This window comes from Parafrankia soli, assembly GCF_001854695.1.
Taxonomy (GTDB): Bacteria; Actinomycetota; Actinomycetes; order Frankiales; family Frankiaceae; genus Parafrankia; species Parafrankia soli.
On sequence record NZ_MAXA01000238.1, the window covers coordinates 1 to 56,854 of the forward strand.

Consider the following 56,854-nt stretch of genomic DNA (forward strand, 5'->3'; position numbering starts at 1 on the left):
CCAGTCCACCGGGCAGGACGCGGCGTCGGTGATCAGGTGCACACTCGGCGCGACCTGACAGTTCGCGGTCTTGCCCAGCGCCCCGCAATACTGGGCGGCCACCCCCGGAGAGGCATGGCCGTCCTTGGGGAACGACACATCGTCGATCACCCAGGCGTCCGGGGCGATCACCGGCTCCATCTTCCAGGCCAACGCGGCCAGCACCATCTGATGCGACCACGGGGAATCGGCGAGGAACTGCTGCAGACCCTGGCGGTCCACCCCCAGACGGGCCGCCATCGGCTCCATCGACTTACGCCTGCCCTCGGTCAGCAACCCCCGTACATACCGCTCACCCCACCGGCGCTGATCAACCCGGCTGAACGAACCGAACACCTCCGCGGCAAACGCTGCCAACCGCTCCTGGGCGTCCGCAAGCTGATCCGGCGTCATCACCCTCACCCCCAGGCAGGTGTCAACACGCCGTTACTACCCCACCTAACCAAGCCCTACTAGCCGACGATGTCCAGGCCGGGGGTGCCGGGTGGCACCCCCGGCCTGGACGCGCCGGGTGCGGGCGGCTCAGCCCCAGGTAGCCCGCGGGCTGCCGGCGGCGGCGTTCAGTCGGTCGAGGAGGTTCACCAGGAGTCCGCGGGCTGCCTGGTGACGGCGTTCAGCCGGTTGAAGACGTTAGTTGTCGCGATCTTGAGGATGATTGAGGCCATGCCCCGGTCGTCGTAGTGCCTGACCGCCTCGTTCCACAGGTCGTCCGGCACGGGGTCGGTGCGGTCGCTGAGCCTGGTGGCGGCTTCGGCGAGCGCCAGCGCGGCGCGCTCGGCGTCGCTGAAGTAGCTGGTGTCCCGCCAGGCGGCGACGGCACCGAGCCGCTCCGGCGTCTCGCCGGCCTTGAGGGCGTCCCGAAAACCGGAGTCCACGCAGGCGCTGCAGCCGTTGATCTGGCTCACCCGCAGATGGACCAGCGCGAGGGTCGCCTGCGGCACGTCGCCGGACTCGCTGGCGGCGTTCAGCGCCGCGATCGCCGGCCAGGCCTCGGAGATGACGGCTGCCGGGTTCTTCATGCGTGCTGCCACGTTCGTCCTTTCGGGTGCCACCTCCCGGTGGCGCCACATGCGAAGGGTCGGAAGCGCTGCGGCGCCGTCCGGGCCGGACCGGCCGTACCGGTGGGTGAACCTAGGTACGGGCGGTCCGACGGACGACACCTCCTGTCGCTCCTATGACCCGCCGCGGGGCACGTGTGTGACAGAGCGGCGTGCTGCGGGCATCAGCGCCGGCTTGGGCATCGGCGCCGGGCCGAGGGCCGGTACCGGGTTGGGGATCAGACCGGGTTGAGAGTCAGCGCCAGATCCCCCCTCTATCTTCCGCAGACCAGGTAGGCCCCTCCGCTGAGGCTGAGGTGCCCGTCAACCGGCCCCCGGCGCGAAGGCCGGTATGCGCGGCCATGCGGCGCCGCATCACACGGACGTGACCCGGGCGAACGTGCGCTCGGCCGGCAGTTCACGCTCGAGCCCACGCCCTACACCTGCGCTTGATCGCGCGAAAAGCGGACAGTCAGCCGACACGTTTATGCGGGCCGCATGACATGAACCAGGACCGTCCGCCGCTGCAGCGGGCGGTCGCCTACCGCGATGCTGCTCATCGGCCCAGGCCAGAGGCCTGCCCAGGCTCCGCTACCACGAGTCCGCGTCCCGCTGGGCGTGCGCTGCAGCGACGGGTGTAGCAACGACCTGAAATATCAGGGCGGACAGTCAGATTCGAGCATTTATGCAGGTCAGCGGGGGTACGCGGTAGACGTCCACCGTCTCGCGTTGCTACACCCGTTGCTACATAACGATCTTCGACATGCTCAACGGAGAGACAAAACACCAGGTCAGAGATGGTGGGCAGGGGCGGGGTCGAACCGCCGACCTTCCGCTTTTCAGACGGCCGGTCGTGCGGGTGGCCGGCGCGGCGCCGCAGCGGGACAGCCAGTACAGGCCCGCTACGAGCGGCTCATGGCGTCGACGACGGCAACATCGGCCAGCCGCCGGATCCGCCGGACCTTGCCACCTCCCAAGGAGCGACGGACCAACTACGTGCTCAAGCCCACGCCGAAGCAAGTTGCGACACCAGCGCATGGAGTGGCTGCGACAACTCACATCGGCTCGGTGGGCACGCCGGCCCGGGGCCTGTGCTGGCGCGGGATCCGGGCCGGCGTCGGGGGTCAGCGCGAGCGGGACATGCGGTCGGGGCGCAGAACCAGCTCGACGCCGAGCAGCTCGATGCGCGGGGCGCCGTCGCCGTCGAGCACCGCGACGTCGCAGTGGGTGTGGACGCCGTCGATCCCGCGGGCGTGCACCACCCCGCGCGCCGGCTCGCGCAGCAGGCCGGGCCGGTGGATCCGGCACTCGCGCACGGCGACGGGGATGGCGCCGCCGAGCGCCCGCCACGCCCAGAGGCCGGCGAGCTGCATCCCGCCGTCGAGCGCGGCGACGTCGAAGTACCAGCCGTCGCCGCCCCACGCCAGCTCGTCGACGCCGACCACGGTCCCCTCGGCGCCGTCGGGCGACATGCCCATCAGCCAGGTGATGGCGTGGAAACGCGGGCCGTGGAAGAGCGCGCCCTGGCCGTAGATGCGGTCGCGGTGGCGCGCCGACTCCTCGGGGTGGTCCACCAGGCCGGCGGGCGTCGGCCACCGCTCGCCGGACGTCGGCGGCGACCGGTCGGGCCCGAACCTCGCCGAGTAATGCGGGACGCCGCCCTCGCCGTCCACTCGGAGCAGGGTTTCCCCCGGCTGGCGGCCGGGCGCCGCTACGACGGCGAACCGGTGGCCGCCGCGGGCCAGCTCGGGCAGTGCGATCTTGCGCAGGACCCGCAGGTCCCGCAGTGTCACGCCGCTGGCGACGGCGGGGCTCAGCGCGAGCGCGCCGCGGGCCAGCCAGTCGAGCGCCATCGCCAGCGGGAGGACGGCCGTCCCGGCCGGGCTGTGGTCGACGAGCCAGGGCTGCGCGCCGGCGTGCACCGCGAGCTCACCGAGGACGCCCGCGGCCGGGCCCCGCCCGGCCCCGCCGATCACGCTCGCGTCACAGCTGGCGATCATGACGCGAGTCGACCCGGCGGCCGTGGCGGGAGCGCCGTCCGGTGCGCCCGTCAGCTCGTCGGCGAATGCCTGTGCCCCGCGGGGCAACGGGATCGGCGGGATGCCGCGCCGGGTGAACGCCTCGGCGAGCAGGGAACCGACCATGCCGCCGGCCCACGGTCCCCAGGCGATCGACCGCACCAGGCAGTCGGGATGAGCGGCCTGGTACGCCGAGGCCACGTGGTCGAGGGTCGCGTTGGCCATCGCGTAGTCGCTCTGGCCCGGGTTGCCGAACCAGCCGGCGACCGAGGTGAACAGGCAGAGCAGCCGCAGCGGGTCGCCGGCGAGCTCCTCGAGCAGGACGCGCAGCCCACCGACCTTGGTGTCGAAGACCCGGGCGAAGTCGTCGTCCGTCTTGTCGACGATCAGCCTGTCCGCGAGCGCCCCGGCGCCGTGGACGAGCCCGTGCACGGGCCCCCACTCGCGCCGCACCTCGTCGAACGCGGCCGCGACGGCACGCTCGTCGCGGACATCCAGGCAGTGGTAGCGGACGGGCGCGCCGATCTCGGCCAGCGCCGCGAGCGTGGCCCGGACCTCCCGGACCGCGAGGATCTCGCGGGCCCGCGCCCGCAGCCGCGCCGGGCCGCCCGCGGTGCCCGACACCCGGGCCAGCTCGCGGACGAGTGCCCGTTCGTCGCGCGCCCCCGCCAGCCCCGGCGGCTCGTCGGCCAGCGCCGTCCGGCCCAGCAGAACGAACCTGGGCCGGTGCCGGCGCGCCAGCTCGACGACGCCGGCGGCCGTCACCCCCCGAGCCCCACCGGTCACGGCGATCACCGTCTCCGGGCCGATCTCCAGCTCCGTGCGCGCGGCGTCCGCGGGCCGCGACGCGGTGGCCGATCCGGTCCGCGGGCCGGCCCGGCCGGCCGGCCGGGCCGCGTCCTCGTCCGCGGGGAGCACGGCCGGTACCAGGCGCGTCCCGTCGCCGCGCAGCGCCACGACGGGCGTGTCGCCGCCGCGGAGCAGTTCGGCGGCGACGACGGCGGCGACCGCCGCCGGCGACCGCCCCGCACGCTCGCAGTCGAGGGCCTTCACCGCGACCGAGGGCCACTCCGCGGCCGCGGTGGTGGCGAGCGCGGCCAGGCCGCCCAGCCACGCGCGGTCTCCCCGCGCTCCACCGAGCCCGAGATCGCCGCCGGTGTCCTGAACCGTGACGAACACGGCCGAGCCCCGGCCGCCCGGGTCGGAGTCCTCGGTGAGGCCGGAGCCCGCGACGGCGCGGGCCCAGTTGAAGGCGTCCCGCTGGACCTCAAGCATGGCGCCGGTGGGAGATCCGTCGGTGGCGGCGGTGTCCGGGCCGGCCAGACCGCCGAGCAGGACCACGCCGCCGCGGGCGCGGGTGAGAACGGCCGCGGGCCGCCTGCCGACCGCGAGCTCCGCGGCGACGCCCGCGTGGGTGAGCTCGTCCACCAGGGCCGCGCCGACCCCGCTGCCGCCGTCGACGACTGTCAGTGGACGCCCGCGCAGCCCGCGCATGGCCAGGCCGGGTGCCGACGCCTTCTCGAGGCCGGCGACGAACCTGCTCAGGCGAAAGGGGGCACCACCGGCCGTCCCGGGGCGGCAGTGGCCAGCTCGGGGCCGGCGCCAGATGAGTCCGGGCCCGCGCCGGGCGAGCCGGGATCGGCGCCCGGCGAGGCGGGGCCGGTGCCGGGTGACTCCGGGTCGGCGGGTGACTCCGGGTCGGCGCCGGGTGTGTCGCCGCCGCCCGGTGAGCCCAGGCGCTGCCGGATCAGCTCCACGACCTCGCCGAGGGTGCGCAGTGAGGCGAGTTCGGCGATCGCGTCGGTCTCGCTGACGTCGACCGCGACGTCGCCGACCTGCTGACGCAGCGCGGAGAGGATCTCGACCTTCTTGAGCGAGTCGATGCCGAGATCGCCCTCGAGCTCCATGTCGATGTTGAGGACTTCCTTCGGGTAGCCCGTGCGCTCCGAGACCACGTCAAACAGAAGGTCCGTCACCTCCTCCGGGGTCATCCCGGCCGGCGCCGGCCCGCCCTCGGGTTCCGCCGCGGGCGCAGGCCCAGTAGCCGGTGCGGTCGGGGCGGCACCTGCCGGTTCCGCCGGCGCAGGACCGCCAGTCGGTGCGGGCGTGGCGAGTGCCGGTTCCGCCGGCACCGTCGGTGCCGGCCCGCCCGCGGTCGGGGTCGGCGGTGCGGCCGTGGCCCAGCCCCCTGTCTCCGCCGGCGCCGGCGTGGCCGGTGCTGGCGGCGGTGTCGGCATGGGAGGAGGCGGAGCCGGCGTGGGCGGCGGTGCCGTGACGGCGAAGGCGGCGGCCGTGGAGGGGCCGCGCGGCGCGGCAGAGGGTGGCGCGACAGTGTGCGGCGCGGAGGACTCGGCCGGTCCGAAGCTCACGCCGTCCACGACCCGCGGGTGGCTGTGGGGGCCGTCGGTGGGCGGTGCGCCGGCCAGCCAGGAGCACACCGCGCCGGTCACGCGCAGAAACTCCAGGTGCGCCTCGGTCATGAGCTGCTGGTAGGCAGTGTGGGCCGCCGCGGTCTGCCGGTGGGTCTGCTCGACCGCCTCCGGCCACCCGGGCGCCAGCCGGAGCGTGGGCGGCTCCCCCGGACCGGCGGCCAGGGCCGGCGGAGCCGCCGACCCCAGTGCCGATGTCGGGCCCGATGTCGGACCCGGTGCCGGCGGCGGCGGTGCCGACTCCGGTGCCGGTGCCGGTGCCGGACTCGGGAAGGGGGCCGCGCTCATCACTCCGGGCGTGTCGCCGTCGGGTGGCGCCATTGCCTCGGCAACCTCCGCTCCCCCGCCCGCCGCACTCCGGCCCGCGGTGTCCGCACCTTTCACAGCCCCGGGATCGACCCCGACCCCGGCCCCGGCCCCGGCGTCCGCCTCCGGGTGCACCCCGGTCGGCCCGGTCTCGGCCGCCAGCCCGGTCTCAACCGTCGGCGGCGCGGGCTCGGTCGCCGGTGCCGGAGCGGCGGAGGTCACGTGCCCGTTGGAACTGACGTCCGGATGTACGGTGCCGGGCTCGTTCCAGACGAAGCCGTTGGACGAGCGGGCGTCCCCGGACGTCTCCTGGACGGCCGGGGTGGCCAGCAGCTCGGGCGACGGGTAGTAGCGCCCGTAGTTCGATCCGTCGATCTTCACGGTCATCACCGGCTCCCGTCGCTCGGGTACGCCCCGGGCCGCCCAGAGGCGGTCGAGGTCGAGATCCAGGCCCAGGGCGGCCAGCCGTCCCAGCGCCGACATCAGCGTCGCGTCGCCGTCCTGGCCGCGGCGTTCCAGGCTGATCGCCGCGTGCTCCCGGCCGTCGAGGATCTGGTCGACCAGGCCGGTGAGCGTGCCGCCGGGGCCGACCTCGACGAACGTCCGGACGCCGTCGGCGTACATGGCCTCGATCTGGTCGACGAACCGGACCGGGGTGGTGAGCTGGTCGACGATGCGCTCGCGGACGGCCCACGGGTCGCTCGGGTAGGGACGTCCATCGGCGCCGGCGTAGACGCCGAACCGGGGGGCCCGGATCTCGAGGTCGTCGACGAAGCGGCGCAGCGGGTCCCGCGCGCCGTCGAGCAGGGGGCTGTGGAAGCCGGCGGCCGTGTCGAGGCGGCGGGTGGTGATCCCGGCGGCCGCCAGCCGCCGGGCGGCGGCCACCACGCCGTCCGCCGTGCCGGAGAGGACGACCTGGCGCGGCGCGTTCAGATTGGTCATCCAGACGTCCCGGCCCAGCTCGCCCTGGGCCGCCTCGCCGGCCCCGGCCCCGGCCCCGGGCTCGGGCTCGGCCCCGGGTGCGCCGAGGGCAGCTGTGACCTCGGCGGGCGTTGCCACAGCGGCGAGCATTCCGCCGGGTGCCGTGGCGGCGGCGACGCGGACGAGCTCGCCCCGGCGGCGCGCGAGCGCGACCAGGGACGCGGCGTCCAGGACGCCGGCGGCGCACAGCGCGGCCAGCTCGCCGAAGCTGTGCCCGGCGGCTGCGCGGGGCCGCACGCCGACGTCGGTGAGGGTCGCGAGCAGGGCGAGCTCGTGCACCGCGAGTGCCGGTTGCGCCCATTCGGACGCGGTGAGCGCGTCGCGCTGGGCGGCCTGCTCCGCCTCGCTGAACACCGGCGGTGGGAACACCATGTCGGCGACAGTGCCTCCGACGGCAGCGCCCCCGGCGGCAGCGCCGTCACCGAGCCGCAGGACGCCGAAGCGATCCCACACCTGGCGGGCGGCGGGATGGCGTAGTGCCAGGTCCCGGCCCATCCCGAGATACTGGCTGCCCTGCCCGGGGAAGAGGAACGCCAGCCGGTCGCCGGCATCGTCGGCGGGCCGGCCCGCGTCGACCTGGTAGTGGTCGACCTGGTAGTGGACGCCGACGGGATTCGTGAACGACTCGTCCGGACGCCGCGCCACCAGGGCGGCCGCCTGGTCGAGCCGGGCCGCGAGCTGCCTGGTGCCGACGGCCGCGACGGCGAGCCGGGCCGGCTGACCGGGGTCGAAGCGGTGCTGGCTGGCCCAGGCGAGCGCCGCCGTGCGGCCGGAGTCGAGGGACCGGTCGTCCTCGTCGGGCAGGTCGACCGCGCGCAGCGCGTCGAGGATCTCCTGCGCGTTGGCACCGCTGAACAGCACCAGCTCGCTGCCCGCCGCCACCGGTCCGGCCGCCTCGACGGGCCCGGCGCCGTTCAGCGCCGCACCGTTCGAGACGGACCCGGTCGCGACGGACCGTGTCAGTGCCCCGGCGGCCGGCGGGGAGCCGACCATCACCGGGGCCGGGGAGCGCGGGGCCTCCTCCAGCGCGATGTGGAAGTTGATCCCGCCGAACCCGAAGCTGGAGACCGAAGCCCGGCGCGGATGATCCGCGGGCTCGGCCCACGGACGTCCCACCGTGTTCAGGTAGAACGGGCTGGTCTCCAGGCCCAGGTCCGGGTTCGGCTCGGTCACCTTGATCGTCGGGGGCAGGGCATGGTGGTGCAGCGCGAGGACCGCCTTGACCAGCCCGGCCGCGCCGGCCGCCGACTTGGTGTGCCCGACCTGCGACTTCACCGAGCCGAGCGCGCACCAGCGGTGGTCGTCGCGGCGGGCGTCCCCGAAGACCTCGGTCAGCGCGGTGACCTCCGTGCGGTCGCCGACGACGGTGCCCGTGCCGTGCGCCTCGAGGAGCTCGACGGTCGCGGGGCTGTAGCCGGCGTCGAGGTAGGCGGCGTGCAGCGCCCGGATCTGGCCGCCCGGTGTCGGTGCGTAGATCGCGGAGCCGTGGCCGTCCGAGGACGCGCCGATGCCCCTGATCACCGCGTAGATCCGGTCGCCGTCCCGCTCGGCGTCGGCGAGCCGCTTGAGCGCGACCATCGCCACGCCCTCGCCGAGCAGCGTGCCGTCGGCGTCCGCGGCGAAGGGACGGCAGTCCTGGGTGGGCGAGAGCGCGGGTGTCCGGCAGAAGCTGACGAAGGTGCACGGGTTGTTCAGGGCGTCGACGCCACCCGAGATGATCATGTCGGCGCGGCCGAGGGCGAGCTCGTTGACCGCGGCGGAGACGGCCGCGAGCGAGCTGGCGCAGGCGGCGTCCACCGTGTAGTTCACGCCGTGCAGGTCGAGCCGGTTGGCGACCCGCCCGGCGACGATGTTGCCCAGGCCGCCGGGCAGCGTCGCCTCCTGCCAGCGCGGATAGTCCTTCATCATGTAGTCGCAGATGTGGTCCGCGTCCAGGTGGGAGAAGCCGAGGTCGCGCAGTGAGCGGTACCACATCGGCCGGCCGAGCCGGATGTAGATCTCGCTGAGGAGCTCGAGGTTGCCGCTGCCGAGGATGATCCCGAACCGGCCGCGGTCCGCCTGCTCGTAGCGGTCGCCGAGAGCGTCGCGCAGCGTCTGGTCGGCCACCTTGAGCGCGAACAGCTGGGCGGTGTCGGTGGCGGGGATGATGCTCGGCGGGATGCCGAACTCGGTCGGGTCGAAGTCGACGAGCGGCAGGAAGGACCCGCGGCGCACGTAGGTCTTGTCGAGCACGGACGGATCGGGGTCGAAGTAGTCCTCGGGGAGCCAGTGGGAACGCGGGACGTCGGTGATCAGGTCCTCGCCGCGCAGGATCGAGTCCCAGAACCCGGGCGCGTCGGTCGAGCCCGGCATGATCGCGCCGACGCCGACGACGGCCACAGGCACCTGCGGCGACGTCCGCGCCGCGGTGGTGGTTGTCATGTCTGGTGTGCTCCTCTCGTCACGGGCGCGAGGCTCAGCTGGGCTCGGGCGCGAGGCGCCGCGGCGGGAACACCGGCTCGCCCACCGGCAGCCCGCAGGTGCGGAACTGGTGGGCCCGGGTCACCACCGCGGCGCCTTCCAGCAGGTTCAGCGCGATCTGCACGACCGTGCGGTTGGCGGGCTCGGCGAGGAAGCTGCCGGCGACCCAGCGGTTGAACGCCCCCATCGCCGGGCCGCACCAGATCTGGTAGTCGGTGCGCCGGCTGCCGTCCCCGGCCAGCGCCCACCGGCCCGAATTGCCCAGGTACCAGCGGAACACCAGCGCCATCCGGTGCTTGGGGTCGCGCCGCGCGCGGTCGACCTGGCCGGGGTCGCGGGTCTGCCAGTACTCGGCCGTGCGCCGCCAGACGTCGTCCAGCGCCATGCCGAAGACGTCCCGTTCGAGCTTCGCCCGCTCGGCGCCGACGATGTCGTCGAGGCCCGCGTGCCGGCGGTAGGCCTCGTAGAGGGTGCCCGCCCGGTTGGCGAACATGGTGCCCCGGTGCAGGACCTGCACCTTCGCCCCGAGCTCGAACATGTCGGCCGCGGGCGCCATCGCCACGTCGGCGATGTCCGCGCCGGCCAGCATCGCCTTGGCGTCGTCGGACTGCCCCGACTCGGCACTGAGCTGATTGACCGACCCGGTCAGCACGTAGGCGGCGCCGAGCGCGAACGCCCCCGCGACGCCCCGCGGCGTGCCCAGGCCACCGGCCGCGCCGATCCGGGGGGTGGTGCGCAGCCCGAACCGCTCGACCACCCTGTCCCGCGCGGCCTGCACCGCCGGCAGCAGCACGGCCAACGGACGTCTGTCGGTGTGCCCGGCGCTGTCGGCCTCGACGGTGATGTCCTCGGCGACGGGCAGCCCGGCCGCGAGCTCGGCCTCCTCGGCGCTGAGCTGGCCGGCGTCCACCAGGACGCGCAGCAGCGGCGCGGGCGGCGGCGACATGAACAGCTCGGCGACCTCCGGGCGGGAGATCTTCGCGAAGACCCTCGTCCGGCGCACGACGCTGCCGTCGGGCGCGCGCCGCAGCCCGGCCGCCGCGCACCGCACCACCGCCGGGGTGAGGGTCATGAACGCCGACGCCGACACGCACGGGACGCCGTGGCGCAGCAGCATCTCGGCGGTGCCGTTCTCCAGGCGTGCGTCGCCCGGCGAATGCAGCAGGTTGACACCCCAGTTGGGACGGCCGCCGAGCGCCCGGGCCAGGGTGGTCACCGCCTGCTCGACCCGGTCGAGGGGCAGGCCGCCGGAGCCGAAGAAGCCGAGCATGCCCGCCCGGGCCATGGCGATCACCAGGTCGGTGGTGGCGATGCCGGTCGCCATCTCGCCCGCGATGTAGGGGAAGCGGACCTGGTGCGCCTGGGTGAACGCCCGGTCACCGAGCCACTCCGGGTACACCGGCGGCAGCATCCCGACGACCGTGGACGTGGCCGGTCCCCCGCCGGCGACCTGGCCACCCAGCCCGGCGCCGAGCCCGCGGCCCGGCACCGACAGCACGTGCACGGGCTGCCGGATCTGGCGGGCGCAGGCGAGCAGCCCCGGCCGGTCGAACGCGGCCGGGTACGGGCCGGGGATCCAGACCAGCTCGGCCTCGGCCGGCGCGACCACGGTCATCGGGACGGCGGTCATCGGGACGTCCTCGTGACCGGCTCGCGGACGGACCGCCGCTCGCGTTCCCGACGGGCCCGGGCCAGTACCTCGAGCCCGTCGCCGGTCGCGGTGGACGGCCGGGCGTCGGCCAGCTCGGGCTCTATCAGGTCACCGACACCGAGGGCGGCGAGCAGGTAGTCGCGGTCGATCCGACGCCCACCCGGGCGCTCGCCCAGGACGGTGCGGGCCCGGGTGTCGTCGAAGGTGTGCCGGTGCCGCAGATAGGAGGAGAAGCCGGGCAGCAGGTCGACCATCCGCTCGACGCGCGTCTGGTCCGCGGGCGGCTCCGGGACGGCGACCAGGTGCGCGGGGAAGAAGCCCTCGAACAGGTCGATGATCTCCGGCAGCGTGACCTCGGTGTCGCCGACGATGTGGTAGGTCGCGACACCGGCGGGCCGCGCGGCGGCGGCGGGCTGCGCGTGGTCGGCGATCCGCGCCATGTCACGGGCCGCGTCCTCCACCGCCATCACGTTGAGCCGCGCCAGCGGGTCACCGACCACCCGCACGGTCGGGCGCGGGGCGCCGTCCAGCTCCTCGGGGGTGAGCGTGACCTCGGCGGCCATCGAGACGATCATCATGACGGCCCGCGCGACCACGTCCAGGGTGTGCGGCGGGAGATCGGGGCTCGGCGGGAGGTCGGTGAGCAGCAGGCTCGGGCGGAACACCACCGCCGGCCGGCCGTTCCGGGCCGCCCACTCCCGCACGAGGACCTCGCCGTCGTGCTTCGACCGCTCGTAGGCGTTCTCGAAGCCCTCCGACGCGTCCAGGTCGTCCTCGTAGACGACCCGGGCGGACCGCGCACCGGCCACGAAGGCGGTGCTGACGTGGAACAGCGACGGGCGGCGCGGGCCGGCGGTGACCAGGTCCAGCACGTGCCGGGTGCCGTCGACGTTGGCGCGGTGCAACTGGCCGGGATCGCCGGCGAGCGCGGTGTCCGCCGCGCTGTGCCACACCGCGTGGACGTCCTCGGCCAGCTCGCGGAACGCCCGGGCGTCGAGGCCGAGCGCGGGCTGCGCGACGTCGACCTCGACGACCCGGATCCGGCGCGGGAGGTCGGCGAGCAGCGCCGGGCCGGCGCCGGTCGCGGCGAGGAAGCGCCGGACCCGGTCGAGCGCGTCGGGCGAGCCGGCGTGCGCGAGCAGGATCAGCCGGCGCCCCCGGTCGAGCAGCTCGCGGACGAGGCGCACACCGAGGAAGCCGGTACCTCCCGTGATCGCGACCGCGCCACCGGCCGCCCGCGGGACCGTGCCGCCCGGCGCCTGTGCCGCCTCGTCCGCTCCCTCGTCACCCGCCGCCCGCGGGTCCGCGCCGCCGGTCGCATCCATACCGGTCACCCCCTGCCGGTCTGACCACCCGACGGGCACCGGGTCGTCGACCGACCCCACCCCGCCACCCAAAGGCACCGTCACGCACCGCTGCATTTTCCTTACGAGCAGTACCCACTCCGGCCTCGTGCGTACCCGCGCGGGCGGAAGGGACGGTTCGCCCGCGCGGGTCGACGGAGTGGGGCGGCGGGGCGGGTCGACGGGGCGGGTCAGGGACTAACGCCGGGCGGCGGCGTGGGCCGGGGCTGGCGGGGGCGGCGGGGTGTGCGCCAAGGGTCGGCGCGGGGCGCGCGGGCGGATCAGCGGCGCGCCGCCTCGGCGCGGGCGACGACGCCGACGTCCGCCTGGTCGGTGAACAGCCCGTCGATGCCCGCCCGCAGGTAGGTCACCTGCTCGTCGATGCCCCGGCCGAAGTCGCTCGGGCTGGTGCCCCGCCGCAGCTCCCCCGGCAGGAACGAGTTCTCGGCGCGGAACGTGTACGGGTGCACCAGCAGGCCGGCGGCGTGCGCGTTCGCGACGAGCGGTGTCGGTACGCCGAGTTTCCCGTCGGTGCCGACCGGGATGACCTGGCCCTTCTCCGGCCCGATGCCGTTGGCGTAGGCCGCGATCGCCTTCAGGCCGGCGGGCGTCCCCAGGTCGGCGTACGTCCGCGGGTCACCGGCGGCGACAAGGTCGTAGGGCGCCCCGCTCGCGCTCAGCAGCTGGACGGCGGACGTCCGCAGCCCGAGGCGGCGCAGCTCCGCCAGGTTCGTCGTCTCGAAGGACTGGACGAACACCGGCGCGTTGCGCGTGTTCAGGCCGTAGCGGTTCAGCAGGTCCAGCAGCCGCTTCTCCAGCGGGAGTCCGGCCTTCTGGAAGTACGTGGGGTGCTTGGTCTCCGGGTAGACGCCGATCTCGCGGCCGAGCTCCGCCGAGAGCCGCTTACGCAGGTCGAGAACCTCGATGAGGGTGGGGATCTCGAACCGCCCGTCGTACATCGTGTTCTCCTGCCGGATCGCCGGCAGCCGCTCCTTGGCGCGCAGCGTCTTGAGCTCCGCAAGGGTGAAGTCCTCGGTGAACCAGCCGGTGACCGGGATGCCGTCGAGCGTCTTCGTGGCCTTGCGGGCGGCGAACTCGGGCCGGTCGGCGACGTTCGTCGTGCCGCCGATCTCCGGCTCGTGCCGGCAGACGAGCTGGCCGTCCTTCGTCGCGACGAGGTCCGGCTCGACGAAGTCGGCGCCCAGGCGGGCGGCGAGCTCGTAGGAGGCCAGGGTGTGCTCGGGCCGGTAGCCCGAGGCGCCGCGGTGCCCGATCACCAGGATCCGGTTCCCCCGGCCCTGAGCCGCCGCGGACGGTGCCGCCTCCGGCGCGGCCACCGCCGCCGCCGACGCGGCCGGCGCCGTGGCCGCGACCAGCGGCGCGGCGGCGAGCCCGGCTATGAGACCACGCCGGCCCACGCCGCGCCGGCCGTTCCCGGTGCTCGTGCCCGTCCCAGCGCTCGTGCCGGTACCGGTGCTCGTGCCGGGCCCGTCCGGGCCGGGGAGATCCACCCCGCGAGACGCCACAGATCCTCCAACGCGGCGGCGGCGGCTCTCGCCGACGGCGCGTGCACCCAGCGAAGCAATCACCGCGAACGGCGGCATAGATCGAACATTGACCGGCGTGGTCGAACTCCGGTCCAGCCCGCGAACCATCGGGGTGGGTCAGGCCACGCGAGGGCGACATTCTGGTGAACTCCCGGTGCCGTGTCGCACGAACGACACGGCCGCGCCGCCTGATCCATGACGATCACCCCGTGCGCCCGATCCGTGACGATCACCCCGTGCACCCGGCCCGCGTTCTCGGAATCGCGCTCGCCGTGCTGCTACTGCTGGCGGGGGTCGTCGTGCTCGCCGTCGTGCCGCGGCTCGGCGGGTCCGGCGGCGAGCTCACCACCGTCCGTGCCCTGGTGGGATCGGAGAAGCGGTCGTTCCTGAACGATCCCGACGTCACCAAGGCTCTCGCCGACGCCGGGTACCGGCTCGAGGTCGACGTCGCCGGCAGCCGGGACATCGCCACCAACCGGGACCTGACCGGCTACGACCTCGTCTTCCCCGCCAACACCCCGCAGGCCGACCGCATCCGCCGCGACCACGGCGTCACCCGGTCCAGCATGCCGTTCTCCTCGCCGATGGCGATCGCGACGTTCCGGCCGATCGCCGACCTGCTGACCCGCGCCGGGGTGGTGCGGGCCGAAGGCGGCACGTCCTACTTCGACATGCGCGCCTACCTGGATCTGGTGGCCGCGGGAACCCGCTGGTCCGACCTGCCGGGCGCCGACGCCGTCTACCGGACGGACCGCTCGGTGCTCATCGGGTCGACGGACGTCCGCACGTCGAACTCGGCCGCGCTCTACCTCGCACTCGTCTCCTACGTCGCGAACGGCGACGAGGTCGTCACCGACGCGCGCACCGCCGACCGGATGGCGGATCTCGCCGCCGGCCTGTTCCTGCGCCAGGGCTACCTGGACGCGACGACCGCCGAGCCGTTCGACGACTTCCTCTCCATCGGGATGGGCAAGGCCCCACTCGTGATGATCTACGAGGCGCAGTTCCTGGAACGGGTCCGGGCCGCGGACGGCTCGATCACCCCGGACATGCGTCTTCTCTATCCCACCCCGACGATCTACGCCCGGCACACGGTCGTCCCGCTCACCGACGCCGGGAACGCGGTCGGGACGCTGCTCACCACCGACCCCGAGCTGACCCGGCTGGCCGTCCGGCACGGGTTCCGGCCGAGCGACCCCGCCGCCGCCGGCGCGGAGCGCGAAGCGCGCGCCTCGAGCGCGGCGACCGGCCCCGCCGAGCTCGTCGACGTCGTCGAGCCACCCAGTCAGGAGATCTCCGAACGCATGATCGACCGCATCGAGGCCCGGTACGAGGAGGGGGCCGGATGATCCGGCGGGCCGCAGCCGGGCTGGCCGCACTGCTCGTGGCCGGGGCGATCGCCACCGCCTGCTCGGGCGGCGGTGACCCACCGCCGGGACGTCCTGGCGGCACCCCCGGGGCGCTGCGGGTGCTCGCGGGCTCGGAGCTGCGCGATCTCGAACCGCTGCTCGACGAGTTCAACGAGCAGACCGGCATCGAGGTCACGATGGAGTACACCGGAACCCTTGACGGCGTCGACCGGATCGCCGCGCGCGACCCGGCGGTCGACGCGGCCTGGTTCGCCTCCGACCGGTACCTGCGGCTGGCCCCCGAGGGCAGGAACGCGGTCATCGACCGCATGACGACGATGATGTCCCCGGTGGTCATCGGCGTGCGCCCCGAGCTGGCGCGCCGCTTCGGCTGGGTCGGGAACCAGTCCGTCACCTGGGCCGACGTCGCTGCCAGGGTCTCGTCGGGCGAGCTGACCTACGCGATGACGAACCCGTCGGCGTCGAACTCGGGCTTCTCCGCCCTCGTCGGCGTCGCCGCCGCGCTCGCCGGCACGTCCGACGCGCTGACCCTGGACGACATCCGCCCGGCGGAGCTCACCGCGTTCTTCGGCGGCCAGGTGCTCACCGCCGGCAGCTCCGCCTGGCTGACGGACGCCTTCGCGACCACCGGCACACAGGCCGGGGCACAGCCCGGCGCACAGCCCGGGGGCCGGGCTGGCACACAGGGCGGGGGCCAGATCGGGGGAATGATCAACTACGAGTCGGAGCTGCTGACGCTGAACGCCGGCCGGCTGCGCTCGACGCCGCTCACCCTCGTCTACCCACGGGACGGGATCATCACCGCCGACTACCCTCTGCAGCTGCTGCGCGGCGAGCGGCGCACCGAGTACGAGCGGCTGGCCGGCTGGCTGCGCACGCCGGAGATACAGCGGCGCATCACCGCGCTGACCCACCGCCGCCCCGTGACACCGGGAGTACGCATCGACCCGGCCCCGTGGCCGGTGCGTGACCTTCCCGCCGAGCTGCCGTTCCCGGCGACCCGCGCCGTCGCCGACCACCTGCTGAGCTCCTACCTGGACGAGTACCGCCGCCCCAGCCACGCGATCTTCGTCCTGGACGTCTCACCGTCCATGGAGGGCGAACGACTGGCGCTGCTGCGCACCACCCTCAAGGGGCTCGCCGGGACGGACGACAGCCTCTCCGGGCGGTTCACCCGGTTCCGCGGCCGCGAACGCGTCACCCTGATCACGTTCAGCGGCGCCGTGCATGACACCCTCGAGTTCACCGTCGACGACCCCGAGCCGGGTTCGGCCGGCCTGACGGCGATCTCCGCCGCGGCCGACGGGCTGACCCTGGGCTCCGGCACGGCGATCTACACCGCGATGACCTCGGCCTACTCCTACGCCGAGACCGCGGTACGCCGCGAACCGGACTTCCTGACCTCGATCGTGCTGATGACCGACGGGGAGAACAACCAGGGGGTCGACGCGGACGCCTTCCACTCCTCCTATACGGCCCTGCCCGGGACGGCACGGGCGGTGCGGACGTTCACCGTGGTGTTCGGCGACGCCCGGGTCGAGGAGATGCGCGACATCRCGCAGTGGACCGGCGGCGAGATGTTCGACGCGCGGTCGTCGTCGCTGCCCGAGGCGTTCCGCGAGATTCGGGGGTACCAGTAGCGGCGCCCCGGGGGGCGGCCCCGTACCGCGTCCACGCGGACTTCAGCGAAGGCCGGCTTGATTGTTCCGGCCCGCCTGCGCTTCGGCGGGTGGTCGCCGACGGGATGTCGCCTGCGCCGATCCGGGCACGAGCAGCACGGCGTGCGCGGCGCTCAGCGTTCGACCCCGTCGGCCTTCTCGCGGTAGTCGGTCGGCACGGCGCGGGCCGCCGGGTGCGCCCGCCCGGCGGTGCCGGCGGCGAAGGCCCGGAGCAGGTTCGCCGTGACCTGGGTGGTGAAGGCCCGGGGCGCCGGGCCGTGGACGCCGGGACCGCAGACGTCGTTGAGGGCGCACACCCAGGCGCTGGTGCCGGCGTCGAAGACACCGGCACCGGAGGGCGCCGTGTAGGTAGTAGGTGACGTCGGCGAAGTCGGGATCGTCCCGGCAGGTCACCGGCGAGTGACCGAGCACCTCGATCTGGCCGGGGGTTGGCACCGATGCGTCGACCCGGTCGTACTCGGGCCCGATCATCCCGGGGATGCGGTCGCCGGTCGCGGTGCCGGTGCCGGCCAGGAGCCAGTGCCGGGGGTTCCACACCGTCATGTCCGCGTGGGCCGGATTGCACTGGTACATGCCGCCGGTCAGTGAGCTCTCCGGGTCGGCGTTCGGTGGGGAGGGCCAGTTGGCGGTGATCCGTGAGTTGTCGACCCCGTACAGTGGGTCCTCGGTGGCGATCTTGTATCCGGCCTGGGTCCGGTTCGGCCCGGTTGGCGACGCCGACAGGCGGATACGGCGGTACACCGCGTTCGCGCCGAGGAACGCGATGTTCACCCCGCGGTCGCGTGCCGCCGTCAGCGCCGCGCGCATCTCCCGGCTGTAGTACTCGTCATGACCCAGGGAGATCACCGCGCGGGCCCCGTCGAGCAGGTGCGGGTCGGCGTGCAGGTCGATGTCCGTCGCGTACCGGACGGGCAGGCCCAGCCGCTCGGCGAGCATCACCAGCGGCTGCTCGTTGCCGGTGAAGTCCGCGGCGCCGTCCCCGAAGTCGTAGGGCCGGTCGAAGGAGACCACCCTGGCACGGTCGGTGAACTGCCCGGACGGTCCGTGGTAGAGGCTGTAGCCTCCCCAGGCGTTGTAGGCCTGCCAGGTGGTGACCGCGTTGAGGATCACGATCCGGCCCGGCTGCGCCGGGCCGCGGACGGTCAGCGGGACGTAGGCCTGCCAGCCGTCGGCGTCGTCCAGCCGGATCAGGTAGTCGCCCGCCGGCCAGGACGACGTCGCGAACGTCGTCGTCTGCCGCCATGACGTGGCGATCGTGTTCGTTCCCGGTGCCGGGCCCGGCACCGGCTGCCGGACGCCCGGCAACGGGCCCCGATGCTCGACCAGCCGGCACCCGTGACCGTCGTACCAGCCGACCCGGAAGACCGACACCGTGAGCGTCTGCGCCGTGGTCGACGAGAACAGCCGCACCGGCTCGCCGGGCGCGACGCTGGTCCGGTCAAACCAGCCCTCGACCTGGTGGGCGGTTCCCAGCCGCGCGAGCCCGCAGTCTCCCGGCAGCTTCGCGTTCTCCGCGCGCACGTCCAGACCGCCACCGGCATCCGCGCCGGAGGCCGGGCGGCTCCGCAGGCTGTGAACGCACCGCACAACCCCGCAACCGCCGCAGCGGCCGCGAACATCGCCACACCGAGCCGCGGCCGGCGACGTCCCGGTCGGCAATCGACGACAGCCCGCACGGGCCAGATCTCACCAAGCGTGGCCAGCAGTCACCGACAGCGACACGCGTTCGCCAGGCCGTTCGTTCTTCTCCTCGACCAGGGAGAGCGGCTCGGGGCGGAAGCCGTGACGGGCGCTGATCGCAGTCCCTGGCCGCGTGACCATCCGTTCGCCGCTGGTGTGCGAACCGGGGCTGGACGGGGCATCTCTGTCTGGTCCGGGGCGCCGGCGGAAGCGCACAAGGAGCGACGGACGGGGACAGCGATGGAATTCGGACCGCACGCCAGACATGGCMGGGCAGCGGAACTGCTCGTCTGCCTGCTCGCGCTGATCTCGTTCCTGGTGGCAGGCGCGTCGGGACAGGCCGGGGCGGCGTCCGGGGCGGTCGCGGCGGGATCGGTGGACGTTCCCGACATCGTGTCCCGGGTCGAGCCGTCGGTCGTCACGATCATCGCCGGGTCGGAGCTGGGCAGCGGCGTCGTCTACCGGCAGGACGGCGTGATCGTCACCAACCAGCACGTCGTCGCGTCGGCCTCGAACGGGTCGGTGCAGGTGGCGTTCGCCGACGGCCGGCGGATGGCCGGGGACGTCCAGGCCGCGGACGAGATCAGCGACATCGCGGTGGTCCGGGTCGATCGGACCAGACTGCCGGCGGCGACATTCCGCCAGCAGCTTCCGCGGGTCGGCGAGCTGGCCGTCGTCATCGGCAGCCCGCTGGGGCTGGAGAACAGCGTGACCGCCGGTATCGTTTCGGGGCTCAACCGCATCCTGCCCGCCTCCGGCGGTGGCGGGGGCAGCCCGGCGGTCGACCTGATCCAGACGGATGCCGCGATCTCCCCGGGCAACTCCGGCGGGGCGCTGTTGGACGGTCAGGGACGCGTGGTCGGCATCAGCGAGGCGTACGTACCGCCGCAGAGCGGCGCCGTCTCCCTCGGATTCGCCATCCCGTCGGCGACGGTGGTCGACGCGGTCCGACAGCTCCTCGCTACCGGCAAGGTGCGGCACGCCTTCGTCGGCGTCCAGCTCACCACCCTCCAACCCCAGATCGCCGCGACCCTGGGGCTGGACGTCGACAGCGGGGCGCTTGTCCTGGACGTCACCGACAACAGCCCCGGGCAGAAGGCGGGGCTGCGTCCCGGGGACGTGATCCTGTCCTTCGACGGCAAACCGGTCTCCTCCGCGGAGGACTTCAGCGCGCGGCTGCGGGCGGTCGCCCCCGGGGACACGGTGGCCCTGGGGATCGACCGCGACGGGAACAACCGGCAGATCCAGGTCACGGTGACGGACCAGCCGACCTGAGCGTGCGCCGATCTCGCGGAGGTGGCCGCGGCATTTCCGCGAGCCGCCCAGCACCCGCCCGGACTCAGCGCCGCGTGGATGCCGCACGTGCCCCGACCGGGTCCGCTCACGGAGGAGGGCCGCTCGCCCAGAGGTGCCGGTCGCGACAGCGTGAGCTGGGCCGCCGCGCACCGTCAACGGGGGGCGCGACCTCGGCTCCCGCGTGGCCGTGGGTCGGGGGGCCGTCCCATACTGTTGCCTCCGGCGTGGCCTGCGGGCCCTCACCTCCGCGTGCGTCGGCGGTCAGAAACGCGAAGAGACCACCAACCGGACACGGCTGGATCAACCACCTGTATCCGGTGGTGATCCTCCGGAAGGCGCCTGCCACGGTGTTCCGTGGATCGGGCAGGATGTTCACAGACAGCGCCGCCCGGCGCGGGACGAGACTAGAGATGGTGACGACCTACCTGCTGGGCCTGGTATCCGCGGTGTGCTTCGGCGTATCCGCGGTGATCCAGCAGCGTGTCGCGTTCCACGCGCCGCCCGAGAACGTGCTGCGGCTGAGGCTGCTGCTCTGGCTGGTCCGCCGTCCGCTCTGGGACGTCGGCGTGTGCCTCTCGGCGATCGGCACGTTCGCGGCGGCGGCCGCGCTGGCCCGCTCGACGATCGCGTTCGTCGCCCCACTTCAGGTGTGCCAGCTGCTGTTCGCGCTGCCACTGGCGGCCGTCTGGGCCCGAAGACGGGTCCCGCGGCGCGACTGGGCCGCCGCGGCCGCGACAGCGCTCGGCCTGGCGACCTTCCTGCTGGCCGGGGATCCGCACCAGGGTGATGTCGACGCGGCGACGACCGTGGGCTGGATCCTCACCGGCGCGTCGGTGGGCGGCCTGGCCATGTGGGCGGTGCTCGGCACCCGCCGGCTGGACCCGGCCCGCCGCGCCACCATGCTCGCCGGCGGGGCCGGCCTGCTCTCCGCGCTGCAGGGGGCCCTCGTCGGCGGGGTCGGCAGGCTCGTGGAGACGTCCGGGATCGGCGCGCTGCCGACCTCGTGGCAGACGTACGCGGTGGTCGTGGTGGCGCTGACCAGCGGCCTGCTCCTGCAGAGCGCCTACGAGATGGCCCCGCTGCCCGCCTCGCTGCCGGCCGCCGTGAGCATGGAGCCCCTCGCCGGCGTCGCCATCGGCGTGTTCCTGCTCGGCGGGATGCTGCGGGTCGGGCCGCTCGCCGTCGCCGGGCAGATCGCCGGCCTGATAATCATGATCTTCGGGGTGCGGACGCTCGCGACCTCGCCGCTGGTGACCGGGCAGCTGTCCCGGCTGCGGGCCCGCCAGTCGCAGGGCCAGCTCTCCCGGCTCGAGGACCTGCTCCACCGCGACCTGGAGACGCTACGCACCGACCTGAGCCGGGGGCGCCGCGCCAGCACCGACCGCGCGCAGCGCCGGCAGTGCCGCCGCCTGCACAACGACCTCGACCGCATCCACTGCGAGCTCGCGAAGCTGGTCGACGACCGCGACCGGCTCGACGCCCGCATCCACTCGCTGCACACCGCCAGCGCGAAAGCGGCCACGATCTCCGGGCACGCGGCCGGCAAGGGCTCGGTTGACCCGGACTCGCCCGGGAAGCGCTCGGCCAGCAAGAGCCCGGCCAGGAAGGGCTCGGGCGGCGGGGGCGCGGCCGGCGCCAGCAAGAAGGCGGCCGACCGGAGCGCGGCCCGCGGCCGGCGCGGGCCCGGCGGAACACATGAGGCCAACGGCCACTCCGGGCATCCTGGACTCGGGCAGCCAGGTCATCCTGGGCAGCCGGAGCTCGCCGGGCATGCCACCGCGGGGCGGCCGGAGGCCGGACCGCCCCGGGGGACGGCGCCGCGGCCCCGGCGTGCCCCCGGGATGGAGTCACGCCCGCGGCGGGCGGCGACCACCGCCCGCCTGCCCCGGGAGGGCCGGCCACTGGCGCGGGCCGCCGGCCCCGGCGGCGTGCAGGGTCAGCCGGGCGGCGCACAGGGCAACGGGCCCGGCCCGAACACGGGAACCGGCCCGAATGCGGGCACCGGCCCGCGTACGGGTACTGGTGCCGGCCTGGGCGACGCGGCGGACGTCCTGACCGATCACGAGCTCACCGAGTCGCAGCGTTCCCTGGACGCGCGGGCTGATGCACTCCTCTCCCAGGCCGAGCAGCTCTCACTGAAGGCCGACACGGTGCTGCGCTCCATGGTCCACTGATCACCAGGCCCTCTGACCAGACCTATCCTTGAGACACTGTGAGTCGGATCACGTAAACGCGGCGTGATGCGGGGTCGCCATTCGCCGGGGCGTTAATTGTATGCTGCAGCCAATTGCCGACCACGTTAGCCGTCGCCGGTCGACGCCGGCGGTTCACGAGACACCGCGGCCACCGACGGCAGGGAGAGCTCCGCGAGCATGGACGAGACAGCGACCACAGACAGCAAGGCACCCGGCGGCAGGGCGCCCACGATCGCCACCGCCCCACACGACACCCCGATCGAACGTGAAGAGCAGGTCGCGCAGCTCGCGGATGATCTGGCCCGACTGATGCGCGGGCTCACCCGCGCCCGGGCCCAGCTCCTCGCCAAGGCGCGCCACGACGTGGAGTGGGCGGCGCAGATCCTCATCTCGCACCTGGCCGCGGGCGGCCCGATGCGCCTCGGCGCCCTCGCGACCTCGGTCCAGTCCGACCCGTCGACCGTCAGCAGGCAGATCGCCGCGCTGGTACGCACCGGCTACGTCGAGCGGCGCGCCGACCCCGACGACGGCCGGGCGGTGGTGCTGTATGTCACCGAGGCCGGCGAGCAGGTCTACCGGGATCATCTCCAGGTTCGCAACGAGCGCTACCAGGGCATGCTCGCCCGCTGGAGCAGCGAGGACCTCGTCACCTTCGCCACCATGCTGCGCCGGTTCGGCGACGACATGGAGGCCCACCAGCCCGCCTGGACGACGAAGCCGACCAGCGCGCTGTCCGGAATGACAAGGACCCAGGACGCCCACGACGCACCCTCGGGCCACACCGGCACGGGTCCTTCGACCAGGGAGGACTGCCGATGACCGCCGTGACCGTGGCGCCGACGCCCGCGGCACCGAGCGGGGGGATGACCCACCGGCAGATCATGACGATCGTCACCGCGCTGCTGCTCGGGACGTTCCTCGCCGCGCTCGACCAGACGGTGGTCGCGACGGCCATCCGAAGCATCGGGGACGACCTGCACGGGCTGTCCGCGCAGGCCTGGGTGACGACCGCCTTCCTCATCACCTCCACCGTCACGACGCCGCTGTACGGCAAGCTGTCCGACATCTACGGCCGCAAGCCGTTGTTCATGCTCGCGATCTCGATCTTCATCGTCGGCTCGGTGCTGTGCGGGATCGCGTCCAACATGTACGTGCTCGCCGGGTTCCGGGCCCTGCAGGGCCTCGGCGCCGGCGGGCTCTTCGCGCTCGCGATGTCGATCATGGCGGACATCGTGTCGCCACAGCAGCGTCCCAAGTACATGGCGTACTTCATGGCGACGTTCGCGACCTCCAGCGTGGCCGGTCCGGTCATCGGCGGCTTCCTGTCGGGCCGCGACAGCGTGCTCGGCCTCGCCGGCTGGCGATGGATCTTCTGGGTGAACGTCCCGATCGGCCTGATCGCCCTGGTCGTCGTCAACAGGGTGCTGCGCCCGACCGCCCAACGGGGGTCGACGAAGATCGACTGGTGGGGTACGGGCGCGATCGTGGCCGCGGTCGTCCCACTGCTCCTGGTCGCCGAGCGCGGCCGCGAGTGGGGCTGGGTCTCGATCGCCTCGATCGCCTGTTATGTGATCGGCGTCGCCGGCCTGGCCGGCTTCGTCTGGGCCGAGCAGCGGATGGGTGACGACGCGCTGATCCCCCTGCGGCTGTTCCGCATCCACACGTTCTCGGTGAGCTCGGCGCTCTCGATGGTCGTCGGTATCGGAATGTTCGGCGGGCTGGCCGCGCTCCCGCTGTACCTGCAGATCGTCAAGGGCGCGTCGCCGACCAAGGCGGGCCTCCTGCTGCTCCCGCTCATGCTCGGGGTCATGGCCGCGTCGATGACGTCCGGACGGCTGACGGCGCGCAGCGGCCGGTACCGCCGATACCCGATCATCGGATGCGTGGCGCTGCTCGTCGCACTCGGCCTGCTGTCGTTCGTCGGCGCCGACACCCCCCTGTGGCAGACCGACCTGTACATGCTGCTGTTCGGCGCCGGGCTCGGGCTGAACATGCAGACCCTCGTCCTGGCCATGCAGAACTGCGTCGCGCCGCGCGACATCGGCGTCGCGACCGCCTCGGCGACCTTCTTCCGGCAGATGGGCGGCACGCTCGGGACGGCGATGTTCCTCTCGATCCTCTTCGGCGCCGCACCGTCCAGGATCGCCGACGCCTACTCGGCGGCGGAGGGCACCCCGGAATTCGCCGCGGCGGTCGCGGCGCACCCGGACCAGCTCCAGCAGGTCACGTCGAGTGGCTCGCTGGACGACACCGGTTTCCTCCAGTCCATCGAGAAGGCCATCGCCCACCCGTTCATGGTCGGTTTCTCCGACGCGATGGACGTGATGTTCCTGGTCGGCGTCGGCGTGCTCCTGCTCGGTCTGGTGCTGGCGCTGATGCTGCGCGAGGTCCCGCTGCGCACCATGTCCGGCCTCGAGGCCGCGAAGGCCGAAGCGGCGAAGACCGAGGCCGCCAGGCCGACCGAGGCACCTCGGCCGGCGGGGCCCGCGGGCACCACCGACTCGGCCGGCCTGGCGGAGTCGGCGGGTATGGCCGAATCGGTTGGTATCGCCGAGTCGGCGGGCATCACCGACTCAGCTGACCTGGACGAATCAGACCTGGACGAATCGGCGGGCAGGGCCGAATCGGCCGACGTGGCCGAGTTGGCTGACGTGGCCGAGTTGGCCGACGTGGCCGAGCCAGCCGGTGTGGCCGGCCCGAGGCCCGCGGCCGGGGCATCTCAGGGCGAGACAGCCTCCTGATCGCGGCGTAGCCTGCCCCGCCGCAGCCCCTCCGCGAAGGCGGTGGTGCTGAACCATTCCGGGAACGCCCGTACGAGTCGGGCGGGACCATGCAGGCGCACGTGCCCGTCCACCGTGAGCTCGCGGAAGGACGCGACCCCCACCAGCCAACGGTGCATGTGCGCGGTCTCGGCCTCGAGGGTCAGATCGACGTCCCGGCCCGGGTCCTCCCGGCACACGGTCACGGTGCGCTCGTCGATGTCGAGCCACCCCTCGGCCGCTCCTGCGCCGGTGAGGACAAGATGCACGATGGTCCGCCGGTCGGGCAGCGAGCTACCGACGGCGCACTGGTGCATGCGCCACATCAGGGCCAGGCCATCGCAGTCTTCGTCGCTCGGGTCTGCGAACATCCACTCCGCCGCCCACTGGCCGAGTGCCCAGACCACGGACGCCAGCGCCGTTCCGGCCGGAGTCAGCGAGTACCGGACCCGCCGCCCCGGCACGGCCGCGGCGCGGCGCACCAGGCCACGCCGCTCGAGCGTCCGCAGCCGCTGCGCAAGCAGGGTCCGACTCAGCCTCGGCAGGCCGCGGTGGATCTCGTTGAACCCGCTCGCGCCGACACTGAGCTCGCGGAGGACGAGCGGCGTCCATCGGTCCCCTACGACCTCGACGCCGACGGCGATCGGACAGTACTCGGCGTGGCGGGCCATACCCGGATGGTCGCACCGGGCGGGCGCCGGCGGTAGTACAGATCCCGTACCGGTCCGCACCCCTGGCCCGCACTCACGGTCCCGCTCCCGCCTCGCCCGGGGTGCCGTCCCCGCTGCTGTGGGGAACCGAGCCGCACCTAGCCGATCTCTTCGGCGGTGCGATCGCCGACGCCCGCTCGACCGAACGGATCTGCACCTTCCGGTTCTCGGCCGCGGAGGAGTTCGTGGAGTTCTTCCGACGCTGGTACGGGCCGACTCACGTGGCGTTCGAGTCGCTCGACCCGACGGAGCGGAGAAACCTCGCGGCCGATCTCACGGACCTCGCGCGACGTTGGGACCGGTACCGCGGCGATCAGGACGCGGTCGCACTGCCGGCCACCTACCTCGAAACCGTGATCACCCTCCGCTAGGCCCCGGAGCAACTCTCCACGCACGAGCAATGGAGGAACGGTAGGAATCAACCATGACCGCATCATTGTCAACCCGATAGATGATCGGACTCTGTTCACACCGCAAGATGACGCACCTACCCCCGAATCCGCGCACACTGAGGGCTGGCGCCGGTTCCCGGCCTGCCCGCGAGCCGGCGAACACCCGGACCGCGGGCACGGCGGGACGGCGGCCGGCAGGCGCGCAGGCAATACGAGGAGGCCAGGTGTCGCAGTCCCCGCTCTCAGGAGAAGCGAAGTCACAGCCCTCGCCGGGTGAACCGGTCACCGCTCTCCCGTCCGCACCCGACTCGCGCCTCGCGCGGCAGCTCGCGTTCATCCTGGAGATCGACAAGCTCAAGTCGGTGCTGCGGCGAAGCGTGCTCGCCGACGGATCACGCCAGGAGAACGACGCCGAGCACTCCTGGCACCTGGCCATGATGGCCATCGTGCTCGGCGAGTACGCCGACGAGGAGGTCGACACCGGCCGCGTCCTGCGGATGCTGCTCGTCCACGACCTGGTCGAGATCTACGCGGGGGACACGTTTCTCTACGATCCCGCCGAGGCGGCCGAGCAGGAGGCGCGGGAGCGAGCGGCCGCCGACCAGCTGTTCCCCCGCCTGCCGCGGGATCAGGCCGTACAGCTGCGCAGCCTGTGGGAGGAGTTCGAGGCCCGGCGCACCCCCGACGCGCGTTTCGCCCGCGCCCTGGACCGGGTCCAGCCGCTGATCCTGAACTACGCGACGGGCGGCGGGAGCTGGCAGACCCACGGCGTGCGGGCCGAGGACGTCCTGGCCCACCAGCGCGTGATCTCCGAGGGCTCGCACGCCCTGTGGGAGTACGTCAGCCAGCTCGTGGGTGACGCCGTCCGCCGCGGCTATCTGGCGGCGTAAGCCGCGCCGCCGGCCTGGACGCTCCTGGACGCGAGGTGGGCCAGGACGGCCTGGTTCGCGGCCCAGCCGTCCGGGAACTTCACCGGCTCCCCCAGGTGCACCGGATCACTGGTCGGATGGGTGTCGAGCAGGTCCCGGATGCCGGCCCGGGCGACCACCACACACGCCTGCCGGTGCCGGGAGGCGAGGACGCACAGCCGGCCGGCCTCCAGGTGGAACGCGGTCGCGTCCCGCCGCCCGGAAAGCGGGTGCAGCACCACGGTGACGTCGTACTCCCGCCCCTGCAGGCGGTTGGCCGTGTCGACAACGACCTGCCCCGGCCCGGAGCCGTCGGCGAGGTCACCGAGCGCCGCGCGGATGGCGACGACCTGGTCGCGATGGGCGGCTCCCACCGCGACCCGGTCGGGGGTGACGGCCCGTTCGTCGGTGCCCGATCGCGCGCTCGCCCCGCGTTCGACGAGCCGCCGGGCGACGTCGGCCACCGCGCTCACCGCTTCGGCGTCCGTGCGGACGGTGTGCCGGGCCGGCAACTCGAGCAGCCCCCATCCGGTCGCGGCGGCGAGGTCGAGCACCTCGTCGGCGGGGCCGCGGGCGTGGCCCGGGATCGTCAGCGCGCGTTCGCCGGGGCCGGTGCCCGTCCGGAAGCCGACGAACGGGTAGAAGGCGTCCGCGACGACCGACTGGGCGGTGTGCGGCAGGCGCCAGGAGACGGGCAGGCGGTGCACGGGCAGGTCGGGGTTCGCCCGTTGGAGCACCGCCACCGCGCTCTGGGTGGGGTTCCAGACCAGGCCGTGCCAGCGGTCGTTCGCGACCGTCGAGAACGGGTCGAGCTGGCCCGGGTCACCGACGAACAGCGCCCGCTCGAAGCGGGAGGCGATGGCCAGCAGGGTGTCCGAGCGCATCTGGTACGCCTCGTCGACGATGGCCCACGGCCAGGTCCCCTCCCGGACGTACGCCCACTTCGCCGCGGTGGAGATCGTCACTTCGGGATCACCGAGGCCGGCGATGTCGCTGGCGGTGACGATGTTCGGCAGGTTCGCGATGCGGGCCGAAGGCGCGTATCCCGCCCGGCCGAGCCGGCCGACCCGGGCGTGGGGAACCTCGTCGGCGAGCCGCGCGGCGAGCCGTTCCACCAGGTCGTCGACCTGCTCGTTGGTCTGCGCGACGATCATCAGCGGCTCGCCGGACCCGGCGATGACCGCGGCCGCCCGGACGACGAGGGTCGACTTCCCCGCGCCGGGCGGCGAGTCGACGATGACCCCGCGGCTGTGGCCGCGCCGCAGGTCGCCCAGAACCGCCTGGATGACCCGCTCGGCCTCCTCCGCCGCCGAAGCCGACGAGGTCACCGAAGCCGCGCTCACTCCCAGGCCTCCGCCGTGTCCTGCTCGCTCGGTTCGTAGGGCTGCGGCGGGCCGCCGTGCGTCCACGGGGTGTCCTCCGCCTCCGGCATGGTGGCGGAGCGGACGCCGTCCGCCAGCACGCTGCTGTAGCAGAGGCTTTCGCCGACCTCCGGGACGGAACCGGGGGCCGGCGCCGCCGACCGGCCCATCCCGTTCTGCGCCTCCAGGGTGACCAGGATGCCGGCGTCGCACGGCTCGAGGGCGGTGACGACGCACTCCTGCCGGCGGCGTCGGGTGGCGACGACCTTCATGCCGAGCGCCAGCCGGACCGGGTCCTCGGTGCGCAGCGTCACCAGCGGGCGGGTGACCAGCCGGCCCTTGCCGCGTCCGTTGGGCACCCTGCGATCACGGTCGACGGCGACGACCGAGCCGAGGAACGCCTCGCCGGTGACCCGGTGGTCGGCCATGACGAGCGGGTCGTCGAAGGCGCGTTCGGCGTCGTAGGAGGCCTGGGCCCGCTCCATCCGGTTCAGGCGGCGCGCGGCGGCGACCGCGCCGTCCCGCCGGGCCTGCGGCAGGCCCTCCTCGATCATGTAGGTGTGGAATCCGGTGTACCGGGAGCGGTCGACCTCCCACCGCCCCGGCACCGACGCGCCGCCGGGCAGCACGCGGAGCCGGTCGAGGGCGCGCCACACGAGGTCCCAGGTCGGCTGGAGCTGGCTGTGCAGCGCCTCTTCCAGCCGCTTCACGGCGTCGGGCAGCTGGGACGGGTCCGTCACGGCGTCGTAGGCCGCGATCGCTGGGGCGAGCACCTCGTTGTCGAACCCGGGGTCGGTCGTCGGGCCGGCCGGCGGGCAGTGTCGAGGGTCCTCGGCCAGGCGGGCCGCGGCCGGGCCGTCGGCGCCCGCGGGCGGGTCGATCCAGCCCATGAGCGCGGCGAGGTTCGCGTCCTCCAGCGCGCTCTGCCCGGTCGCCCAGTGCAGGGAGAGCATCTCCGTGGCCGCCGGCATCAGGGACGAGCCGGGCACTTCGGCCCGCTCCGCGAAGAAGGTGAGCCACCGGCCGAGCAGTGGCACGCTCGGTTCCACGGCGTAGTCGCCGGTGGTCGTGCGGAACCGGGTGGAACGTCCGAAGAGCCGCACGAACGCGACCCCGGCCTGGTTCGGGACGATCAGCTGCGGCGCGTCGACGGTCCGTGGCCCGTTCGTGAGCTCCTCGATGTCAGCGGCGAAGCCGAGCACGTAGGGGAGGAAAATCTCGGCCAGGCGGGCGGCGAAGGCGAACCGCAGGTCGCGGTTGCGGGGCTGGGGCACGACGAGCAGCTCCGGGCGCTCGCGTTCGGTGCCCACCATGGCGGCCAGCGGCGCGTTCGCCTCACCGGCCATCGCCAGCGGCACGAGAATCAGCGGGCGCGCGGCGAGGTGCACGTGCCGGACGGTGGCGGTCGGCACCGCGGTTCCGGACGCCGCCGCCAGCGCACGGGCGTACGAGCTGATCGCCGTCATGGGGTCGGGCCGCGATCCCCCGCCGCGTGCTCGGTGGCGGGTCCCGCCGCGAGTCCCGCGGCGTACATCCGGGCTGTCGTGCGCAGCCGGTCGGCCGCCTCGGCCTGGTCCGCGGTGGGTGCACGGGTGCCGGCGGCGAGCTCGAGCACCTCGGCGACGGTCTCGACACCGCCCAGCTCCTCGCGCACGCTCGGGCCGAGCGCGGCGGTCCGGCCCGCGGCCTCGTGCCGGCATCGGAACGCCAGCTCGCACATGGAGAGGCAGTCCGGCGTGTACCGGGCGTCGAGACGGCTGAGCCCGGCGGCGAGCTCGGCCGCGGGGCGGGTCGGCCGGCCGTCGGGCCCCGGCGCGAGATCGAAGGTCAGGTCCGGCGGGAGCGCGGCGACCAGCGCGTCGACGGCGCTGAGCCGGGCGAGCTGATGGTCGAGGACGAGAAGTTGGCGCCGGACGTCGATCCTGGTCGCCATCGGGGCGTTCGAGAAGTCCCTGGGGCACACCAGGACCACGTCATGGGACACCGCGTCCGGCCGGCCGAGCAGCCGACGCAGCGCCAGGACGTAGACCGCGGCCTGGATGGCGGCCGCCGCGACCTTCTCCCCCTCCGCCTGGCCGTCGATGACGGGAAAGGACTTGATCTCGACCACGTGGAACAGCCCGCCGGGACGGACGAGGACGAGGTCCGGTTCGAGGTGGACGTCCTGGCCGCCGACGGCGAGACGCAGCAGCGGGTGGGTGATCAGGACGGGCCGGTCGGTACCGCTGGCCGTGCGCAGCGCGGCGACGGTGCGTTCGTGGCGCGCGGCCAGGGTCTCGTCGGGCTCGGCGTCGCCGGTGACGAGCAGCGGCTCGCCCGCCGCTGTTCCCCCGGGCTCGGTCCCCCCGGGCTCGCTCCCGAGGCACTCATGGAACATGCGGAGCAGGTCGACGCAGCCGTCGGCCTTGACCCGGGCCTCGAAGACGTTGCCACGGACGATCGCGAAGCGCGACTGGCCGAAGGCGGCCGGGAAGCCCACCTGGCGGGCGAGGAGGTCCTTGTCGACGCCGGCGGCGTCGAGCACCCCGCGGCGCGCGCAACCCGGATTGCGGGTCAGCGCCGCGATGGTCCGCGCGTCGTGCCGCCTGGGCGGGGCGGAGCCGCGGATGCGGTCAAGGCGTGACTCGGTCCGGTCCTGCACTGACTCACCCGGATGCACTGACCCACCCTCATGACGGCCGTCGTCGCGGAGCAACCGCGGGCAACGATGCCGCCGGCGGGGGCATCCGTCCAGTCTTGCGCCGGCATGTCGGTCAATGGGTTTGACGGACTGGTCGGCCGGAGCCGCGGGCGGGCGGTCCGACTCCCCGCCCGCCCGCGCCCGGGTCACCGCGCGATGCGGTCGATGACCCACCTACCGAGCTGCTCGGTCATCGCCGAATGCGCCGTGGCACGCGACGAGCACAGGAACTCGTCCAGCTCGCTCTCGGACGGGGACAGGGCGTTGATGTCGGTGTAGAGGTCGTCGTTCGTCTCGACGCCGCGAACCGCGACCGCGCTGACGGACGGCACGAAGCACACGATCCGGTGTGCGACGTCCACGCCCTCGCCGGCGTCCTTGAGCGCGTCCGCGAGAATGCCGAACGAGTCCAGGGTGCCGCCGGGCGCCCCGTCGATGTCGGGGAAGTCGTTCGTGGTGATGTCCTTCCCCCCGAGCAGCCCACGGAGCTCGGCGACGACCCGGTCGCGGCCACCGGCCTGCGTGTACAGGACGGTGTCCTTGAAGAACGGCCCGGTACAGCGCAGCGCCTCGACGCCCGGCGGGATGCCGTTGCGCCGGGCGTCGCCCACACCGTTGGCGACCCCGATCTTGCGGGGCCGCTGCGGCCAGCCGCCGACCCGCTCCAGGGCCTTCAGGAACTCCGTGCGAAGAGGATCGACGCGCGGCTGGTCGTCGGCGTTCTCGATGTGCCGCCAGACCAGCTGCCGGGAGGCAGGGCTGTTGACCTGCTTCGAGAAGGCGTCGTGGATCGGGGCGAGGATGTGCGCGATCGCCTGCAGCGAGATCGGCACGGACGCACCATGGTGCGGGCTGTCGAAGGACAGGTAGAGGGCCGTCTGGTGGTCCATCCGCTCCATCTCGAGCTTGGCGAGGGCGTAGCGGGTGACCAGGCCACCCATGCTGAACCCGCCGACCGTCAGCGGCTGGTCGCCCTGCCGCTCCCCGATGGCACGGAGAATGATCTCGGTGACGACCCTGGCGTTGTCGAGAATCGACGCGCTGCGCTCGTCGAAACCGATCAGGACGACGTCCTGGCCGCGCTCACGCAGCTCGGTCAGGAAACGGAACGGATCGCCGTCGAGCCCCTCCCACAGCCAGTCGAAATCCGTCGGCCCCATGTTGAAGCCGTCGGCGAGCAGGACGGGGCGAACCAGTCCCTTGTTCCCGGCCCCGAGCCAGACCCGGGCCGTACCGCCTTGGACCTTCCATTCCATGTCGGGCTTTGGCGCACGTACACCGGCCTGTGCTCCGGCCGGGGTGACCAGCCCGACCGGACCCATCGCCTTCTTTATCTTGTTCAGATCCTTGGCAGCCACCGATGAATCTCCTCCCCGTACGGCGGACAAGTACGCGAGGAGTATTACCGGAAACCCGGGAGATCGCCGCCCCGAGACAATTCGCCCCGGGGACAGTTCGCCCCAGGGAAGTTCGCCCCGGGAACGATTATGAAACGACTACCGATGGGCGGCGGACGCCTTGGCCACGGTCGCCGCCTCGGGCTCGGCGGCCCTGGCGGCGGCGCCCTGTCTGCGGCGCAGCGCGCGATCACCCTGCCACCGCTGCCCCAGGTGCACCGACGCGGGCAGGATGGCGGCGCGCAGCACGACGGCGTCCACGGCGACCCCGATCGCCAGGCCGCACCCGAGCATCTTCAGCGTTCTGGACGGCTGCGCCGCGATCGCGAGGAACACGAACAGCATCACGAAATTCATCGTCAGCACCACATGCCCCAGGTCGGCGTGGCCCCGGCGGACGGCGTCCCGGCCGTCGCGGATCGGGTCGGGTCGGGCGCCGTCCCGGCGCCGGGCGAAGGCCCGGCCGATGCCCCGCAGCGCTCCCCCACGGCCGGTGCCGGTGCCGGAGCCGGCCGGATCGGTGCCGCCGCCCGCACGCAGCCGGGTGAGCAGGACCAGGTTCATCCCCGGGGCCAGCCCGAAGACCGCGAGCATGATCGGCACGAGCACGAACGGCTCGGCGGGGCTGGTCATGACGCCGAGGCGGCGCGCGATCTCCTCGTCCTGGAAGAACACGCGCAGCATGCCGGCGGAGGCCAGCACGCTCAGCACGGCGGCCGCCCCGAGCACGGCGGCGAGCGGTATCGACCCGGCGACCGCGAACGTCACGAGGCCGATGGTGAGCAGCACGACGGCCAGGAACAGCGGCAGGGTCGAGCGGAAGCTGCTCGCAGCGTCGTCGAACATCGCGGTGGGCCCGCCGACGGCGGCGTTGGTGACACTGCCACGCAGCGCCGTGGGCAGCACGTCATCGCGCATCCGCCGCACCAGGTCGCTGGCCTGCGGGCTGCGCGGAGCGGCGGCGGGCAGCACGCGCACGATGGCCGGCCCGAGGCGGGGGTCGTCCAGTGACACCGCGGCGGTGTGCACGCCCGGGGTCGCGCGCAGCACCGCGGCGACCTCCCCGGGCTGGACGATCCGTCCCCCGCCCGGCACGCTCCTGGGGTCACCGCGGTCGACGGCCACCAGGATCGGGCCGTTCAGACCGGGAAAGAAGCCCTCGCTGATCAGGTCGTAGGCGCGCCGGGTGGTCATCGAGGTCGGGTCGGTGCCCGCGTCGCCACCGCCGAGGCGAAGCCCGTCGGTCTGGTTGGCCAGCGACATCAGCAGGACCCCGGCCGCGACGACGACCAGCGCCGGGTACCGGCCGACCTGCGCGGCCCACCAGGAGCGCACACCGGGCCGCCGCGCCAGGCCGGCACCGGCCATCGCCAGGTAGTGCCGTTCGGCCCAGCCGAGCAGCCGCACCCCGCCGGCGGCGACCAGCGCCGGCAGCAGGGTGAGGACGACCAGGACGGCCAGCGCGGCGGCCCCCGACGCGGCGAGCGCCAGGCCACCGAACCCGCTCAGCCCGAGCGCGGCGACCGCGAGCAGGGCGAGGCTCACGCCCAGGCCACCGACGGCCACCGCCGCGCCCGTGGACGTCGTCGCCGACGCGGCGGCCTGCAGCCGGTTCTGCCCGCTCAGCAGGGCCGACTGGGCCCGGTGCACGACCACCACCGCGCTGCCCAGGCACGTCCCGAACGCCAGGACCGCGGCAGTGACGGGAGCGAACGGCGGCAGCTGGGTGGTGTGTGACAGGCGCGCGGTGACGGCGACCGCCAGCAGGGTGCAGACCGCCGCCGGCAGCAGGCACACCAGCATGCCCAGTCGGGACCGCAGCGTGACGCCGAGCAGGACGAGCGCGGCGAACGCGGCGACGACGAGCGGGGCCAACGAGAGCTGCGCTGACCCGATCATGGTGGCCCCCGACCCGGACGCCTCGACCTGCAACTCCGGGCCGTCGTAGGCACGGGAGGCCTCGATGACCCGGTGCACGTCGTCGAGGTCGGGCTCGAGCGCACCGCCGTCCATCAGGACGGAGATCAGCGCGGTGCGCCGGTCGGCGCTGATCGGATCCACTCCGGCGGTGGCGGCGCCCAGCGGCCCCGCCGGGTCGGCGACGAACGTGACGCCGGGCAGCCGGCCGACCTCCGCGACCAGGGCGGTGATCCGGTCGCGGGCGCGGCCGCCGTCAACTGTGCCGCGGCGGGCCCGGACGACGATCGTCTCGACGTCGGGGAGATGCCGGCCGGGTGAGGCCCGCGCGACACCATCCATTGCCCGCGCGGATTCCGAACCGGCGGGGGCGACTTCCTGGGTGTACCGGGCGCCCCCGTCCCGGATGTAGTGGACGGCGGGAACGAGGGCGACCAACCAGGCCGCCAGGACGAGCCATCGGTAGCGGGCACAGCAACGCGCGAGAAGTCCCACGAACCCGGCGAGCTTCTCGGGCCTGTCGGTCATTTGAACACCCTAGAACGGCAGATAATCGACCAATCCGCCGTTAGTGGGGTCGTCCACAATAATCCGGACACTCATCTTTTCCGGTGCACAGACAACCGAGACACCGGGCGCCACCCGAARCACCGATAAACAAGACGAAAGTGTAATCCTGGCGGCCGGTGGCGGGGGAGAGATCGTCCCGGGCGCGTAACCATGCGCCTCGCCGGTGGCTGGGCGGCGTGATGCTGTGGCGTCGCTCGCCCGTGAGAAGGCCCACCCGGCACCGCCGATGCCCGGCGCGACGCCGGCGGGTGCCATCGCGATGATGGACCCGGGCCACCCGGTCCCGTGGCGCCAGGCCACGGGCGTGCGGGCAGCCACGGGGACGGAGGCAGTGCGGTGGAGACGACAGCGCCGTCCGGGCGCCAGCTCGAGCTGGTCCACGGCGAGAGCCGCGCGGTGGTCACCGAGGTCGGCGGCGGCCTGCGCGACTACCGGGTCGGCGCCGTCACGGTGCTCGACGGCTACGGCCCCGGGGAGATGGCCGGCCGCGGCCGGGGGCAGCTCCTGCTGCCGTGGCCGAACCGGGTCGCCGCCGGCCGCTACACCTTCCGCGGGACGAGCCACCAGCTCCCGGTGAACGAGGTGGCGCTGGGCAACGCCAGCCACGGCCTGACCCGCTGGCTCGGCTGGGAGCTCGAACGCCTGGACGCGGGCGCGGCGTGGGCCCAGGTCGTACTGCGCGCCCAGTCGGGGTACCCGTTCACCGTCGCCTTCTCCGCCCTGTACCGGCTGGACGGCGACGGGCTGACCGTCTCACTCACCGCGACGAACCTGGGCGACACCGCGGCGCCGGTAGGCATGGGCGCCCACCCGTACTTCGTCCTCGCCGGCGCGGACGGATCACCCGCACCGGCCGACGACATGACGGTCACGGTGCCCGCGGCGACCCGCCTGCTGACCGACGAGCGCCTCATCCCCGTCGGCGCCGAGGACGTCGCCGGCGGGCCGTTCGACCTGCGCGAACCCCGCCCGCTGGGCGGGCTGATCCTCGACACCTGCTTCACCGATCTCGAGCGGGCGGCGGACGGCCGGGCCCGCGTTACACTCGCCGCGGCCGGTGGCACCCTGACGATCTGGCAGGACGCCGCCTGGCCCTACGTCCAGTTGTTCACCGGGGACACCTTCCCCCCCGGCCAGCGGCGGCGCAGCATCGCCGTCGAGCCGATGACCTGCCCGGCGAACGCGTTCAACAGCGGCGACGGGCTGCGGGTACTCGAGCCGGGCGAGTCGTTCGCCGGTTCCTGGGGGGTGCGCCCCGACCTGCGCTGAGCGCGGGCCGGGCCAGGCCAGGCCCGGCCCAGCTGGGTCTGGCGCGGCTGGGTCTGGCGCGGCTGGTTGCCGAGCCCGTCAGCGGGCGAGCAGCAGGTCGAACTGAGCCTGCGCGGCCTCCGGCGAGTCACGCAGCAGCCGGACGAAGCGGCGGACGGCCTCGACCCCCTCGGCCTCGTAGCGCTCCTCCAGTACGTCGGCCCCGCGGTACGGCCAGGACCGCAGCGAGCCCGACCGGATGTAGCGGGCGCACTCGTCCCACATCCGCGGGTCACGGCGGTAGAAGTGCCGCTGCGTCCACGCCGCCAGGGCCTCGTTCAGCCGGGAGGCCGCCGTCCAGGCGGGTGTGCCGGCCGCACCGGCCCGGGCACCGTGGTCGTCCAGGCCGGTGGCGATCGCCGCGTGGGCGTGCTCGTGCACCAGCGCCATCTCGCAGAACGCGGCGGCCCGGTCCCAGGTCGGCTCGTCCACGACCGCGTCGCCACGCAGCGAGGCCGCGATCCGGCCGAAGGCACCGGCCCCCATGAGCACGGCCGGCGCGGACGTCGGCACGAGCATGCCGGAGCGCCCGAACCGCCCCGCCCCGCCGGTATGCCGGAAGACACCGAAGGCGGGCGCGCCGGAGCGCAGGTAGTCGGAGACGACCCGCTCCCGGGTGTCGACCAGCAGCCGGAGATCCTCCAGCGCGGCGACGAGCCGGGCCCGGAAGGCGTGGTCGACCGGCGGGTCGACGACCACGCCGCCCACCGAACGCTCGATCGCCCCCGCGGCGCGCGGCCCCAGCTCGGCGACTAGCCTGACGCGTACCTCGGGGTCGATGCGATTACGCGAGTTCGCCCGGATGTGCCGGTCGACGTAGCGGGTGACCAGCTCGCAGTACAGACCGGCGAAGCTGGGGAAGTCCTCGGCGCAACGCTGGCGCCAGATCAGGGGCGGCTCGGGGCCGGCCGGGGGCTCGGGGCCGTCGCTGAGGTCCGTGGGCTGCCCCGCCAGGTAGCGGCGGGCGTTACGGACGAAGCCGCCCGCCGCCTCCCGCCGAACGTGCTCAAGGTCGGTGCCGGGCCCGACGTCCAACACGTGGGAGTGGAAGATCAGCAGAAGCTCGCGGACGCGGCCGGTCACCGCCTCGTCCTCGACGTCGAGCACGCCGGGCAGGATGTCACCGGTGTTCTCGTCCGCGAGGTGCCGCGCGTCCGGCTCGCAGTTGCGGCGCAGGCTGGTGACCGTCGTGTCGTCGGTGACGTAGGTCGGCGGCGGGTAGTAGCGCAGGCCGGTGAGATCCTCCAGGAACGGCACGACCGTGCGCAGCGACTCCCCGATCCGTTCGACGTTGCCGCTCGACAGCGCCGGGACGAGCGAGAAGACCGGGAAGGTGACGTCCACCCGCCGCGGCACCGTGCCCGCGTCGCGCCGATCGGCCGCCTCGCTGCCGGGACCGCTCGCGTGGCCCGGGCCGTTCGGGCCGTGCGGACCGCCCGAGCCGTTCGGGCCGTGCGGACCGCCGGACGCGGTCGGGCCCGGCGGGACGGGAGCGGCGTCCGCGGCGGCGCCGGCACGGGCACCCGCGGCGCCAGGGCCCGCGCCTGCGCCCGCCCGGGCGAGGTTCGCGAGGCGGTCCAGCGCGGTGGACCAGCGATCGACCTGCCGGAACGGGAGATCCACGAGCGGCAGCGGCGGCTCGGGTACCGGCCGGGACCACTGGAACGGGAAGACGAACGCGCCCTCCGGTCGGCGGTTCGCGGCGACCTCCAACGCCCGGCGCCATTCCTTCTCCACGTAGTCCGCCGCCGCGGAGGCCGGGGACCAGAAGAGCGCGAAAAGGTCGGCGCGCTCGATCGCCACCTCGAGTTCGGGTTTCCACTCCCGGGCCCCGTCGACGTCGAGGACGTCCATGAACAGGGTGATGCCCAGCGCCCGGTAGATCTCCCGGAATCGGCGGGCGATGTCGATGTCGGCCCACGCGTAGGAACCGTAGATCTCGCGGAACATCGGCGCCGAGCCTGTCACCGTCACCGGCGTTGTCGACGGGTCCGCGGCGGTGGAGACGGCGAGATCCAGCGGAATCCGTGCGACGGGAAGGCCGTCGAGGCTGATCTGGACATGCCCGCGACAGCGCTCATCGCCGCCGTCGCCCGGCGCGTGGATGACCTCGAACGAGGCCGTCTCCGGCTCCGGCCCCCATACGACGGGAATCCGCGGTGGCCGGAAACGCAGATGGGGAACCGCGGGGGCGATTTCGAGCTCGGTCCCGGCCGGAATCGATCCGGGCGCCGCGGGCACCCCGACGGTGACCGGCCGCCACCCGAGCGCGGAGGCGGCCGCGGGATGACGCGTGGTGAACCGCACCGCCGACGGCTCGGCCGGAACGACCGGCGGAACCGGCTCGCCCGGCGCCACCTGGACGGGCGCCGTCGGCTCGGCGGGCGCCGTCGGCTCGGCGGGCACCGTCGGCTCGGCGGGCACCGTCGGCTCGGCGGGCACCGTCGGCTCGGCGGGCACCGTCGGCTCGGCGGGCACCGTCGGCTCGGCCGCAGCGGTTCCGGCCGCCGCGGCGCCAGCCGCTGCCGTACCGGAGGCCGCGGTGGAGGCGGGCCGCGCACCGGGCTCCGCCGCCGCTACCGGATCGGCGGGCGCGACCGACTCCGCCGGCACGGTGGGCTCCGCCGTCACTACCGGCTCCGCGGGCGCGGTGGGCGCGGCTGGTCGTGGGCGACCGAAGGTGTTCCGGCGCCGGGTGGCCGGCCGGCCGGACTCCGCCTCGGCCTGCCGGAGCTGCCACGCGGCGCGCCGGCCGGCGGCGGCGACGGCGCTCGCCAGGCCGCCCTCGCCCATCGCGGCCTCCCAGGCGCCTCCGGTGACACCGACGATCGCACCGGCCATCTCGCTCACCCTCCGCGATGGGTCGAGCACGACAATGTCGACCGTGATGCGGGCACGCGCGCAGTCGTAGGCGGCCTGGAGCAGGTCCCCTGGTGCCGTGAGGTCGTCGGTGACCAGCAGCAGGCGGACGAACAGCGGCTTCTCGGTCAGCTCGGCGACGTGTAGCCGGGCCCGTTCCAGCGCGGCGGCGAGATCGGTGGCACCGGTCGGGGCCGCAGTGCGCAGCGTGCGCTCGAAGGCTGCCCGCTCGCCGGCCAAACCCTGGTAGACCACGTCGGCGGAGTCGACGAATCCGACCAGGACGGTCGGCATGTCCGGCGGCAGGGTGGCCAGCGTGTTCGCGACGCTCTCCACCGCGACATCGAGCTTGCGCCGGCCGACCACTCCGTGCTGATCGGAGCCTGGTCGCTCGCCACCATGCTTACCGGAAACTGAATTTTCGGGAACAGCCTGGTCAGGGCCCTGATCGGGGGTAGCTGAGCCGGCTGGAGAGCGCCCGTGGCGACGTCCGGCGAGGTGCGGGAAAGTCCGTGGGCCGGCGCCGCGCCGCGCACTTCCGCGGCGGCCGAACAGTGGCCGGGCGGAATCGACGGCGAACGGCTCGGTCATGGACGCCGAATGGTCTAGCAGAACAATCCACACCGCGCCGACTCCCCCCTGACCGACGGCAACCGGAACGGGACCTCGGGTATGTGGATCAGCGTACGCGAGCGGTGCGACGGCGGCGGTTACGGGCTGTCGGCCGTAACGAAACTGTCGCTCCGTTTCCGGCCGTCAATCGTTACGGGCCACCGGCCGTCAGCGGGGTTTCTTCGCGCGGCTCGGCTGCACGCGCCGTGGCTCACCCGCCATCTTCGGGTGGTCGGGCGGATAGGGCATGTCCTCGAGGCCGTGCTCGCGCAGGTCGCGCTCCCACCACTCGAGCAGCGGCGTGAGATCGTGCGCTGTCTCGTCGATGCCCGCCCAGAGGTCACCGAGGCGCGCGAAGCGCTCGGGCACCGTGCGGACGGTGAAGTCACGCGGCTCGGCGTCGGCGAGCTCGTCCCAGCCGAGCGGGGTGGAGACCGGTGCCCAGGCACGCGCCCGCGCCGAGTAGGCCGAGGCGATCGTGCGGTCGCGGGCATTTTGGTTGAAGTCGACGAACACCTTCTCGCCGCGCTGCTCCTTCCACCAGGCGGTGGTCACCAGGTCGGGTCGGCGTCGCTCCAGCTCCCGGGCGAGCGCGATGGCCGTCTGGCGCACCTCGGTGAACGTCCACCGTGGCTGGAGCCGGACGTACACGTGCACGCCACGGCCACCGCTCGTCTTGGGCCAGCCCACCCAGCCCAGTTCGTCGAGCAGCGCGTGGGTCTCGGTGGCGACGGTCACCGCGTCGGCGAAGTCGGTGCCCGGCTGCGGGTCGAGGTCGATGCGCAGCTCGTCGGGATGGTCGACGTCGCCGCGCCGCACCGGCCACGGGTGGAACGTGATGGTGCCCAGGTTCGCCGCCCAGGCCACGACGGCCGGTTCGGTCACGCAGATCTCGTCGGCCGTGCGCCCGCTGGGGAACGTGATCCGCGCTGTTTCCACATAGGACGGCGCGTTCTTCGGGACGCGCTTCTGGTAGAACGCGTCGCCCGGTGCCCCGTCGCGCTGGGTGAGCTGGGCGCCCTCGACCACGCCGCCGGGCCACCGCTCCAGCGTCGTCGGCCGCAGGTGCAGGGCCCGGACGAGCCCGTCGGCGACCGCAATGTAGTAGCGGACAAGTTCGACCTTGGTGACGCCGGCCTCGGGGAAGTACACCCGGTCGGGATTCGTCACCCGCACCGACTGGTCGCCGACCACCAGCTCGACCGGCTCACCGCGCTTGGACACCGCCATGGGGGGACGGTAACCCCGAGGTCCGACGAGACACGGCCCGACGGACCGGAATCCGCGGAGACGGTCGCGGCCGGCGGCGGTGGCGCAGTGGCCGGCGGTGGCGGTGGCGGTGGCGGCGCCTCGGGCGAGGCCGGGCCGCACCCGCCGACCTGTGCGCCCGGCGGAGATGTCCCGGCTCTGGCTGCCCCGGCCCGATCGTCCGCCGTGCTCCGTTCTCCGCCGGCCGCACCGGCCGCGACGATACGGGCGACCTCCGCCGCCAGCCGGGAACCGGGCTGGAGGTCGCTGACAGCACGGGACAGCGCGGCGAGCCCGCCCGGCTCCTCGGCGAGCTCGTCCACAAGCGCGATGAACCACAGGCGCGTCATGTCGTACTCGACGAGGTGCAGCCGGCGGCCCGGACCAAGGCGCCGAGCGATCCTGTCCCGCAGCAGGCGCCGCGCGGACGTCCCGGCAAAGCCGGGCGCCGCGTCGAGGACGTCCACCAGAGTGCCGCGGAACGAACAGCTGAGGTCGGCCGGAGCGGTCGTCCCCTCCGGCGGCTGCGTGCTCAATGTGCGTTCTTCACCGAAGGGCACTCCCGCCAAGGGCATCGGACGACCCCCGTTCTGAAGAGCGCTGGTTTCCGAACGGGCCGTCGGTACCGGCGAATGGTTTGCGTGTCCGCCGGAGACAGTTGATAAAGCAACGCGCGACGGGAGCCGAGCACGGGGCCGGTCAGGGTATCGACCACAGCCGCACGGTGGCGTCCGTGCTCGCGCTGGCCAGCACGGCGCTGTCCGGGGAGAACCGCACGGACAGGACCCAGTCGGCATGCCCGGTGAGTGGCCCGCCCCGGGACCGGACATCGGAGAGGTCGGCGACGTCCCACAGCCGGACGGTGTTGTCGTGGCTGCCGCTGGCCAGCGTGTGGCCATCGGGTGCGAACGACAGGGACCACACGCGGCTCTTGTGCCCCGCCAGGTCCCTGCCGACGGGGCGCGGGTCGCTGGGGATCGCGAGATCCCACAGACGGATCACGCCGTCGGCACCACCCAGGGCGAGCACCCGGCCGCGCGGGGAGAAGGCCGCCGCGGCCGTCCTGCTGGGCCCGACCAGCCCCCGCTCCAACCTGCGCGGGGCGGCGCGGCCGTCCAGCTGCCAGAGCACGACGGTGCTGTCGTCTCCGGCGGCGGCCAGGACGAGCCCGTCCCGGGAGAACACCACGGATGAGACGTAGCCGCGGTGGCCGGTGAGCGACCCGAGCGGCTTCGGCGCCGTGCGGTCGGCCACGTCCCACAGGCGCACCGTGCTGTCCTCGCCCCCGCTGGCGAGCGTCTTCCCGTCCGGCGAGAACGCGACCGACCACGCGTTCCCGACATGACCGGTCAGCGGCGTGCCGGGCGCGGATTTCGGATCGTGGCCGGTCACGTCCCACAGCCAGACGGTCCCGTTCCAGTCGCTGCCGGCCAGAGTCCGGCCGTCCGGGGAGAACGCCAGCGAGGTGACCCCGTCCTCCGGTCCGGGGAGCGGGCGGCCGAGACGCTCAGGAGCGGCTCGGTCCCGCAGGTCCCAGAGCCACACCTCGCCCTTCTTGTCACTGCTGGCCATGATCTGCCCGTCCGGGGAGAACACCGCCGACAGCGCCCAGTCCGTGTGCCCGCTCAGCGGGTGGCCGAGCAGCCGGGCACCGTCCGGGCGGCCCAGGACGACGGCGAGCCCGGTGCCGACCGCTCCGAGCAGAACCACCAGGACGGCGGCCGTCACGATGAGCCGCCGGCCAGGCGAACGGCGTGCGCCACGCCGGGCTCGCCCGCGCGAGCCGGCTTCCGGTTCGGCCGGGTCGCGGCCCGCCCCGCTCGGGGTGTTCCCGTCCGCCGGCGCCTTCCCGGGCGCGCGGTCGTCGGGTGCGGGATCCGCTCGTTTCCCCTCCGGCGCCTTCCCGGGCGGCTGGGGCGGTGTCCCGGGTTCCGCCGGCAGCGGCGTCACGTGAATCCCGCCCGCGTGCCGCGTCCTGGACGGTGCCATGCCGGTGGCGGCCATCAGGTCGTGGTCGACGTGCACGGGCACGCCCGACCGTGGGATCCAGTTCGGTCCGAACGCCTCGGTGGCGGCTCGGGAGAGGTCGAAGGCGAAGGCGTACGCCGACGAGGGACGGTCCCCCGGGTCGCGGGCCAGTGCGCCCGCCACCACCGTCGCGACTGGATCGGGGATCCCCGATCCCAGTGACAGGCCGACCTGGGACGGGCCGTCCGAGCCCTGGCACGGAATGGACGCGGAGTCGGCGGGGGCCACACCCGTCAACAGCTCGAAGAGCACCACGCCAAGGGCGTAGATGTCTGTCGCGCGCTGCAGCTGGCCACCCGCGAACTGCTCGGGGGCCATGTAGAGCGGGGTCCCGACGACCGTGCTCGCCGCCGGACCGGACCCGGCGACGACCTTCGCGATGCCGAAGTCCGCCACCTTCAACCGGCCGGCCGTGTCGAAGAGGATGTTGTCCGGCTTGATGTCGCGGTGCAGCACGTCGTGATCGTGCACGCAGCGCAGCGCCTGCGCGACGGCAAGGCCGACCGCGCAGGCGGTCAGCGGCGTCATGCCGGCCCGGCGCCGGGTGAGCGTGCCGCCGCTGAGCATCTCCATGACGAGCAGGCTGAGCTCGCCCGCCTCGACATAGTCGTAGACCCGGACGACATGGGGATGGTCGAGGCCGGCGAGGATCCGCGCCTCGTCCGCGAAGCTGCGCCTGCCCGGCGCCCGCATCACCACCTTGACGGCGACATCGCGCTGCAACCCTCGATGCCAGCCCGCCAGGACGAAACCGGAGGCGCCCGCGCCCAGCAGGTCACCGAGGGTGTAGCCCGGCAGCGCCGCGGCAAGCTTAGCCCGGTCGTACATCATCACCACCGGGTCCGGTCGCGGATCGGTCCGAGGACCCCTGCACTATCCCCATAAATGCCGCAGATCTCCCCCACGACGCGTCATCCTAGAGCCCTCCGGTCAGGSGCTCCGAAAGGCCCCACGATCTCCCTGCCCATCGCGTCCTCCTCCGCTGCTCCGCGTTGCAACATTCCCTTCTCTCCGCCCTTTGACGCGATGCTTTCCGACCCGCGACCGGTCCGTCGCAGCCGTACCAAGCCGGTTGCCTTCGCCTGCATAGCTGCCGGAATCGCGGAGGGTCACCGCAGGCCGGATCGATCGCGGCCGTGCCGCATTCTCTGGGTCTCTCCGCAGGCCTGGAAATTCGGAGATCTGCCTCTTGGGCAGCACACGATCCGAATCCTGCGGAACCCGTCGTCCTTGGGGCCGACGGTTCTCGTCGGAGCCGTCACTCTGGGATGAGCGGTTGCTACGACGGAAGGTGGCCGCGGGCATCCCCGTCCGCGAAGTCATCCAGTGCCCGGATGATCTCCTTGCCCAGCGACTCGCTGCCGGTGTGGCCCGAATCCGTCACGGGGATGAGACGGGCTCCCGGCCAGGCACGCGCGAGTTCCCAGGCGGTCGCGAAGGGGCTGCCCAGATCCTGGCGACCGTGGATGAGCACGCCCGGGATGCCGGCCAGCCGTCCCGCCTCGCGCAGCAGGATTCCCTCCTCCAGCCAGGCGCCGTGCGCGAAGTAGTGCGCGCAGATGCGTACGAGGGCGAGCCGGGCCGCGGGCGCCCGGTCGCTGTAGACGTTCCTCCGCCCGTTCGGCTCCAGCGAGATCACCGCGTCCTCCCAGGCGCACCACTCGCGCGCGGTGAAAGCCCTGGCCTCGGGATCCGGGTGTTCCATCAGCCGGGCGCACGCGGCCGCCAGGTCGCGCCCGCGCGTCACGGCGAGCGCCGGATCGAGCTGCGCCGAACCGGGGTGCGCGGCCCTGGACGGAGCCATCGCGGCGCGGAACCGCTCCCACTCCTGCGGCAGGAACCGCGCCACGCCGCCGTACAGCCAGTCGATCTCCGCCCGCCGCGTGGTGGTCACGCCCGCGATGACGATCCCGGACACCCGCTCGGGGTGCCGCTCGGCGTAGGCGAGGATCAGCGTCGACCCCCAGGAGGCCCCGTAAAGCGACCACCGGTCGACGCCGAGGTGCCGCCGGAGCAGTTCCATGTCGGAGATCAGGTGGTCGGTGGTGTTGTGCCGCAGGTCGGTCGCCGGGTCCGCCGCGTGCGGCGTGCTGCGCCCGCAGCCGCGCTGGTCGAACAGGATGATCCGGTACCGGGCCGGGTCGAAGTAACGGCGCGAGCCCGCGGAGCACCCGGAGCCCGGTCCCCCGTGGACGACGAGGACCGGCCGGCCCGACGGGTTCCCGCAGGTCTCCCAGTAGATCTGGTTCGGATCAACGCCCTCGCCGCCGCCGACAGACAGCAGGCCGTGCGCATACGGCTCGATCGGGGGGTAGAGAGGGCTCACACCACCATGATTGCATTCGCAGTTCGAGCGGACTGAAACGAGTTGTCATGCAAGCCAGGTCCCGCGGCCCGGCGATGCGTGGCGGCGGAGGGTCAGCAGCCGGTGCCGGCCTCCAGGCGGCTCCGGCGAAGGGGCAGGGTCCGCTCCCCGTCCACGGCAAGGCTCGCAGGTGTCACGGGAATCGCTGGAATCGCTGGGACCGCTGGAATCGCGGTGGGCCGTCCGGCGGAGCCGAACTTCCCGTTGAAGATCTTCCGGAGGAGAGGGGACCGGCGGATGGCGAAATGGTGCGTCGCCAGCGTCACGCCGAACGTCAGCGCCGTGGCGAGGAGCATCTGCGGGGCGCGCAGGCCCGGGTCGAAAGAGAGGACCGTCGCGAAGACGTAGATCCAGAAGAAGTGGAGGAGATAGACCGTGTAGGAGGCGTCCGCGAGATAGCGGACGGCCGGTACGGGCCCGGGGACGAGCCGCGCGGCGAGCGCGAAGAGCGTCGCGATGAGCGGGATCGAGAACAGGGTCTCGGTCAGCACCAGGCCGGTTCCCGCCGAAAGCCCGGGGACCCATTCCTGCTTCGAGGCGAGAAGGGCGAGACCGGTGACCGCGAGGAAAACCGGCGCCGGCCGCTGGAAGAACGGGACCAGCTGGTCACGGCCCTGGTGGAGGAGCACTCCGAGGAGGTAGAAGGGCAGGAACTCCAGCGTGTGCTCGACGAGCACGGCGTGGGTCCCGGTGCCGATGACCGGTTCGAGCACGATGCGGTGGGCACCGCGGATGACCACGGTCGTGCCCACCACGAACAGTGTGATCGCGGCCATGGCCCGCAGCCGGCCGGCGGTGACGCGCCGGTACGCGCCCGTGCCGACCAGTCGCGACAGTGCCGCCACCGCGGCGGGGCTCAGCAACGCGTAAGCGATCAGCGCGAAAAGGAACCACAGGTGCAGGTACCAGCTCAGGTCACCCCCCTGCGGGGGGAGCGTGTTCCCGAGCACGAAGTCAAGGAACGACACGTTCGGGTCGTTGTGGAAGTTGTACGTCAGCCACAGGGTGGGCGGATTCACCAGCACAAGCGTGAACACCAGCGGCGTGCCCACAGAGGCGAGCCTGCGGCGCACCCCTGCTCTCGCCCCGTGTTTTCCCAGCACCATCGCGGCCAGGAATCCGGAGATGACGAAGAAGCCCTCCATCCGGAAGAGGCTGGAGGCGTAGCCGATTCCGTCGAAGACGGGGTCCTCTCCGAGCGTCGACGCGTGGACGAAGACTCCCACCAACATGAACACGCCGCGCAGTGCGTCCAGGTGGTGGTAGTACACGCTCGGCCCGGACGGCCCGCCCCGCTCCCGCACGGTTCCTCCCCCGGCCGGGGCTGCGACGCGCTCCGCATAGGCGTCCATCATTGCCCCCGGCGGAACAAATAGTACTTTCAGGACGAAAGACCCGTAAGCGTCAACTAACGCTTTCGTGCCGACCTGGCGTTCCGGGCTCCCTGTTCGTCCGCCGGTGGCCCGACGGCCGCTGCCACCTGCGCGGTCGTGTCTGGGCCGGGTGGATCACGCCGATCGCGTCCGGCACGGAGCCGGGTGACCTTCCGCCCGCGGCGGCCTGACCTTCGGACGTCGGCGGCCCGACTCACGCACGCTGTGATCCCCACGGGTTGACCGGCAGTCTCATGCCATGCGTGTGGCGACGACCGGCAGCGCGGTCCCCGTGGGCGCCGGGCAGGGTCTCGGCGCGGTGCCGGGGCTGCCCGCCACTCTCACCGAGACGCTGACATCGGTGCTCATCTTTCTCGGCGATCGGGTCTACAAGATAAAGAAGACGGCCGATCTCGGGTTCCTGGACTTCCGCACCCGCGACGCACGTCTCGCCGCCTGCCAGGCCGAGGTCGAGCTCAACCGCCGCCTGGCCCCGGACGTCTACCTGGGCGTCGCCGACATCTCCGGCCCCGACGGAACCGTGTTCGACCACATGGTCGTGATGCGGCGCCTGCCCGCCGACCGCCGGCTGTCCGCCCTGGTCACGGCCGGCAACGACGTCACCGGCCCGCTGCGCGCGATCGCCCGGCTGCTCGCCGACTTCCACGCCCGCTGCTCGACCTCGCCGGAGATCACCGAGGCCGGGTCGGCCGCCACCCTGCGCAGCCTGTGGGACGAGGTGCTGCGCAGCGTCGAGCCCTACCTCGGGCCGGTGCTCGACACGACCACCATCGACACCGTCCGCCACCTCGCCGAGCGCTACGTCGAAGGCCGCGAGCCGCTCCTGCGCGAACGGCAGCGCGACGGCCGCATCCGCGACGGCCACGGCGATCTGCTCGCCGACGACATCTACTGCCTCGACGACGGCCCGCGCATCCTCGACTGCCTGGAGTTCGACCGGCGGCTGCGCGTCGGCGACGTGCTCGCGGACGTCGCCTTCCTCGCGATGGACCTCGAGCGGCTCGGCCGGGCCGACCTCAGCCGCTTCCTGCTCGACCAGTACCGGGCCTACACGGCCGTCACCCATCCGCTGTCCCTGGAGAGCCTCTACATCGCCTACCGGGCGTTCGTGATGTGCCGGATCGCCTGCACCCAGTACGCGCAGGGCTCGGCGGCGGCCGCCGCGGAGGCCCGGGCGCTGGCCTCACTCGCGCTGGCCAGCCTGCGCCGCGGCCGGGTCCGGCTCGTCCTCGTCGGCGGCACGCCCGAGTCGGGGCGCTCCGCGCTCGCCGCCGACCTGGCCGAGGCCGAGGGCTGGACGGTGCTGCGCGCCGAGTCCGTTGCCCGCGAGCTGAACCACCTGCCGCGCACCGACCCCGACGGCGCACGCGACGGCACGCACGACCACACGCACGACCACACGCACGACGGCCGGCGGGACGCCGCGGACGACGCGGTGTACTCCGAGCTGCTGCGGCGGGCCGGCACCGCTGTGGAACGCGGCGAGTCCGTCGTCATCGACGCGTCCTGGGCCCGCCGCCACGACCGCCAGCGCGCCGCCGCGCTCGCCCGCTCCACCGCCACCGACCTCGTCCAGCTGCGCTGCGCACCCCCGGAACCGGTCCTGGCGGGCCGTTCCGTCGCGCAGGCCGGTCCGGGCTTCGACCTGTCCGCGCTGACCGGGCACGAGTACACCTTCCACACCGACCCGTGGCCGGAGGCGAAGACGCTTGAACACGGACCCACGCCGACCGACATCCTCCGGGCGGCGCGGCGGGCCACGCGGTGAACCGCCGGCCGCCCACCCGTCGCCGCCCGCCCAGCAGGCCGCCCCGGCGCCCACCCAGCCGCCCGCCCAGCCGTCCGCGGGCCCGGCCATGACGCCGCCACCCGGCCCGGGCGGCGACGGGCTGATGTTCCCCACCGTGGCCCGGCTGGAGCTCGACGACCTGCTGACCCAGCTCGTCGACCGCGCCCGGGACGTCCTCGCCACCCAGAGCCGGCTGCGCGGCCTGCTGCAGGCGAACCGGATCATCGCCACCGACCTGCGGCTGCCCGTCCTGCTCCGGCACATCGTCGAGGCTGCCACCGACCTGCTCGGCGCCCGCTACGGGGCGCTGGGCGTCATCGCGCCCGACCGCACGCTCGAGGAGTTCGTCCACGTCGGCATGACCGACGCCGACGTCGCCAGGATCCGCTACCTGCCCACCGGGCAGGGGATCCTCGGCCTGCTCATCGACGACCAGCGGCCACGGCGCGTCGACGACATCGCCGACGACCCGAGCGCGTACGGCTTCCCGCCCGGGCACCCGCCGATGCGGACCTTCCTCGGCGTCCCGATCATGGTGCGCGGAGAGGTCTTCGGGAACCTCTACCTCACCGACAAGCATGATGACGCCCCGTTCACCGCCGAGGACGAGGAGCTCGCCCTGGCGCTGGCCGCCAACGCCGGGGTGGCCATCGAGAACGCGCGGCTCTACCACGAGTCGCAGCAGCGGCACCTGTGGATGACGGCCTCCGCGGAGATCACCCGGCTGTTCATGGCCGGCGCGCCCGACTCACTCGGGATGCTGGCCCGCCGGGTGCTCGACGTCGCCGACGCGACCTTCGTCGCCCTGGCGCTGCGCGCCGACGACGGGGACGGCGACGGGCAGCACGCCCGCGTCGCCGTCGCGGTGACGGACCAGGATCAGAACCACGCGCACGACCGCGACCGCGCCGCCGCGGGCCCGGCACCGGCCGGCGGCGGGCGGGCGGGGCGCCGCATCCCCCTTGAGCACACGCTGACGGGACGGGTCCTCACCGAGCGGCAGGCCCTGCGGGTCGACAACGCCCAGCTCGACGCCCTTCCGGACGAGCGCACGAACCGCACCGGCCCGCTGATGGTCGTCCCCCTGGTCGCCGGGACGGACCAGTGTGACGGAGCGCTGCTCGTCGGCCGGGACCATGGCGCCCGGGCCTTCACCGACACCGACCTCGTACTCGCCACCAGCTTCGCCGGCCACATCGCCATCGCGCTCGAGCTCGCCCACACCAAGGCCGACCAGGAGCGCCTGCTCGTCCTCGCCGACCGCGGGCGCATCGCCCGGGACCTGCACGACCACGTCATCCAGCGGCTGTTCGCCGTCGCGCTCGGCATGCAGGATCTCGCCCAGTACGAGAACCCGTCCAACGCCGACCGCATCACCGCCTACATCGAGAACATCGACGCCACCATCAAGGACATCCGCCGCACCATCTTCGAGCTCCGCAGCACCCAGCCCGGCCGCGGCAACCGCCTGCGCGGGGCGCTGGAGAAGATCTCCGACGACATCCGGCCCGCGCTCGGCTTCACTCCCGCGATCACGCTGAGCGGCCCGCTCGACTCGCTTGTCGACGACCGGCTCACCGACCACCTGATCGCCGTCGCCCGCGAGGCTCTCACCAACACCGCCCGCCACGCCCGCGCCACCACCGCCGAGCTCCGGCTCGCCGTGCTCGGCGACACCATCACTCTCGACGCGGTCGACGACGGCGTCGGCATCGGCGACTCCACCCGGCGCAGCGGCCTGGACAACCTGCGCACCCGCGCGGAGATCGTCGGCGGCACCTGCTCCGTCACCACGCCCCCCGGCGGCGGCACCCACCTCCGCTGGACCGCCCCGCTGTAGCCGGCGGGCCGGTCGCGGCCGCCGGCCCGGTCGCGGGTGCGGACGCAGGTGCGGGCGCGGCCGCGGGCCCCGTCCCGGTCCACGACCGGACGTCCGGAGACCGACCAGTCCAGACGTCCGGGTGCCACCGGCCGGTCAGCTGCGGCTGCGCCCCCGCAGCACCCGCAGCTCCAGGTCCCGCTCGACCACGGCGTCCTCCGCCGACGCGGGCAGGAGGTCATAGGTGTGGCAGACGAAGTCACTGACCCGGTCCGCGGGAAGCTCGATCATCGCGTGCCCGCCAGGGCTGGAAAGCTCGACGAGGAGCACGCGGCGGCGGTCGCGGACGATCGGGCGGACCCGGACGTCGCCGAGCCCCGCGCAGCGGCGCGCGCCGTCCACGAAGAGCCGGCGCGCGAAAGTCCACACGACGGCTTTCTGATCGGTCACCCACATACTCATGGTGATCGCGATCGGATCGGCCGGGTCGTACCTCAGGCTTGTCGGCAGCGGAACCCGCTCGCCGTTCTCGGCCAGGTATGTGGCGTTGAATTCCCATGTCACGGCGTCTGACACGATCGGACGGCGGCTCATCAGGCCCTCCCACCCCCGGCGGCTGTGTTGTGTGGAGACACACTCGTCACACGACTCTGTCGTTACAGAACGGTGTCATTTGGGAAAGCCCGCATCATCCGGCCTTGGTCGTCGGGGCGGAGTACCAACGACCCGGCGGCGCGGGACGACCCCGCCCGCCTCCCCCACCAGCCGAGCCGGGGCGGCGCGCCGGTGTCAGGCCGGCGGCCCCGTCAGCCGCTCCGCCGCGTCCTCCACGGGGGCCTGGCCGGGCACTCCGACGCCGCCGTCGGCGGGCACGGGAGCACCAGGCGTGACAGTGCCGGCCGTGGCCGTGGCCGTGGCTGTGCCGACCGTGGTCGTGTCGATGCCGATCGGCACGCGCAGCGCGCGCAGCAGGCCGGTCAGTGCCACGGCGACGACGACGTTCAGGACGAACGCGGTCAGCGCGATGTAGGCCGTTCGGCCGAGTCCGGGGACCTCGGCGAGCGAGCTACCGAAGTGCCGCGCGGTCGCGCTGCGCTGCGCGTAGGCCTCGAGCGTGCCGTAGGTCATCCCGACCAGCCAGCCGCCGAGCAGCGCCCAGCGGTGCAGCCAGCGCGTCCACAGGCCGGCCACGATCGCCGGGAACGTCTGCAGGATCCAGACCCCGCCGAGCAGCTGCAGGTTGATCGAGTTCTGCGTGTCCATCCCGAGGACGAACACGAGCGCGCCGACCTTGACCAGCAGCGAGGCCGTCTTGGAGACCGAGGTCTCCTGGGCGGGTGTCGCGTCCGGCCGGAAGAACTCGACGTAGATGTTGCGGGTGAACAGGTTCGCCGCCGCGATGGACATGATCGCCGCCGGGACGAGCGCGCCGATCGCCACCGCGGCGAACGCGACGCCCGTGAACCAGGCGGGGAACTGCTGGTCGAACAGCAGCGGGACGACCAGCCGCGGGTTGTCGGTCTTCACCCCCGAGGCGATGGCGGCGAAACCGAGCAGCGCCAGGAAGGCGAGCAGCAGGGAGTAGAGCGGCAGCACCGCCGTGTTGCGCCGGATGACGTCCTGGCTGCGCGTCGAGAGAATCCCGGTGATCGCGTGCGGGTACATGAACAGCGCCATCGCGGAGCCGAGCGCCAGGGTCGCGTAGGCGAGGAACTCCGACGGTGCCGGGACGAACGCCGCCTTCGGCGGCCGGCCCGCCGCCGCGGCGACCGCGTTGGCGGTGTCGAACTTCGCCTGGGCCGCGTCGAACACGGCGCCGTACCCGCCGAGCCGGTGCGGGATGTAGATCACCGCGACGAGCACCACGGCGTAGATCAGAATGTCCTTCACGAAGGCGATGAGCGCAGGTGCGCGCAGCCCGGAGCGATAGGTGTACGCGGCCAGCACCGCGAACGCGATGACGATCGGGATATCCCGGACGATCGGGTTGTCCCCACTGGTGCCGATCCCCATCGCCTCCAGGACGGCCTGCATGCCCACCAGCTGGAGCGCGATGTACGGCATCGTCGCGACGATGCCCGTCACGGCGACGGCCAGCGCGAGCGACCGCGACCCGTACCGCCCGCGGACGAAGTCGGCCGGCGTGACGTACCCGTTCCGGCTGGCGACGGCCCACAGCCGCGGCATGATCACGAAGACGATCGGCCAGACGACGCTGGTGAACACCACGGCGAACCAGCCCGAGACGGCACCCGTCGCGTACATCGCCCCGGGAACGGCGATGAACGTGTAGGCGGTGAAGATGTCACCGCCGATGAGGAACCAGGCGACGAACGAGCCGAATCCGCGGCCGCCGAGCCCCCACTCGTCGAGGTGGTCGAGGCTGGCGGCCCGCCGCCAGCGCGCCGCACCGAACCCGATCACGGTGACCAGGACGAACAGCGCCAAAAAGACCGTGAACTCGACACCGTGGAAGTCGGTGTGGAACGGCGCGGCCAGCACTGGCGGGTCGCCGGCAGGATCCGGGCTCACCGGGCGTCCGGTCGGCCCGCGGTGCGCCGGAGGAGCCAGGTGGCGCCGGCCAGGCTCACCGCGCCCGCGACCAGCCACACCAGCGTGTACCAGTAGAAGAACGGAAAGCCCCACACCCGCGGCTCGACTCTCGCGTAGGTCCCCACCAGCAGCAGGGCCACCACCTGGGCGGAGAGCAGCACCGCGACGGCCGCCCGGACGAGGCCACGCGGCAGCGGACGTCCGCGGGGCGGGCCCGCGGGCGGGGACGGGTCGGTCGACGGGGAACGCACTCGGATTCCTCCCACCGGGACGCGGACGCCGCGCCCCGCCGGACGACGTCGCCGGGCGCCACCGGCACCACACACCACTCAATGCAATCGAGTGGTCACCTTAAGGCGTGACAGTCGCCCCTCAGGTGCCCCACGTACCGCGTGTCGGCACACGTCACCCCGCCCCGCGCCCCGTCACACCGCGCGCGGGCCCGCCACACCCGGCCGCCGCGCCCCGCCGCGCCCCCCGCGCAGACCCGCGCCGCCGGCGCCGGTTCCGTCGCGCCGGCTCAGCGGTCTCCGGCCCAGCGGCGGTCCTCCTCGTCCCACTGCTCGTTGCGACGGTCCAGCTCGTCACGCCAGTTCTCGGCCTCGGCCGCGCTCGGGTAGGGACCCAGGCGGCGGTGCCCCGGGGCGTCCGGCGGGTTCTCCACGCGCCCGTGCTCCAGGCACCACCACCATCCGGACGGATTCCACGACGAACTGTCCACCTGGTCGCGGTCGCGTCGCGCGGACACCGACCGGCGCAGCCAACTCAGCATGGTCGATCACCTACCCATCCCGCCATGATCGATCACGCGCGCGGGCACGGGACGTCAGCTGATCGTGGCCGCGAGCTGCCGGGCGCGATTGGCCGCGGCGCCGCCCACCGGCGCATAGCCGATGGGCGGCGCACGGCCATCCGGAGTGGGGCGGTGTGACCTCGGCCATCGCCGATCCGGCCCGGTCGACCGAGGGGCTCGCGACCGTCAGCGCGCTGGCGGGCGCCGTGCGCGGGCTCGGCCGGGAGGACTACCTGCCCGCCTCCGCGGCCACCGATCCCGCGCTGTTCGACCGCCTCCGCGTGATCCAGCGGACGAGGGCCGTCCGCCCGGACGACTCCACCGGCCTCGAGGCGGCCGTCGCCCGCGCGGAGGCCGCCGGGCCGAACCGGATCGCCGCGGGGCCCTCCATCTACTTCATGAGCGAACGTGCGGTCTGGAAACACAACCGGACCGACCCGGCCGTCCCGCTGGTCGCGGTGTACCCAGCGGAGGGATCCCCGGCCGCCGACCACCCCTACCTGCTCGTCGACCGGGCCACGATGCCCGCCGAGGCAAGGGCCGCCGCGGCCGGCTTCCTGCGTTTTCTTCATTCAGCGTGACTCGATGATCATTTCTTGCCAGCGGCTGATCTGCTCGGCGGTCGCACCGTTGGCGGCGAGGTACCCGGCCGGGCCGCCGGGGGCGGCGTCGATCGTGTCGAGCACGCTGGCGATGGCCTTCGGGTCGACGAGAACCGCGGTCCCGATGCCGCGCGGCGCCGATCGGCCCGCAGTCAGGTGGCTGTACTCCGGCCGCCGGCTCAGCGCCTCCCGGACCCGCTGGATCCGCTGTTCGGTGGCGAGGTAGTCCGCGACGATCGCGTCGCGCTCGACACCCGCGGCGGCGAGCAGGACGGCCGTCGTGATGCCGGTGCGGTCCTTGCCCGCGGCGCAGTGCACCAGCGCCGGGGTGCGCTCACCGGAGACGAGGAAGTCCAGGATGCGGACCAGCCCCGGGCCGGCGTTCTCGAGCATGATCGCGTAGAACCGGGCGTAGTCTCCGCCGATCCGGTCCCGCAGCGCCTTCGGGTCGCTGAGCCCGGTGAAGTCCATCAGCGGCTCGTGCATCCAGGTGATGCCCAACTGCGGGAACCACTCGGCGGCCCGCGGGTTCTCGAACGGGGCACGCAGGTCCACGACGCCGCGCAGGCCCACCTTGTCCCGCAGCAGCGCGATGTCTTCGGTGGTCAGACTGTCGAGGTTGTCACCTCGGAGCAGCACGCCGGGACGGACGGTGCCCCCGGCCGCCGGTAACCCTCCGAGATCCCGGACGTTGTGGGCACCGGTGAGTTCTATCCATTGAGGCGTTTCCTGCGAGGCGGTCACCGGATGACACTACGGCGGACCAGTTAAGCGCGAGCAAACAAAACCCCAAACGCGGTTCCGCCCAGGGCCTCCACCCGCGCCGCGGCGCGTCCCGCGACGGCCTGGAGCTTGCGGGCGATCAGCGCGTAGGCGCTGATGTCCTCGTCCGCCCACTGCTCCGGATCGGTGTCGGGACGCCGGCGGTGCAGCAGTCTGAATCCGACCCTTACCGGCTCGGGCTCACGCGGCCCGGGCCGGGCCGGTAAGAGTTTCGGATCGGTCAGCCGGACCGGCGGCGAGTGCGGCTTTGGCGACGGGGGCGAACAGCCGGAGCGTGTCGGCGAAGTAGCGGGTGGAGGGTACGCCGAGCAGGCGCAGGGCGGCGCGGTGGTTGATCGCGACCACCGCCGCGGACACAGCGAGGAGGGCCCACCACGCGGCGGCGAGCAGGGCGCGCGTCGGCACGGGCAGGCCGGCGAGGTCCAGGCGCAGGCGGCGGATGTGGAAGGGAACGTGCTCCTGCTCGTCGGTGAGGATGCGCGCCACGACCTCGCGGGTCAGCCGGTCGCCGACGCCGTCACGGACCACCTGGAAGTAGCGCAGCGTGCACACCTCGGCGACGGTCAGGACCAGCACCTCGCGCGGCAGGCGGGCCCGCCAGCGCAGCGAGCGGAAGATGGTGTCACTCCAGTGCGCCGCGATCGTCGGCCGCCCGGCGGCGGCGAGCAGCCGGGYGAGCAGCCGCGAGTGGTCCTGCTCCTCGGCGATGAACAGCCGCGCAGCTTCGAGGTAGCCGGAGTGGCCCGCCCGCGCGGCGGCCCGCATCATCCCCGCGCCGTCACTGGCTTCGCCGACCTGGATCCTGGCAAGGCTGGTGGCCAGCGCCCTGGGGATCTCAGCGCCCGCGCTCCAGTCCGGGTCGGGCCGACACCTGTTCGCATCGAATCTGTGTCGCCATGACTCAAAGGCTTCTGACGCATCACCGATGCATGAGCCATAGTTGCACGGCATTGGAAGAAACATCCAGATTGTTGAGCTTTGTGACGGTTAGTCAATGCGGCTGAGTCGAGTCTGCGCGCCCACTCGAACCTCGGTGCCGAGCGGCCGTRCGCCAGGAAGATCGGGTCGTTGTCGACGTAGAGCACCCGCGCCGCCGGATCGAGCCGCTGCGCGGTCTCGTGCAGGCCCGGGTTGGTGGGAATGCCGGTGCCGATGTCCAGGAACTGGCTCACCCCGGCCGTCGTGGTCAGGTGCGCGACTGCCCGGTACAGGAATGCCCGGTGCAGGAACGCCCGGTTCTGCCGGGCGTAGAGCCGCAGGTTCGGGAAGGCCGCCAGCGCCTGCTCGGCCGCCTCCCGGTCCGCCGGGAAGTTGTCCTTCCCAGGTAGTAGTCGTACATCCGGGCCGAGTGGGGGATGTCGGTCCGCAGGTCCAGCGGGCTCACGCTGGCGCTGACGGATTTGAGGAACGAGGTCCCGCCGGCTGCCCCGACCTCGGTGTCAGCCATCGCCGCCAACCCCCACTTTCCACCGTAAAGCCGTCAGATCGCCCTAGGGCCTGTTCTGAGTTCGGATCATGGGGTTGGCAGGCTGCGTAGCCAGAGGATGGATCCGCGCAGGTGGAGTCCTGCGGCGTAGCTTTCGGGTGTCTTGTCGTAGCGGGTGGCCAGACCCCGCCATTCCTTGATCTTGTTGATGCCACGCTCCACGGTGTTGCGGTCTTTGTAGAGCGTGGCGTCGTGGCTGACCGGGCGGCCTCCGGCGCTGCCGCGCTTCTTACGGTTGGCCTTCTGGTCGGCCTTCTCCGGGATCACCGCCTGGATCTTCCGTGTGCGCAGGTGGGCGCGGTTGGCGCGGGAGGAGTACGCCTTGTCTCCGGCGACCGCGTCCGGCCGGGTCCTGGGGCGGCCGACCGGTCCACGCACCTTGATCTTCTTCAGGACTGGGAGGAAACGTGGGCTGTCCGCGGCCTGTCCGGGGGTGAGGATGATGGACAGTGGGCGGCAGCGCCGGTCGGTCGCGAGGTGCACCTTGCTG

At 73.3% G+C, this 56,854-nt stretch carries 39 protein-coding genes and 1 pseudogene; 12 read left to right on the top strand and 28 right to left on the bottom strand.

Going from position 1 to position 56,854, the window contains the following annotated elements; genetic code table 11:
* The 7 genes from BBK14_RS25265 to BBK14_RS25295 all read right to left on the bottom strand — a co-directional run.
* Positions 1–432, bottom strand: a 432-nt coding sequence (locus tag BBK14_RS25265; protein WP_131802415.1) for an IS701 family transposase, incomplete at its 3' end; no start/stop codon positions are given.
* A 185-nt stretch (positions 433–617) separates the two neighbouring features.
* A complete protein-coding gene (locus BBK14_RS25270) occupies positions 618–1,070 on the bottom strand; it encodes a carboxymuconolactone decarboxylase family protein (protein ID WP_071065749.1) in 453 nt (150 codons plus the stop codon).
* Between the two features lie 1,130 nt (positions 1,071–2,200).
* Entirely contained in the window at positions 2,201–4,588 is a 2,388-nt protein-coding gene (locus tag BBK14_RS40620) for an SDR family NAD(P)-dependent oxidoreductase (protein ID WP_071065750.1), read from the bottom strand.
* Between the two features lie 47 nt (positions 4,589–4,635).
* A complete protein-coding gene (locus BBK14_RS25280) occupies positions 4,636–9,231 on the bottom strand; it encodes a type I polyketide synthase (RefSeq protein WP_071065751.1) in 4,596 nt (1,531 codons plus the stop codon).
* A 34-nt stretch (positions 9,232–9,265) separates the two neighbouring features.
* A complete protein-coding gene (locus BBK14_RS25285) occupies positions 9,266–10,900 on the bottom strand; it encodes a PfaD family polyunsaturated fatty acid/polyketide biosynthesis protein (RefSeq protein WP_198541434.1) in 1,635 nt (544 codons plus the stop codon).
* On the bottom strand, positions 10,897–12,330 hold the full coding sequence (locus tag BBK14_RS25290; RefSeq protein WP_241831840.1) for an SDR family oxidoreductase: 1,434 nt from the start codon (positions 12,328–12,330) through the stop codon (positions 10,897–10,899). Before BBK14_RS25290 ends, BBK14_RS25285 begins: the two co-directional genes overlap by 4 nt.
* A 215-nt stretch (positions 12,331–12,545) precedes the next feature.
* Positions 12,546–13,682 carry a glycerophosphodiester phosphodiesterase gene (locus BBK14_RS25295; RefSeq protein ID WP_071065777.1) on the bottom strand — a complete coding sequence of 379 codons (1,137 nt, stop codon included), beginning with the start codon at positions 13,680–13,682 and terminating at the stop codon, positions 12,546–12,548.
* A gap of 338 nt (positions 13,683–14,020) precedes the next feature.
* Between BBK14_RS25295 and BBK14_RS25300 the strand changes: the two genes are divergently transcribed.
* Positions 14,021–15,160, top strand: coding sequence for a hypothetical protein (locus BBK14_RS25300; protein ID WP_420849192.1), 1,140 nt, complete (start codon positions 14,021–14,023; stop codon positions 15,158–15,160).
* On the top strand, positions 15,157–16,821 hold the full coding sequence (locus tag BBK14_RS25305) for a vWA domain-containing protein (protein WP_071065752.1): 1,665 nt from the start codon (positions 15,157–15,159) through the stop codon (positions 16,819–16,821). Before BBK14_RS25300 ends, BBK14_RS25305 begins: the two co-directional genes overlap by 4 nt.
* A 42-nt stretch (positions 16,822–16,863) precedes the next feature.
* Here the strand turns inward: BBK14_RS25305 and BBK14_RS25310 are convergent, their stop codons facing one another.
* Complete coding sequence (locus BBK14_RS25310) at positions 16,864–18,381, bottom strand: N,N-dimethylformamidase beta subunit family domain-containing protein (RefSeq protein WP_241831842.1); 1,518 nt, start codon at positions 18,379–18,381, stop codon at positions 16,864–16,866.
* A gap of 399 nt (positions 18,382–18,780) precedes the next feature.
* Between BBK14_RS25310 and BBK14_RS25315 the strand changes: the two genes are divergently transcribed.
* The 4 genes from BBK14_RS25315 to BBK14_RS25330 all read left to right on the top strand — a co-directional run bounded on the left by BBK14_RS25315 (position 18,781) and on the right by BBK14_RS25330 (position 24,772).
* On the top strand, positions 18,781–19,815 hold the full coding sequence (locus tag BBK14_RS25315) for a S1C family serine protease (RefSeq protein WP_071065753.1): 1,035 nt from the start codon (positions 18,781–18,783) through the stop codon (positions 19,813–19,815).
* 431 nt (positions 19,816–20,246) lie between these two features.
* Positions 20,247–22,010: a DMT family transporter gene (locus BBK14_RS41415; RefSeq protein ID WP_071065754.1), complete on the top strand. Its 1,764-nt coding sequence runs from the start codon at positions 20,247–20,249 to the stop codon at positions 22,008–22,010.
* A 198-nt stretch (positions 22,011–22,208) separates the two neighbouring features.
* Positions 22,209–22,850: a MarR family winged helix-turn-helix transcriptional regulator gene (locus BBK14_RS25325; RefSeq protein ID WP_071065755.1), complete on the top strand. Its 642-nt coding sequence runs from the start codon at positions 22,209–22,211 to the stop codon at positions 22,848–22,850.
* Positions 22,847–24,772 carry an MDR family MFS transporter gene (locus BBK14_RS25330; RefSeq protein WP_071065756.1) on the top strand — a complete coding sequence of 642 codons (1,926 nt, stop codon included), beginning with the start codon at positions 22,847–22,849 and terminating at the stop codon, positions 24,770–24,772. Before BBK14_RS25325 ends, BBK14_RS25330 begins: the two co-directional genes overlap by 4 nt.
* Here the strand turns inward: BBK14_RS25330 and BBK14_RS25335 are convergent.
* Positions 24,751–25,461 carry a winged helix-turn-helix transcriptional regulator gene (locus BBK14_RS25335; protein ID WP_071065757.1) on the bottom strand — a complete coding sequence of 237 codons (711 nt, stop codon included), beginning with the start codon at positions 25,459–25,461 and terminating at the stop codon, positions 24,751–24,753. The genes BBK14_RS25330 and BBK14_RS25335 overlap by 22 nt on opposite strands.
* 101 nt (positions 25,462–25,562) lie before the next feature.
* Here BBK14_RS25335 and BBK14_RS25340 point away from each other — a divergent pair, with 101 nt between their 5' ends.
* Together BBK14_RS25340 and BBK14_RS25345 are read left to right on the top strand one after the other, a co-directional pair.
* On the top strand, positions 25,563–25,871 hold the full coding sequence (locus BBK14_RS25340; RefSeq protein ID WP_241831843.1) for a hypothetical protein: 309 nt from the start codon (positions 25,563–25,565) through the stop codon (positions 25,869–25,871).
* A 245-nt stretch (positions 25,872–26,116) separates the two neighbouring features.
* A complete protein-coding gene (locus tag BBK14_RS25345) occupies positions 26,117–26,782 on the top strand; it encodes an HD domain-containing protein (RefSeq protein ID WP_071065758.1) in 666 nt (221 codons plus the stop codon).
* Here BBK14_RS25345 and BBK14_RS25350 read toward each other — a convergent pair.
* From BBK14_RS25350 to BBK14_RS25370, 5 genes are all read right to left on the bottom strand, one after another.
* The gene (locus BBK14_RS25350; protein ID WP_241831844.1) at positions 26,767–28,143 is read right to left on the bottom strand and encodes an AAA family ATPase; all 1,377 of its coding nucleotides are present in this window, start codon (positions 28,141–28,143) and stop codon (positions 26,767–26,769) included. The genes BBK14_RS25345 and BBK14_RS25350 overlap by 16 nt on opposite strands.
* Positions 28,140–29,627, bottom strand: a complete 1,488-nt coding sequence (locus tag BBK14_RS25355; protein ID WP_071065760.1) for a hypothetical protein — start codon at positions 29,625–29,627, stop codon at positions 28,140–28,142. The genes BBK14_RS25350 and BBK14_RS25355 overlap by 4 nt, the downstream gene beginning before the upstream one ends.
* Complete coding sequence (locus BBK14_RS25360; protein WP_071065761.1) at positions 29,624–30,802, bottom strand: hypothetical protein; 1,179 nt, start codon at positions 30,800–30,802, stop codon at positions 29,624–29,626. Before BBK14_RS25360 ends, BBK14_RS25355 begins: the two co-directional genes overlap by 4 nt.
* A gap of 185 nt (positions 30,803–30,987) precedes the next feature.
* Positions 30,988–32,199, bottom strand: a complete 1,212-nt coding sequence (locus BBK14_RS25365) for an esterase/lipase family protein (protein ID WP_241831845.1) — start codon at positions 32,197–32,199, stop codon at positions 30,988–30,990.
* A gap of 138 nt (positions 32,200–32,337) precedes the next feature.
* A complete protein-coding gene (locus BBK14_RS25370; protein ID WP_071065762.1) occupies positions 32,338–34,683 on the bottom strand; it encodes an MMPL family transporter in 2,346 nt (781 codons plus the stop codon).
* A 378-nt stretch (positions 34,684–35,061) separates the two neighbouring features.
* Between BBK14_RS25370 and BBK14_RS25375 the strand changes: the two genes are divergently transcribed.
* On the top strand, positions 35,062–35,994 hold the full coding sequence (locus BBK14_RS25375) for an aldose 1-epimerase family protein (protein ID WP_071065763.1): 933 nt from the start codon (positions 35,062–35,064) through the stop codon (positions 35,992–35,994).
* A gap of 78 nt (positions 35,995–36,072) precedes the next feature.
* On the opposite strand, the gene BBK14_RS25380 is transcribed toward BBK14_RS25375, so the two are convergent.
* From BBK14_RS25380 to mdoC, 6 genes are all read right to left on the bottom strand, one after another.
* On the bottom strand, positions 36,073–39,258 hold the full coding sequence (locus tag BBK14_RS25380) for a TIR domain-containing protein (protein WP_071065764.1): 3,186 nt from the start codon (positions 39,256–39,258) through the stop codon (positions 36,073–36,075).
* A gap of 414 nt (positions 39,259–39,672) precedes the next feature.
* Positions 39,673–40,734, bottom strand: a complete 1,062-nt coding sequence (ligD, locus tag BBK14_RS25385; protein ID WP_071065765.1) for a non-homologous end-joining DNA ligase — start codon at positions 40,732–40,734, stop codon at positions 39,673–39,675.
* Positions 40,671–41,288: an effector-associated domain 2-containing protein gene (locus BBK14_RS25390; protein WP_071065766.1), complete on the bottom strand. Its 618-nt coding sequence runs from the start codon at positions 41,286–41,288 to the stop codon at positions 40,671–40,673. The genes ligD and BBK14_RS25390 overlap by 64 nt, the downstream gene beginning before the upstream one ends.
* A gap of 163 nt (positions 41,289–41,451) precedes the next feature.
* Complete coding sequence (locus BBK14_RS25395) at positions 41,452–43,608, bottom strand: WD40 repeat domain-containing serine/threonine protein kinase (RefSeq protein WP_338045500.1); 2,157 nt, start codon at positions 43,606–43,608, stop codon at positions 41,452–41,454.
* A gap of 451 nt (positions 43,609–44,059) precedes the next feature.
* Positions 44,060–45,106, bottom strand: coding sequence for a prolyl aminopeptidase (pip, locus tag BBK14_RS25400; protein WP_071065767.1), 1,047 nt, complete (start codon positions 45,104–45,106; stop codon positions 44,060–44,062).
* Between the two features lie 92 nt (positions 45,107–45,198).
* Complete coding sequence (gene mdoC, locus BBK14_RS25405; protein WP_241831846.1) at positions 45,199–46,449, bottom strand: glucans biosynthesis protein MdoC; 1,251 nt, start codon at positions 46,447–46,449, stop codon at positions 45,199–45,201.
* A gap of 328 nt (positions 46,450–46,777) precedes the next feature.
* Between mdoC and BBK14_RS25410 the strand changes: the two genes are divergently transcribed.
* Both BBK14_RS25410 and BBK14_RS25415 read left to right on the top strand, forming a co-directional pair.
* The gene (locus tag BBK14_RS25410) at positions 46,778–48,307 is read left to right on the top strand and encodes a bifunctional aminoglycoside phosphotransferase/ATP-binding protein (protein ID WP_071065768.1); all 1,530 of its coding nucleotides are present in this window, start codon (positions 46,778–46,780) and stop codon (positions 48,305–48,307) included.
* Positions 48,308–48,431: 124 nt separating this feature from the next.
* Positions 48,432–50,168, top strand: a complete 1,737-nt coding sequence (locus BBK14_RS25415) for a sensor histidine kinase (RefSeq protein ID WP_071065782.1) — start codon at positions 48,432–48,434, stop codon at positions 50,166–50,168.
* Between the two features lie 135 nt (positions 50,169–50,303).
* On the opposite strand, the gene BBK14_RS25420 is transcribed toward BBK14_RS25415, so the two are convergent.
* The 4 genes from BBK14_RS25420 to BBK14_RS25435 all read right to left on the bottom strand — a co-directional run bounded on the left by BBK14_RS25420 (position 50,304) and on the right by BBK14_RS25435 (position 53,472).
* Positions 50,304–50,741 (bottom strand): SsgA family sporulation/cell division regulator, encoded by a 438-nt coding sequence (locus tag BBK14_RS25420; protein WP_071065769.1) that lies wholly within the window; start codon positions 50,739–50,741, stop codon positions 50,304–50,306.
* 195 nt (positions 50,742–50,936) lie between these two features.
* The gene (gene mctP, locus BBK14_RS25425) at positions 50,937–52,679 is read right to left on the bottom strand and encodes a monocarboxylate uptake permease MctP (RefSeq protein ID WP_071065770.1); all 1,743 of its coding nucleotides are present in this window, start codon (positions 52,677–52,679) and stop codon (positions 50,937–50,939) included.
* Positions 52,676–52,951, bottom strand: coding sequence for a DUF3311 domain-containing protein (locus BBK14_RS25430; RefSeq protein ID WP_198541435.1), 276 nt, complete (start codon positions 52,949–52,951; stop codon positions 52,676–52,678). Before BBK14_RS25430 ends, mctP begins: the two co-directional genes overlap by 4 nt.
* A gap of 269 nt (positions 52,952–53,220) precedes the next feature.
* Positions 53,221–53,472, bottom strand: coding sequence for a hypothetical protein (locus tag BBK14_RS25435; RefSeq protein WP_083391249.1), 252 nt, complete (start codon positions 53,470–53,472; stop codon positions 53,221–53,223).
* Positions 53,473–53,627: 155 nt separating this feature from the next.
* On the opposite strand from BBK14_RS25435, the gene BBK14_RS25440 reads away from it, so the two are divergent.
* On the top strand, positions 53,628–54,074 hold the full coding sequence (locus BBK14_RS25440; protein WP_071065771.1) for a substrate-binding domain-containing protein: 447 nt from the start codon (positions 53,628–53,630) through the stop codon (positions 54,072–54,074).
* Here the strand turns inward: BBK14_RS25440 and BBK14_RS25445 are convergent.
* From BBK14_RS25445 to BBK14_RS25455, 4 genes and pseudogenes are all read right to left on the bottom strand, one after another.
* Entirely contained in the window at positions 54,066–54,839 is a 774-nt protein-coding gene (locus tag BBK14_RS25445; protein WP_071065772.1) for a tyrosine-protein phosphatase, read from the bottom strand. The two genes, BBK14_RS25440 and BBK14_RS25445, sit on opposite strands and share 9 nt — an antisense overlap.
* A 219-nt stretch (positions 54,840–55,058) precedes the next feature.
* Entirely contained in the window at positions 55,059–55,646 is a 588-nt protein-coding gene (locus BBK14_RS25450) for a ferritin-like domain-containing protein (protein ID WP_241831847.1), read from the bottom strand.
* A 269-nt stretch (positions 55,647–55,915) separates the two neighbouring features.
* A pseudogene (locus BBK14_RS37335) lies at positions 55,916–56,325 on the bottom strand (SAM-dependent methyltransferase); the annotation flags it as partial.
* A gap of 66 nt (positions 56,326–56,391) precedes the next feature.
* A partial coding sequence (locus BBK14_RS25455) for an IS5 family transposase (protein ID WP_116430148.1) occupies positions 56,392–56,854 on the bottom strand: 463 nt, incomplete at its 5' end.

Bases quoted from the DNA above. Each gene is read 5' to 3' on its own strand.
- BBK14_RS41415 (WP_071065754.1), top strand. From the start codon at position 20,247: ATGGTGACGACCTACCTGCTGGGCCTGGTATCCGCGGTGTGCTTCGGC.
- BBK14_RS25395 (WP_338045500.1), bottom strand. From the start codon at position 43,608: ATGTACGACCGGGCTAAGCTTGCCGCGGCGCTGCCGGGCTACACCCTC.
- BBK14_RS25280 (WP_071065751.1), bottom strand. From the start codon at position 9,231: ATGACAACCACCACCGCGGCGCGGACGTCGCCGCAGGTGCCTGTGGCC.
- BBK14_RS25415 (WP_071065782.1), top strand. From the start codon at position 48,432: ATGTTCCCCACCGTGGCCCGGCTGGAGCTCGACGACCTGCTGACCCAG.
- ligD (WP_071065765.1), bottom strand. From the start codon at position 40,734: ATGGCGGTGTCCAAGCGCGGTGAGCCGGTCGAGCTGGTGGTCGGCGAC.
- BBK14_RS25335 (WP_071065757.1), bottom strand. From the start codon at position 25,461: ATGGCCCGCCACGCCGAGTACTGTCCGATCGCCGTCGGCGTCGAGGTC.
- BBK14_RS25370 (WP_071065762.1), bottom strand. From the start codon at position 34,683: ATGACCGACAGGCCCGAGAAGCTCGCCGGGTTCGTGGGACTTCTCGCG.
- BBK14_RS25435 (WP_083391249.1), bottom strand. From the start codon at position 53,472: ATGCTGAGTTGGCTGCGCCGGTCGGTGTCCGCGCGACGCGACCGCGAC.
- BBK14_RS25325 (WP_071065755.1), top strand. From the start codon at position 22,209: ATGGACGAGACAGCGACCACAGACAGCAAGGCACCCGGCGGCAGGGCG.
- BBK14_RS25410 (WP_071065768.1), top strand. From the start codon at position 46,778: ATGCGTGTGGCGACGACCGGCAGCGCGGTCCCCGTGGGCGCCGGGCAG.
- BBK14_RS25330 (WP_071065756.1), top strand. From the start codon at position 22,847: ATGACCGCCGTGACCGTGGCGCCGACGCCCGCGGCACCGAGCGGGGGG.
- BBK14_RS25285 (WP_198541434.1), bottom strand. From the start codon at position 10,900: ATGACCGCCGTCCCGATGACCGTGGTCGCGCCGGCCGAGGCCGAGCTG.
- BBK14_RS25420 (WP_071065769.1), bottom strand. From the start codon at position 50,741: ATGAGCCGCCGTCCGATCGTGTCAGACGCCGTGACATGGGAATTCAAC.
- BBK14_RS25355 (WP_071065760.1), bottom strand. From the start codon at position 29,627: ATGACGGCGATCAGCTCGTACGCCCGTGCGCTGGCGGCGGCGTCCGGA.
- BBK14_RS40620 (WP_071065750.1), bottom strand. From the start codon at position 4,588: ATGCGCGGGCTGCGCGGGCGTCCACTGACAGTCGTCGACGGCGGCAGC.